The sequence below is a fragment of the Citrobacter sp. Cf116 genome, from assembly GCF_030336505.1.
In the GTDB taxonomy this organism is placed as follows: domain Bacteria; phylum Pseudomonadota; class Gammaproteobacteria; order Enterobacterales; family Enterobacteriaceae; genus Citrobacter; species Citrobacter freundii.
Map to the genome: position 1 here is coordinate 346,030 of NZ_JAOWEQ010000034.1, position 57,671 is coordinate 403,700.

General features: G+C 52.3%; 53 protein-coding genes (2 of these 53 only partly in view). 16 read left to right on the forward strand and 37 right to left on the reverse strand.

The window, feature by feature from the left end:
- The 10 genes from ptrA to rppH form a co-directional block, all read right to left on the reverse strand.
- On the reverse strand, positions 1–404 hold the 5' end (the start) of the coding sequence (ptrA, locus tag OGV74_RS07040) for a pitrilysin (RefSeq protein ID WP_086504514.1). 2,485 nt of this gene lie to the left of the window's left edge; 404 of the gene's 2,889 nt are visible here — the first part of the coding sequence; it begins with the start codon at positions 402–404; its stop codon lies off the left edge, out of view.
- A gap of 179 nt (positions 405–583) precedes the next feature.
- Positions 584–3,952: an exodeoxyribonuclease V subunit gamma gene (recC, locus tag OGV74_RS07045; RefSeq protein WP_086504515.1), complete on the reverse strand. Its 3,369-nt coding sequence runs from the start codon at positions 3,950–3,952 to the stop codon at positions 584–586.
- Positions 3,953–3,964: 12 nt separating this feature from the next.
- Positions 3,965–4,288, reverse strand: coding sequence for a prepilin-type N-terminal cleavage/methylation domain-containing protein (locus tag OGV74_RS07050; RefSeq protein ID WP_086504516.1), 324 nt, complete (start codon positions 4,286–4,288; stop codon positions 3,965–3,967).
- The gene (locus OGV74_RS07055; protein ID WP_086504517.1) at positions 4,273–4,680 is read right to left on the reverse strand and encodes a DUF2509 family protein; all 408 of its coding nucleotides are present in this window, start codon (positions 4,678–4,680) and stop codon (positions 4,273–4,275) included. Before OGV74_RS07055 ends, OGV74_RS07050 begins: the two co-directional genes overlap by 16 nt.
- The gene (locus OGV74_RS07060) at positions 4,677–5,240 is read right to left on the reverse strand and encodes a prepilin peptidase-dependent protein (RefSeq protein WP_048218533.1); all 564 of its coding nucleotides are present in this window, start codon (positions 5,238–5,240) and stop codon (positions 4,677–4,679) included. The genes OGV74_RS07055 and OGV74_RS07060 overlap by 4 nt, the downstream gene beginning before the upstream one ends.
- Positions 5,231–5,701, reverse strand: a complete 471-nt coding sequence (locus tag OGV74_RS07065) for a prepilin peptidase-dependent protein (protein WP_086504518.1) — start codon at positions 5,699–5,701, stop codon at positions 5,231–5,233. Before OGV74_RS07065 ends, OGV74_RS07060 begins: the two co-directional genes overlap by 10 nt.
- 183 nt (positions 5,702–5,884) lie before the next feature.
- Entirely contained in the window at positions 5,885–6,679 is a 795-nt protein-coding gene (gene thyA / locus OGV74_RS07070; protein WP_003033990.1) for a thymidylate synthase, read from the reverse strand.
- A gap of 6 nt (positions 6,680–6,685) precedes the next feature.
- Entirely contained in the window at positions 6,686–7,561 is an 876-nt protein-coding gene (gene lgt / locus OGV74_RS07075) for a prolipoprotein diacylglyceryl transferase (protein ID WP_003846461.1), read from the reverse strand.
- Positions 7,562–7,749: 188 nt separating this feature from the next.
- A complete protein-coding gene (ptsP, locus tag OGV74_RS07080; RefSeq protein ID WP_003033984.1) occupies positions 7,750–9,996 on the reverse strand; it encodes a phosphoenolpyruvate--protein phosphotransferase in 2,247 nt (748 codons plus the stop codon).
- Positions 9,997–10,008: 12 nt separating this feature from the next.
- Complete coding sequence (rppH, locus tag OGV74_RS07085) at positions 10,009–10,539, reverse strand: RNA pyrophosphohydrolase (protein ID WP_003033982.1); 531 nt, start codon at positions 10,537–10,539, stop codon at positions 10,009–10,011.
- Positions 10,540–11,223: 684 nt separating this feature from the next.
- Here rppH and mutH point away from each other — a divergent pair.
- From mutH to OGV74_RS07105, 4 genes are all read left to right on the forward strand, one after another.
- Positions 11,224–11,919, forward strand: coding sequence for a DNA mismatch repair endonuclease MutH (mutH, locus tag OGV74_RS07090; RefSeq protein ID WP_003033965.1), 696 nt, complete (start codon positions 11,224–11,226; stop codon positions 11,917–11,919).
- 75 nt (positions 11,920–11,994) lie between these two features.
- The gene (locus OGV74_RS07095; RefSeq protein ID WP_003033961.1) at positions 11,995–12,708 is read left to right on the forward strand and encodes a TerC family protein; all 714 of its coding nucleotides are present in this window, start codon (positions 11,995–11,997) and stop codon (positions 12,706–12,708) included.
- 144 nt (positions 12,709–12,852) lie between these two features.
- A complete protein-coding gene (ygdR, locus tag OGV74_RS07100; RefSeq protein WP_000758660.1) occupies positions 12,853–13,071 on the forward strand; it encodes a lipoprotein YgdR in 219 nt (72 codons plus the stop codon).
- 106 nt (positions 13,072–13,177) lie between these two features.
- Positions 13,178–14,218, forward strand: coding sequence for an NADP(H)-dependent aldo-keto reductase (locus OGV74_RS07105; RefSeq protein ID WP_003033954.1), 1,041 nt, complete (start codon positions 13,178–13,180; stop codon positions 14,216–14,218).
- An 82-nt stretch (positions 14,219–14,300) separates the two neighbouring features.
- On the opposite strand, the gene lplT is transcribed toward OGV74_RS07105, so the two are convergent.
- On the reverse strand, positions 14,301–15,494 hold the full coding sequence (gene lplT / locus OGV74_RS07110; protein ID WP_003033951.1) for a lysophospholipid transporter LplT: 1,194 nt from the start codon (positions 15,492–15,494) through the stop codon (positions 14,301–14,303).
- On the reverse strand, positions 15,487–17,646 hold the full coding sequence (aas, locus tag OGV74_RS07115; protein WP_003033949.1) for a bifunctional acyl-ACP--phospholipid O-acyltransferase/long-chain-fatty-acid--ACP ligase: 2,160 nt from the start codon (positions 17,644–17,646) through the stop codon (positions 15,487–15,489). The genes lplT and aas overlap by 8 nt, the downstream gene beginning before the upstream one ends.
- 597 nt (positions 17,647–18,243) lie before the next feature.
- Here aas and galR point away from each other — a divergent pair.
- The gene (gene galR, locus OGV74_RS07120; protein WP_003033945.1) at positions 18,244–19,272 is read left to right on the forward strand and encodes an HTH-type transcriptional regulator GalR; all 1,029 of its coding nucleotides are present in this window, start codon (positions 18,244–18,246) and stop codon (positions 19,270–19,272) included.
- Positions 19,273–19,285: 13 nt separating this feature from the next.
- Positions 19,286–20,296: a LacI family DNA-binding transcriptional regulator gene (locus OGV74_RS07125; protein WP_003846454.1), complete on the forward strand. Its 1,011-nt coding sequence runs from the start codon at positions 19,286–19,288 to the stop codon at positions 20,294–20,296.
- 107 nt (positions 20,297–20,403) lie between these two features.
- On the opposite strand, the gene lysA is transcribed toward OGV74_RS07125, so the two are convergent.
- A complete protein-coding gene (gene lysA / locus OGV74_RS07130) occupies positions 20,404–21,660 on the reverse strand; it encodes a diaminopimelate decarboxylase (RefSeq protein WP_286520591.1) in 1,257 nt (418 codons plus the stop codon).
- A gap of 118 nt (positions 21,661–21,778) precedes the next feature.
- Here lysA and OGV74_RS07135 point away from each other — a divergent pair, with 118 nt between their 5' ends.
- Positions 21,779–22,714, forward strand: coding sequence for a LysR family transcriptional regulator (locus OGV74_RS07135; RefSeq protein ID WP_003033937.1), 936 nt, complete (start codon positions 21,779–21,781; stop codon positions 22,712–22,714).
- On the opposite strand, the gene OGV74_RS07140 is transcribed toward OGV74_RS07135, so the two are convergent.
- On the reverse strand, positions 22,686–23,393 hold the full coding sequence (locus tag OGV74_RS07140) for an aspartate/glutamate racemase (RefSeq protein WP_086504520.1): 708 nt from the start codon (positions 23,391–23,393) through the stop codon (positions 22,686–22,688). The genes OGV74_RS07135 and OGV74_RS07140 overlap by 29 nt on opposite strands.
- Positions 23,394–23,534: 141 nt before the next feature.
- Between OGV74_RS07140 and OGV74_RS07145 the strand changes: the two genes are divergently transcribed.
- Together OGV74_RS07145 and OGV74_RS07150 are read left to right on the forward strand one after the other, a co-directional pair.
- Entirely contained in the window at positions 23,535–23,861 is a 327-nt protein-coding gene (locus tag OGV74_RS07145; protein ID WP_286520593.1) for a cupin domain-containing protein, read from the forward strand.
- Between the two features lie 196 nt (positions 23,862–24,057).
- Positions 24,058–24,945 carry an Rpn family recombination-promoting nuclease/putative transposase gene (locus tag OGV74_RS07150; RefSeq protein ID WP_003033929.1) on the forward strand — a complete coding sequence of 296 codons (888 nt, stop codon included), beginning with the start codon at positions 24,058–24,060 and terminating at the stop codon, positions 24,943–24,945.
- Positions 24,946–25,000: 55 nt separating this feature from the next.
- Here OGV74_RS07150 and araE read toward each other — a convergent pair whose 3' ends face one another.
- From araE to OGV74_RS07175, 5 genes are all read right to left on the reverse strand, one after another.
- Positions 25,001–26,419: an arabinose-proton symporter AraE gene (gene araE, locus OGV74_RS07155; RefSeq protein ID WP_003033926.1), complete on the reverse strand. Its 1,419-nt coding sequence runs from the start codon at positions 26,417–26,419 to the stop codon at positions 25,001–25,003.
- 315 nt (positions 26,420–26,734) lie between these two features.
- The gene (gene kduD / locus OGV74_RS07160) at positions 26,735–27,496 is read right to left on the reverse strand and encodes a 2-dehydro-3-deoxy-D-gluconate 5-dehydrogenase KduD (protein WP_003033923.1); all 762 of its coding nucleotides are present in this window, start codon (positions 27,494–27,496) and stop codon (positions 26,735–26,737) included.
- Positions 27,497–27,553: 57 nt separating this feature from the next.
- Positions 27,554–28,390 carry a 5-dehydro-4-deoxy-D-glucuronate isomerase gene (gene kduI / locus OGV74_RS07165; RefSeq protein WP_003840972.1) on the reverse strand — a complete coding sequence of 279 codons (837 nt, stop codon included), beginning with the start codon at positions 28,388–28,390 and terminating at the stop codon, positions 27,554–27,556.
- Between the two features lie 471 nt (positions 28,391–28,861).
- Positions 28,862–30,040 carry an acetyl-CoA C-acetyltransferase gene (locus tag OGV74_RS07170; protein ID WP_003033912.1) on the reverse strand — a complete coding sequence of 393 codons (1,179 nt, stop codon included), beginning with the start codon at positions 30,038–30,040 and terminating at the stop codon, positions 28,862–28,864.
- 102 nt (positions 30,041–30,142) lie between these two features.
- Entirely contained in the window at positions 30,143–31,027 is an 885-nt protein-coding gene (locus OGV74_RS07175) for a LysR family transcriptional regulator (protein ID WP_003033908.1), read from the reverse strand.
- 101 nt (positions 31,028–31,128) lie between these two features.
- On the opposite strand from OGV74_RS07175, the gene OGV74_RS07180 reads away from it, so the two are divergent.
- Together OGV74_RS07180 and OGV74_RS07185 are read left to right on the forward strand one after the other, a co-directional pair.
- Complete coding sequence (locus OGV74_RS07180) at positions 31,129–31,584, forward strand: multidrug/biocide efflux PACE transporter (protein WP_003033906.1); 456 nt, start codon at positions 31,129–31,131, stop codon at positions 31,582–31,584.
- Between the two features lie 142 nt (positions 31,585–31,726).
- The gene (locus OGV74_RS07185) at positions 31,727–32,956 is read left to right on the forward strand and encodes an amino acid permease (protein ID WP_048218539.1); all 1,230 of its coding nucleotides are present in this window, start codon (positions 31,727–31,729) and stop codon (positions 32,954–32,956) included.
- Between the two features lie 784 nt (positions 32,957–33,740).
- Here the strand turns inward: OGV74_RS07185 and rcnR are convergent.
- Positions 33,741–34,013, reverse strand: coding sequence for a Ni(II)/Co(II)-binding transcriptional repressor RcnR (gene rcnR / locus OGV74_RS07190; protein WP_003033900.1), 273 nt, complete (start codon positions 34,011–34,013; stop codon positions 33,741–33,743).
- Positions 34,014–34,133: 120 nt separating this feature from the next.
- On the opposite strand from rcnR, the gene OGV74_RS07195 reads away from it, so the two are divergent.
- On the forward strand, positions 34,134–35,033 hold the full coding sequence (locus tag OGV74_RS07195; RefSeq protein ID WP_086504521.1) for a nickel/cobalt efflux protein RcnA: 900 nt from the start codon (positions 34,134–34,136) through the stop codon (positions 35,031–35,033).
- Between the two features lie 44 nt (positions 35,034–35,077).
- Here OGV74_RS07195 and OGV74_RS07200 read toward each other — a convergent pair whose 3' ends face one another.
- The 7 genes from OGV74_RS07200 to OGV74_RS07230 form a co-directional block, all read right to left on the reverse strand.
- Positions 35,078–36,460, reverse strand: a complete 1,383-nt coding sequence (locus tag OGV74_RS07200; RefSeq protein ID WP_086504522.1) for an amidohydrolase family protein — start codon at positions 36,458–36,460, stop codon at positions 35,078–35,080.
- 12 nt (positions 36,461–36,472) lie between these two features.
- The gene (locus OGV74_RS07205; RefSeq protein ID WP_046670326.1) at positions 36,473–37,423 is read right to left on the reverse strand and encodes a carbamate kinase family protein; all 951 of its coding nucleotides are present in this window, start codon (positions 37,421–37,423) and stop codon (positions 36,473–36,475) included.
- 26 nt (positions 37,424–37,449) lie between these two features.
- Positions 37,450–39,000, reverse strand: coding sequence for a xanthine permease (locus OGV74_RS07210; protein WP_286520596.1), 1,551 nt, complete (start codon positions 38,998–39,000; stop codon positions 37,450–37,452).
- A 117-nt stretch (positions 39,001–39,117) separates the two neighbouring features.
- A complete protein-coding gene (locus tag OGV74_RS07215; RefSeq protein ID WP_003033887.1) occupies positions 39,118–40,536 on the reverse strand; it encodes a YlbE family protein in 1,419 nt (472 codons plus the stop codon).
- A complete protein-coding gene (gene fdrA, locus OGV74_RS07220) occupies positions 40,536–42,083 on the reverse strand; it encodes an acyl-CoA synthetase FdrA (RefSeq protein ID WP_003033884.1) in 1,548 nt (515 codons plus the stop codon). Before fdrA ends, OGV74_RS07215 begins: the two co-directional genes overlap by 1 nt.
- A complete protein-coding gene (locus OGV74_RS07225) occupies positions 42,061–42,960 on the reverse strand; it encodes an oxamate carbamoyltransferase subunit AllH family protein (protein ID WP_487295513.1) in 900 nt (299 codons plus the stop codon). Before OGV74_RS07225 ends, fdrA begins: the two co-directional genes overlap by 23 nt.
- 15 nt (positions 42,961–42,975) lie before the next feature.
- Positions 42,976–43,581, reverse strand: a complete 606-nt coding sequence (locus tag OGV74_RS07230) for an ankyrin repeat domain-containing protein (protein ID WP_003033877.1) — start codon at positions 43,579–43,581, stop codon at positions 42,976–42,978.
- Positions 43,582–43,971: 390 nt separating this feature from the next.
- On the opposite strand from OGV74_RS07230, the gene OGV74_RS07235 reads away from it, so the two are divergent.
- On the forward strand, positions 43,972–44,901 hold the full coding sequence (locus OGV74_RS07235) for a LysR substrate-binding domain-containing protein (RefSeq protein ID WP_003033874.1): 930 nt from the start codon (positions 43,972–43,974) through the stop codon (positions 44,899–44,901).
- 42 nt (positions 44,902–44,943) lie between these two features.
- On the opposite strand, the gene OGV74_RS07240 is transcribed toward OGV74_RS07235, so the two are convergent.
- The 6 genes from OGV74_RS07240 to pgaA all read right to left on the reverse strand — a co-directional run bounded on the left by OGV74_RS07240 (position 44,944) and on the right by pgaA (position 51,868).
- Positions 44,944–45,216 (reverse strand): GNAT family N-acetyltransferase, encoded by a 273-nt coding sequence (locus OGV74_RS07240; protein WP_003033869.1) that lies wholly within the window; start codon positions 45,214–45,216, stop codon positions 44,944–44,946.
- An 11-nt stretch (positions 45,217–45,227) separates the two neighbouring features.
- On the reverse strand, positions 45,228–45,458 hold the full coding sequence (gene yjdI / locus OGV74_RS07245) for a 4Fe-4S mono-cluster protein YjdI (RefSeq protein ID WP_003033864.1): 231 nt from the start codon (positions 45,456–45,458) through the stop codon (positions 45,228–45,230).
- An 82-nt stretch (positions 45,459–45,540) separates the two neighbouring features.
- Positions 45,541–46,047: a poly-beta-1,6-N-acetyl-D-glucosamine biosynthesis protein PgaD gene (gene pgaD / locus OGV74_RS07250; protein ID WP_003033860.1), complete on the reverse strand. Its 507-nt coding sequence runs from the start codon at positions 46,045–46,047 to the stop codon at positions 45,541–45,543.
- Positions 46,044–47,378: a poly-beta-1,6-N-acetyl-D-glucosamine synthase gene (gene pgaC, locus OGV74_RS07255; protein WP_003033859.1), complete on the reverse strand. Its 1,335-nt coding sequence runs from the start codon at positions 47,376–47,378 to the stop codon at positions 46,044–46,046. The genes pgaD and pgaC overlap by 4 nt, the downstream gene beginning before the upstream one ends.
- Positions 47,375–49,396 (reverse strand): poly-beta-1,6-N-acetyl-D-glucosamine N-deacetylase PgaB, encoded by a 2,022-nt coding sequence (gene pgaB / locus OGV74_RS07260; protein ID WP_003846429.1) that lies wholly within the window; start codon positions 49,394–49,396, stop codon positions 47,375–47,377. Before pgaB ends, pgaC begins: the two co-directional genes overlap by 4 nt.
- 9 nt (positions 49,397–49,405) lie before the next feature.
- Positions 49,406–51,868: a poly-beta-1,6 N-acetyl-D-glucosamine export porin PgaA gene (pgaA, locus tag OGV74_RS07265; protein ID WP_086504527.1), complete on the reverse strand. Its 2,463-nt coding sequence runs from the start codon at positions 51,866–51,868 to the stop codon at positions 49,406–49,408.
- An 816-nt stretch (positions 51,869–52,684) separates the two neighbouring features.
- On the opposite strand from pgaA, the gene OGV74_RS07270 reads away from it, so the two are divergent.
- Together OGV74_RS07270 and OGV74_RS07275 are read left to right on the forward strand one after the other, a co-directional pair.
- Complete coding sequence (locus OGV74_RS07270) at positions 52,685–53,221, forward strand: GNAT family N-acetyltransferase (protein ID WP_032949993.1); 537 nt, start codon at positions 52,685–52,687, stop codon at positions 53,219–53,221.
- A gap of 148 nt (positions 53,222–53,369) precedes the next feature.
- Positions 53,370–54,566: a tyrosine-type recombinase/integrase gene (locus OGV74_RS07275; RefSeq protein WP_007777892.1), complete on the forward strand. Its 1,197-nt coding sequence runs from the start codon at positions 53,370–53,372 to the stop codon at positions 54,564–54,566.
- Between the two features lie 27 nt (positions 54,567–54,593).
- On the opposite strand, the gene OGV74_RS07280 is transcribed toward OGV74_RS07275, so the two are convergent.
- Together OGV74_RS07280 and OGV74_RS07285 are read right to left on the reverse strand one after the other, a co-directional pair.
- Positions 54,594–54,872 carry a hypothetical protein gene (locus OGV74_RS07280; protein ID WP_048957349.1) on the reverse strand — a complete coding sequence of 93 codons (279 nt, stop codon included), beginning with the start codon at positions 54,870–54,872 and terminating at the stop codon, positions 54,594–54,596.
- 56 nt (positions 54,873–54,928) lie between these two features.
- The gene (locus tag OGV74_RS07285; protein ID WP_032968401.1) at positions 54,929–55,108 is read right to left on the reverse strand and encodes a DUF3606 domain-containing protein; all 180 of its coding nucleotides are present in this window, start codon (positions 55,106–55,108) and stop codon (positions 54,929–54,931) included.
- A 234-nt stretch (positions 55,109–55,342) separates the two neighbouring features.
- Between OGV74_RS07285 and OGV74_RS07290 the strand changes: the two genes are divergently transcribed.
- Positions 55,343–55,591: a hypothetical protein gene (locus tag OGV74_RS07290; RefSeq protein ID WP_071602994.1), complete on the forward strand. Its 249-nt coding sequence runs from the start codon at positions 55,343–55,345 to the stop codon at positions 55,589–55,591.
- A gap of 1,155 nt (positions 55,592–56,746) precedes the next feature.
- Here the strand turns inward: OGV74_RS07290 and OGV74_RS07295 are convergent.
- Together OGV74_RS07295 and OGV74_RS07300 are read right to left on the reverse strand one after the other, a co-directional pair.
- Positions 56,747–57,238, reverse strand: a complete 492-nt coding sequence (locus tag OGV74_RS07295) for a hypothetical protein (RefSeq protein ID WP_032968402.1) — start codon at positions 57,236–57,238, stop codon at positions 56,747–56,749.
- Positions 57,239–57,602: 364 nt separating this feature from the next.
- Positions 57,603–57,671, reverse strand: partial view of a hypothetical protein gene (locus OGV74_RS07300; protein ID WP_045293211.1) — the end only. The gene runs 2,034 nt beyond the window's last position; the window shows 69 of its 2,103 coding nt (coding positions 2,035–2,103); its start codon lies off the right edge, out of view; the stop codon is at positions 57,603–57,605.

Genomic DNA, 57,671 nt, shown 5'->3' on the forward strand with positions numbered 1-57,671 from the left:
TTTTCGACTTCAAGATAGAAGGCCGTACGATAAGGCGCAGTGCTGGCATTGTGGCTACCACCGTGCATTTTCAGAAATTCAGCCAGGCTGTCCGGCTGCGGGTATTTTTTCGAGCCCATCAGGCACATGTGTTCGAGATAGTGCGCCAGTCCCTGATGATCGTCCGGATCTTCCAGCGAGCCCACGGGGACTACCAGTGCAGAAAGGGATTTCACGGCCTGAGGATCGGATACCAGCAGCACAACCATGCCGTTATCAAGGCGCACGGCCTGATACTGACGGGTATCTTTATCGCTTTTACGGATGGTTTCAGCTAAAGGCTGCCAACCGGTATCTGCCTGACTTACGGGAACCCAAAGGGCGACGAACAACAGTAATGCGCTGAACCAGGTGCTGCGGGGCATTCACAAACCTCATCATTAACGTATTCACCTGTTCACTACAAACCACGCATAAATACATGGTCTGAACAGGGCAAGACTATGTGCTGAACGAGCCAGCATCTTCTCTTTGTAAGAATCAGTCCGTGACAGAATGCGCATCATAGTGGAAGCCACCAAATTGCGCAATTTTTATACAGCCATCATGACTGATTGAAGCGAAAAATCGGTAACAGGTAGCGTTGAGACTGTAAAACAATAGTCTCCAGCGTATCAGCATCCAGTTGACGCCAAAGACGCTGATACCAGATATCATCACCTTCGCCACGTACTATCATGTTGCCTTCATAGGCTTGCAGAAACTTACTGCGCGCTTTTTGCAACGTTGCATCGTCATCTAACATGGCATCATTTGCGGCGTCATAACAGGTTTTTATCCATGCACCGCCACTTTCGGGCAATACCAGCAATGGTGACGACATGCCTTCCCGATACCCCTCAATGAGTTGCGACAGATACAGCAACGCCTGTTCTGCATCCAGCGGCGGAAAACGCCATTCCCCGTCTTTACGCAGGAATAATCGGCTCTCTCCCGTACCGCCACTCGCACAATAGACAAGATGTTCCAGCCAAAGTTGCACGCCCTGCGCAATGCTGATCAAAGATGGGCGCCAGCGCAACAAACCGTCCTCTTGAACCTGCGGCAACCAACCGGTGATTTGTACGCCGTTACAGTTAAGATCGATTTCCATGCTCTGACAGGGCTGACGACTGGCGATAATACGCTCAGCCAGCGACTGCATCTCCTGACGCTGCGTATCCCACAGAATTTCGCCAAACGGCCCATAGGGTAGCGTGCCCGCCGCACGAAAACGACGAAACAGTCGTTCAGCGTCGTTCTCTTCAACCAGTGTATTAAGCAATTGCTGATTAAGCTGATAGCGGGTTAATCCTTCAAGGGTGAAAGGCTCCGTGTCCGGGATCTCACTCTCTTCAGAGCGGAAGTTGACCCTCAGACGCATCTGGAAAAAGGCCCGCACCGGGTGAGCCCAAAATCGCTGCAGCGTTTCCAGAGTCAGTGTTTCTGGCATTTCAAAAGGAAGAGGCTGCACAAAATCCGTGTGCGCTTTTCCTGACAGACTCGCCGCAGGCAGCCATTCCCGGGCATAGCTTTGCTGTTCGCCCGGCAAATAGTTTTGTGCATCAAAGGGCATACGGGTATGCAAACGGGTAATGTGCGCTTTTACCCTTGCCTCGCTTTGATCGCAGGTCAACAATTCGTCACCCGGCAGATAATGGCTTTGCCCGATGTAGTCCATCAGTTCTTGCACCAGCACCGACGGAAAGCGCTCGCTGTTATCCTGGATAGAGCGGCCAATGTAGCTGATGTAGAGCGTCTGCTGTGCTGAAATCAATGCTTCGAGGAACAGATAGCGGTCATCATCACGACGGCTGCGATCGCCCCGCATCGGTTTTTGACTCATTAAATCAAAGCCCAGCGGCGCAAGCTGGCGTGGATAAACCCCATCGTTCATACCCAGCAGGCACACCACTTTGAACGGAATGGAGCGCATCGGCATCAGCGTACAAATGTTAACGGGACCCGCCAGGAAGCGCTGGCTGATGCGTTCCTGATCAAGGCGCTGGGCCAGCTCATCACGCAACAGAGAGAGCGGTATAGCATCGCCGTACTCGGCCCCTAAACCTTCGGTGATAATAGCCTGCCACTGCTGTTCAATCAGCGTCATCGCCGCTTCGGTATCCGCGTCCGGCAGGAAGAAATCATTGAGCATTTCCCGACAAACAGGTAGCCACTCTTCCAGCGGTCGTTCCTGCGCTAACCCTCTACGCCAGAGATTAAGCTGCATCAGCAACGAGGCCAGATGCCCTACCAGCTCGGCAATCAAACCGCTGGACTCATCGTAAGGCAATACCGATTGCCACTCGCCCTGCGCACTTTCCATCGCGTAGCCGAGCAGCATACGCGTTAAACCAAATTGCCAGGTATGCTGACCAGTAGGCGGAAGTTCCAGTTCACGCACGTTATCGTCGTCAATTCCCCAACGAATCCCGGATTCATTGACCCATAAGCGAAGATAGCGCAACCCTTCTTCATCAATGTTGAAACGCGCCGCCAGCACGGGGACATCCAGTAACGCCAGAACATCCTCTGAGACAAAACGGCTATCCGGTAGAGACAGCAGACTAATAAAAGCCTGTAAGACGGGATGAGACTGACGTGCCCGACGGTCGGAAATCGCATAAGGTAAGTAACGCTCGGCTGGTGCACTGCCAAAGACCGACTGAATGAATGGGCTGTAGCTGTCGATGTCCGCCACCATCACGATAATATCGCGCGGCGTCAGTGTTGGGTCCGCTTCCAGCATGGCCAACAGCCGGTCATGCAGAATTTCCACCTCGCGCTGTGGGCTATGGCAGACATGGAAAGTCACGCTGGTATCGTTCAGATCAAGCCGGCGTTTATTGTCACTACGGGAATATTCTTTCAGCGTGACGCCCGCCACGGCATGACTTTCGAGTTCCAGAATATCCGATTGAATATTATGCAAAAGGTTGTCAGGCGTAATGTCGACAAACGCATCCAGTTCCTGACTATTTTCCAGCTCCGAAAGCAAATAAATGTAATCACGCCCCAGCTTGCCCCACGAGGCCAGCATCGGGTTGCCCACATCCTGTTCGCCATCGCTGTTAAATAATCCTTCGGCTTTCTGGTTATCACGAAACAGCGGCAGGTGCCGTTCTTCAAAGCTGTGCCGACGCTGACGCGCCATCAGCTTCGCCAGCCAGGCAGGATCTTTAATATCTCCCCAGTAGTAGCGACAAGGGTTGGTAAACAGCAGATGAATATCGATGTGCTTACCCAGAGCCTGCAATGCCTGCAAATAAACCGGCGGCAGCGCCGAAATGCCGCAAATAAAGACGCGAGAAGGCAGTCCCTGCGGGCACTCGGACGCGTTTTCCAACGTCTGAATAAATCGTTGGTATAAATTGGCACGATGCCAACGCGGCTGGCCCAACTCCGCGGTGTATTCCACCAGCGCTTTCCACAACGGTGCCTGCCAGGCCTGAGACTCGCCGAGTCCCTCAACCAGTCGCCCCTCTTCCCACTGGGTCAACCAGTCAGGGCGGTAGACTAAATACTGGTCGAAAAGGTCAGCCGCGCGCGAGGAAAGCTGAAAAAGCTTACGTTTATCGGTGTCGTCCGTCAGATAGTGGCGCAGCAATGCAAAGTCATCGCCATCCAGTAATTGCGGCAACAGCGTCATCAACTTCCAGCTCATGCTCTGTTTGCTGAACGCGCTCTCTTTCGGGATATCCGGCAGCACGCGCACAAACATATCCCAGATAAAACTCGCGGGCAGCGGAAAATCGATATTGGCGGCAATACTAAACTTCTGTGCAAGAGTCATTTGTAACCACTGCGCCATACCGGTACTTTGAACCAGGATCATCTCAGGCTCAAAGGGGTCGTCCAGCCGCTCGCGCTCAACGATAAACTCCATTAACGCTTCCAGCACATCCAGACGGTTGGAGTGGTAGACCCTTAACATAGCGACTCCTGACTACTGACGATTCGGGCAATGCAGACGCGTCATCTGACCCTGCCTGCCGAGGGGTGAAGAAATTATGACGTTGATGCTGACACATCCCGCTCTCGTTGTCTGCATTCGGTTAACCTGCCAGTTCACAGGCGATGAAAACTGGTACTGCTGGCTTTGCTGCCAGGCGTGACGCCAGAGTTGTTGATACTGGTTTCTGATAATAAAGCTGTTCATTAGCACCCGCTGGTATCCTGACAACGCGGTCACAATCATGATCATCAGTACCATTGCCAGCATAACTTCCGGCAGACTAAAGCCACGCTGACTGTTCAGGGGATCTGGCATAACGTCTGCTCCTTAAGCGGACAAAAATCGCTCCAGCCATGCGCCGAGAATTCTATGTTGCCATCAATAACCGCCCCCTGACGCCATAAAAATACTCCTTCATAGTGGGCGATTAGCAGCACGAAATTATTGGTAAGCAGGCGCAGGCAAACCGCGGCATTCTGCGTGGGATCGCGCCGACACTGTACGACGGGTTGTAAGCGCCAGGGTTGTATACGCCCCCATTCCATCGCGGATTGCACTACCGCCTGACGCTGCAGCGCCTGACTTTGTATGACCACACGCGCAGCAAAACTAGCCTCCTGTCTGATAACGCCTTGCAGCAGCAGACTACCGAGCACCAGTAGCAACAGGACCATTGCCAGAGAGGATACGCCTCGCTCACGGTTCACAGGTTAAATCCCGTAACGCTGTAGACCGCTTCAACAACTTTTTGTGGTTCGTCATTGCTCACTCCACGCAAACGCAGCGTAAGAAGCGGGGAATATCCGCTAAAATTCAGCCGTTCAACCTGGAATGCCTCAATCTGGATGGTAGTCTGATCGGTCATTTTCTCCCATCCTTTTCCAGTGCAGCCGGTGGCTCCACGCAGGGTTTCCAATACCTTGTCCTGTAAACGAAACCCGATAGAATCAGCCTCTTTCGCGGAACTGCTCTCCCAAACGCCGTTGCCGTTGGCATCCCAGCGTGCAATGACACAATCCCCCTTAGCCGATATCACCAGTCCCTCTCCGACACAGTTTCCCCGGCAATACCCCGCCCGTTGAAGATGCTTCGCAACGGTGTAGGCCCGCTGCCATATTTCATCTTCCAGCGCTAACTGGCGCGTGTTACGCAGAATCTCTCGCTGTAGCGCCGGTAAAAATCGTGCCGAGCTAAGTAATAAAATACTGCTAATCGCCATGGCAATGAGCACCTCCAGCAGTGAAAATCCCCGTTCGTTTACTGACATAATCTGGCCTCATCGCGCTCACAAAGCCTGATTCGCCCCCAGCCAGACACCACCACGCGCCATTCCCCTGCCGCATTTTTCAGGCGTATATGTCCGGCCCATGCCGTATTGCGCAGTCCAAAAAAAGCCAGTGAAGGCGTGATATCTGCCATTTCGACATCAGCCCAGAGTGGCGCAAATATCAACGGTGAAACAGGCTGACACGAAGCTTGTGATGTCGCTGAGCTTGCCAGACACCATGTCCCCCCTTCGCGGAGTACGTTGATGACGTGATCACGATTGCGCCAGTTAGCATCTTCACGCAGTTGCAGCAGGTAGTCCCGCACCTGGCAGGCGGTCTGCCACAGCCGCTGTTGTTGCTGCCAGCGCTGCCAACCATACAGCCCAGATGCACCAAGCGCCACGACGATCAGCATCGCAATCAGGGTTTCGAGAAGCGTGTAACCTTGTTGTTTTTTCATGCCGCCAGTATGGCGTGAGGAAAATGAATAACGAGCGGGAAATTCGGTTTCTACGGCGAGCTACGGGAAATATTTGTCGCGTTGCAGACCGTTGCACTATTTCAGGAATGTTCGCCGAAGAACGTGATTTTAGACAAAAAAAACCGACGCGCACGGGCGTCGGTTGTGTCAGCATGAAGCTGGTTAGATAGCCACCGGCGCTTTAATACCCGGGTGCGGATCGTAGCCTTCAATTTCAAAGTCTTCGAAGCGATAGTCAAAGATAGATTCAGGCTTACGTTTAATAACCAGTTTCGGCAACGCGCGAGGTTCACGGCTAAGCTGCAGATGCGTTTGATCCATATGATTGCTGTACAGGTGCGTGTCGCCACCGGTCCAGACAAAATCACCCACTTCCAGATCACACTGCTGCGCCATCATGTGTACCAGCAAAGCGTAGCTGGCAATGTTAAACGGCAGGCCGAGGAACACATCGCACGAACGCTGATACAGCTGACAGGAGAGCTTGCCATCCGCGACGTAAAACTGGAAGAACGCATGGCACGGTGCCAGCGCCATTTTATCCAGCTCACCGACGTTCCATGCAGAAACGATAATGCGGCGAGAGTCCGGGTCATTTTTAAGCTGGTTTAACACGGTGGTGATCTGGTCAATATGGCGACCATCTGGCGTAGGCCACGCGCGCCACTGTTTACCATAAACCGGGCCTAAATTACCGTTTTCATCCGCCCATTCGTCCCAGATTGAGACGTTGTTTTCATGCAGGTAGGCAACGTTAGTGTCGCCCTGCAAAAACCACAGCAGCTCATGAATGATCGAGCGTAAATGGCAGCGTTTCGTCGTAACCAGCGGGAACCCTTCCTGCAGATTAAAACGCATCTGATGACCAAAAATGGAAAGCGTTCCGGTTCCGGTACGGTCGTTTTTCTGTGTGCCTTCATCCAGCACTTTTTGCATCAGTTCTAAATACTGTTTCATGGTTCCTCAGGAAACGTGTTGCTGTGGGCTGCGGCGGTACGCCCAAACCATCATAATAATGCCTGCGACAATCATCGGGATAGAGAGGATCTGCCCCATGCTGATGTACTGTACCCAGGTGCCAGTAAACTGCGCATCCGGCTGGCGGAAGAATTCAACGATAATACGAAACGCGCCATAACCAATCAGGAACAGACCGGATACCGAGCCCATTGGACGCGGCTTACGAATGTACAGGTTGAGAATGATAAACAGCACAACACCCTCGAGCGCCATCTCATAAAGCTGTGAGGCGTGGCGCGGCAGCGAGCCGTAGGTATCAAAAATAGACTGCCATTGCGGGTTAGTTTGCAGTAGTAAAATATCTTCGGTACGAGAGCCCGGGAACAGCATGGCGTACTTGAAGTTCGGGTCAACGCGTCCCCACAGCTCACCATTGATAAAGTTACCCAGACGCCCTGCACCCAGACCAAACGGAATCAGCGGGGCAATGAAATCAGAAACCTGGAAGAACGAACGTTTGGTGCGTTTGGCGAAGATAATCATCACCAGGATCACACCGATAAGTCCACCGTGGAAGGACATACCGCCGTCCCAGACGCGGAACAGATACAGGGGATTATCGAGGAATAACTCGAAGTTATAGAACAGTACGTAACCAATACGCCCACCGAGGAAAACCCCGAGGAAGCCCGCATACAGTAAGTTTTCTACTTCATTTTTGGTCCAGCCACTGCCCGGGCGATTCGCGCGGCGCGTCGCCAGCCACATCGCAAAAATAAACCCCACCAAATACATTAAGCCGTACCAGTGAAGCGCGACGGGTCCGATTGAGAAAATGACCGGATCGAAATCCGGAAAATGCAGATAGCTACTGGTCATCTGTCACCACAAGTTCTTGTTATTTCGCTGAAGTCAGACAGCAATTGATAAGCGCGCCTGCATAATGCAGGCGCTCCAAAGGTGCGAATGATAGCACAAGGGGTTAGAAGCGGATGCCGGGAAGATGTAAAAGATCTGTATAAGTAATCTTTACCCCGTAATGCCTGATGACGCTACGCTTATCAGGCCTACAATCCTCCGCGAATCAATCCCCCCATGCCGCGGCGCTCCATAAAGGCCGCTACCTGATGGCGTACCTCAGCCGCCATCTGCGCTTCCAGGCTGCGCTGCGCCAGCGTTTGCGCCTCATCAAAATCGATATGACGCAGCAGATATTTTACGCGAGCGACAGAACGACCGTTCATCGACAAATGACGGAAACCCAGGCCGATCAGAATAGCCACGCACATCGGGTCGCCCGCCATTTCACCACACAGGCGTAAATCGATACCGCTTCTTTCGGCTTCCTGCGCAATCATCGCCAGCGCACGTAACATCCCCGGATGCAGACTGTCATAAATGCTAGCTACCCGTGTGTTGTTACGATCGACGGCCAGTATGTACTGGGTAAGATCGTTGGTTCCGACTGAGATAAAGTCAATCCGGTTTGTCAGATGCGGCAGCATGAACACCATCGACGGAACTTCCAGCATGATGCCAATGCGCGGTTTCGGGATCTCGTAACCGATCATCTCCTCCACTTCGCGTCCGGCGCGTTCAATCAAACGTCGCGCTTCGTCCACTTCATCAATGCTGGTTACCATCGGCAGCAAAATGCTGAGGTTGCCGGTTGCCGCGTTGGCACGCAGCATGGCGCGAACCTGGATCAAAAAGATCTCTGGCTGATCGAGCGTTATGCGGATCCCTCGCCAGCCAAGGCACGGGTTCTCTTCACTGATCGGCATGTAGGGCAGCTGTTTATCGGCACCGACATCCAGCGTACGTAGGGTCACCGGCTTGTCGTTAAACATTTGCAGCATGCCCTGATACTGCGCAACCTGTTCTTCTTCCGAAGGAAAACCGCTTTGCAGCATGAACGGGATTTCGGTGCGATACAGGCCAATACCGTCGATCCTGCTACCCAGCTTTTCTTCATGTTCCGGGCTGAGACCCGCATTGAGCATCACCTTCACGCGCTCGCCGCTTTTCAACTGTGCTGGCTGGTTGACGTCGTCTTCCGCCAGGCGGCTCAGCTCAATTTCTTCACTGATAAGACGCTGGTATTCCTGAATCAATACCGGTTCCGGATCGACCAGCAGTTCACCGCGATAACCGTCCACCACCAGCGTGCGACGATGCAGCACCGACGGCTGGATATCGGCCCCCATAACGGTAGGGATACCCAGCGCACGAACCATAATTGCCGCATGAGAGTTGGCTGCGCCGTCCCGGACAACCACGCCGACTAACCGGTCCTGAGGAAGCTCCGCCAGCGTGGTCGCCGAAAGTTCATCCGCCACCAGTACGAAGCGTTCCGGCCAGGCATTCGGCCCCTGGATAGAGTCGTCGAGGTGGAACAGCAGACGCTGGCCGAGCGCGCGTAAATCTCCGGCCCGCTCTTTGAGGTAGTTATCGCTCAGCGCGGCAAATTGTTCGGCAAACTTTTCAATGATCGTTTTAACCGCCCACTCGGCCACTGAACCGTTATCCACTTCCGCAAACAGCTCGCGGCGCAGACGGGTATCGGAAAGCAAGTGCGAGTAAAGATCAAAGATCGCCGCCGTTTCTTTCTGCGCCCCAGCGGTAAAACGCTTGCTGTAGCGGCGGAATTCGTTCGCCGCCTCTTCCAACGCACCGGTCAGTCGCTCGCGCTCAAGCACCGGATCCAGCGTTGAAGCCTGATAGACCTGCTCCATCAGCGGCAGCGTCGCATCCTGCCAGCCTTCAGCTATTGCCACGCCGGGGGCGGCAGGCAATGCACGGATGCGCGTTTGCCGGTATTGACCGAACAGCGCGTTTAGTTGCGACTGCGAAAGTATGGCCGCCATTTGCGTGGCGAGCGTGACGAGGAAAGACTCTTCACTTTCATCGTACTGACGCAGTTCACGCTGCTGCACCACCAGCACACCTAAAAGCTGGCGACGCTGAATGATCGGTACGCCTAAGAATGCACGAAAACGCTCTTCTTTTACCGAAGGTATGTATTTAAAGCTGGGATGTTTTTGCGCATCGGCGAGGTTGATAGGTTCCGCCAGCCTGCCAACCAGGCCAACGATACCTTCATCAAACGCGAGTGCGACAGTGCGACCACGTGGTTTTTTCAGTCCCCGGGTCGCCATGAGGTAATAACAACGTCGATCGTGATCGGCCAGATAAACCGAACAGACCTCTGTATCCATCGCAAGACAGATGTCGGTAACCAGTATATTGAGCGCTTCATTCAGACGCGGAGCACTGGCCACCTTTTCGACTATTTCGCGCAGGCGGGTGAGCATAATTTGCGTAGCTTAACCTCTTTTACGTCTGTACGCAGGTGTGCTTTGCGGCTTAGGAGTGCTCTCCTGAAGCGCCATGACAACACTTGCGAATTCTTTCATCACCCTGCGATAGACATCGCGTTTAAATGACACCACCTGTCGAACCGGATACCAGTAACTCACCCAGCGCCAGCCGTCGAACTCAGGTGTACTGCTGGTTTGCATATTGATTTCAGCATCGCTGCTGACCAATTGCAGAAGAAACCACTTTTGTTTCTGGCCGATACAAACCGGCTTCGTGTCCCAACGCACCAAACGTTTCGGTAACTTGTAACGCAACCAGTTACGAGTAGAAGCAAGGATCCGTACATCTTTACGACTGAGACCCACTTCTTCAAAGAGTTCCCGGTACATCGCCTGCTCTGCTGTCTCTCCTGCGTTGATCCCACCTTGTGGAAATTGCCAGGAGTGCTGACCAAATCGCCGGGCCCACATGACCTGCCCCTGGCGGTTACAAATTACTATCCCTACATTCGGGCGGTAGCCATCGTCATCAATCACCGGACTACCTCAACATAAACCTTATATACAAACGATTGTTTCACACTCCTGAGGGGCGGTAAACCACTCTGTTAAGGGTGCGATATTCTAATAACAATTGAATAACTCACAGTTAAAGGCCGAGTTATAAACAGAAGAAGGGCAAGCAAGGCGATTTTATTCACCTTTTCTGTGGATATAGTTGTGAAGAAGTACGGAATTACTATGGGAAAACCCAGAACAGTCCGAATAAGACATTCGTCACAGAGTAAAAATAGTCTTATACATTCATAAAGTTAAAACTGATCCACGCAGATAAACACACAGAAATGTGATGTACATCACTCATACGATCTTCACGCTGATGAAAGATCGACCAGCGTCGGTTTTATCCACAGATTATGCCAATAAGTTAGGCACAATTTGTGTGAAAATTCGATTTTCGTCGCACGTCAAGGCTGTAAATTGAAACAGTAGTGGGGGTTTTTCACAGTTATCCCATCTTTCTGTGGATAACATGGTGTAAGATCCTGTTCATTGTCAGTGACCAGAATTGGAAAACCCGCTTCGCTGTTGCGCAACTCTGCAAACGTGAATCTAAAAACCAATATAAATCATATAATTGAATAAAGCATGTGGAAAAAGATAAACTCTGTCCACACGGTATAAAATCATTGCTTATTTTTTCACCTAAGGGTTAACCCGATGCCAGAACTCCGTCCGTTGCTTTCTCCCCCTGAATCTGAAGCCCAGTTGCTGAGCCAGGCACGACAGCTTTCGGGCTACGCGTTAGGAGAATTAGCGGCAATGGCGGGAATCGTTACGCCGAAGGATCTTAAGCGCGATAAAGGCTGGATTGGCGTGCTACTGGAAATCTGGCTCGGTGCCAGCGCGGGCAGTAAACCAGAGCAGGATTTTGCGGCGCTGGGCGTGGAGCTGAAAACGATCCCTGTGGACAGTCTTGGCAGACCGCTGGAAACCACCTTTGTGTGCGTGGCACCGTTAACCGGCAATACCGGCGTCACCTGGGAAACCAGCCATGTACGGCACAAACTCAAACGCGTTCTGTGGATCCCGGTAGAAGGCGAACGCAGCATCCCGCTGGCTGAGCGCCGCGTCGGCTCTCCCTTGCTGTGGAGCCCGAATGAAGAAGAGGACCGGCAATTGCGTCTGGACTGGGAAGAATTAATGGACATGATTGTGTTAGGTCATGTCGAACGCATCACCGCTCGCCATGGGGAAGTACTGCAACTGCGTCCTAAAGCCGCCAACGCCCGCGCGCTTACCGAGGCCATTGGCGCCAACGGCGAGCCCATCCTGACCCTGCCACGCGGCTTTTACCTGAAAAAGAACTTCACCCGCGCATTGCTTGAGCGACATTTCTTGTTCCAGGCGCAATAGGCACCGCCCGGCCTTTCACCCGCCGCGTTACGGGCCTATAATTACCGCTTCTTTTTTTTGGCAGGACTTTGTTCGATGTTATTTGCATGGATAACCGATCCTAACGCCTGGCTTGCGCTCGGTACGCTGACGCTGCTGGAGATCGTTCTTGGGATCGACAATATTATTTTCCTTTCTCTGGTTGTAGCCAAACTCCCGACAGCGCAACGCAATCATGCCCGACGTATTGGGCTGGCGGCGGCGATGATCATGCGTCTGGCTCTGCTGGCTTCTATCGCTTGGGTAACGCGACTGACAAACCCGCTATTCGAGTTGTTTGGCGAGGCAATATCAGCACGTGACCTGATCCTTCTGCTGGGGGGATTGTTCCTGATCTGGAAAGCCAGCAAGGAGATCCACGAATCCATTGAAGGTGAGGAAGAGGGGTTAAAAACCCGCGTATCTTCTTTCCTGGGCGCGATTGTGCAGATCATGTTGTTAGACATTATCTTCAGTCTGGATTCCGTGATTACTGCGGTTGGTTTGTCCGATCATCTGTTTATCATGATGGCGGCAGTAGTGATTGCCGTAGGCGTGATGATGTTTGCTGCTCGCCCAATTGGTGAGTTTGTCGATCGCCACCCTTCAGTAAAAATGCTGGCGCTCTCGTTCCTGATTCTGGTCGGTTTTACGCTGATTCTGGAAAGTTTCGACGTCCACGTTCCGAAAGGATATATCTATTTCGCCATGTTCTTCTCTATCGCGGTAGAGACCCTGAACCTGTGGCGTAATAAAAAAAATCCGCTCTGATGAAATCCATCGCTCCCTGCAAGGGGAGCGAATGCCCACCACACCTACCCCTTCTCACAGTTTAAGATTTTACTGCTTTCACCCTGCACAACTTCGCGTTATTACTAAACTATTGTCAGACGCAGGCCATGTGAGGATAAGCAGATGAAAAAATGGGCAGTTTTGATTTCCGCCGTAGGACTGGCTTTTGCCGTTTCCGGATGCAGCAGCGATTATGTAATGGCGACAAAAGATGGTCGAATGATCCTGACCGATGGAAAACCAGAAATTGACGATGATACCGGTCTGGTGAGCTATCACGACCAGCAGGGCAATGCGATGCAGATTAACCGCGATGATGTGTCCCAAATCATTGAACGCTGATGGTTGAGGTCAGCAGCGCGCTGGCCTTAACAATTTTACTTCCCTTTTTCGCTTCCCTCAGCCATTTTTATAATCCTTATGTCGTGATTATAAAAAGGAAACGGCTATGCAATATCACCGTATACCCCACAGCTCGCTGGAAGTCAGTACACTGGGGCTGGGCACAATGACGTTTGGTGAACAAAACAGCGAAGCCGACGCACATGCACAGCTCGATTATGCCGTAGCACAGGGCATTAATTTGATCGACGTTGCCGAGATGTATCCGGTACCGCCGCGTCCTGAAACCCAGGGTCTCACCGAAACCTACGTAGGTAACTGGCTCGCCAAACACGGCAGCCGCGAAAAGCTGATCGTCGCTTCTAAGGTCAGCGGACCATCACGCAACAACGACAGCGGCATCCGCCCGAATCAGGCGCTGGATCGTAAAAATATCCGTGAAGCGCTGCACGACAGCCTGAAAAGACTGCAAACCGATTACCTGGATCTGTATCAGGTTCACTGGCCGCAGCGCCCGACCAACTGCTTTGGTAAGTTAGGCTACAGCTGGACAGACTCCGCGCCGGTCGTTTCCCTGCTGGACACGCTGGACGCATTGGCAGAGTTTCAGCGCGCCGGGAAAATTCGCTACATCGGCGTTTCTAATGAAACCGCATTTGGCGTGATGCGCTATCTGCACCTGGCGGACAAACACGATCTGCCACGCATCGCCACCATCCAGAACCCCTACAGCCTGCTGAACCGCAGCTTTGAGGTTGGACTGGCAGAAGTGAGCCAGTATGAAGGCGTTGAGCTGCTGGCCTACTCTTGCCTGGGCTTCGGTACATTAACCGGGAAATACCTGAACGGCGCGAAACCTGCCGGTGCACGCAATACGCTGTTTAGCCGTTTCACGCGCTACAGCGGCGAGCAGACGCAGAAAGCCGTTGCGGCCTATGTGGATATCGCGAAACGCCATAATCTGGATCCTGCGCAAATGGCGCTGGCATTCGTGCGTCGTCAGCCGTTTGTCGCCAGCACTTTGCTGGGCGCCACGACCATGGAGCAGCTAAAAACCAACGTTGAAAGTCTGCATCTGGAGTTGAGCGAGGAAGTGCTGGCAGAGATTGAAGCGGTGCATCAGGTGTATACCTATCCTGCACCTTAACAGTTAGCGCCTGATGGCGCTGCGCTTATCAGGCCTACAGACAGCGTTCCCTGTAGGCCTGGTTGCAACAGCATATAACAGACTAATGGCGGCGCTGCCAAATCCACAGCGCTGCAATCGCCAGCGCAAACAGTGCACCGAACCCAATACCAATCGCTACCGCTGGGATCCCCACCAGCACCGCCAGTGAGTAAATACCCAGCATCAGTAGCATCGCGCTGTTTTCACCCAGGTTCTGCACCGCAATCGCATTACCTGCGCCGACGCTTTTCTTACCCCGCTCCTGCAGTAACGCATTCAGCGGCACCACAAAGAACCCACCACACACGCCGATAAGCATCAGCAATGCGTAGGCCGGAAGCAGCGAATGTTGAAGAGAAAAAATCAGCACCACGACGCCAATCAGGATCCCCGCAGGCATACAGCGCGACACGGTTTCCAGCGTCACCAGCTTCGCAGCCGCCCCCGCACCGACGACAATCCCGATCGCTACCATGGCATTGAGATAGGTCGGCGTGGCGTTATCGGTGATGCCGAGCGCCACCGGAACCCACAGTACCAGCAGAAAACGCAGCGTAACGCCCGCCCCCCAAAAAAGGCTGGTTCCCACCAACGAGAAGCGTGTTTCACCGTTGCGCCACAGCGAAGAGGCGGCACAGAAGAAACTGCGCGTCATTTTCCCCAGATGCCAGGACTGGCCAGGGCGAGCCGCGGCCAGTTTCGGGATATACAGGTTAGCGACCACTGCGCCAGCATAGGCCAGCGCACAGGCAGAAAGCGCGGCAATCACGTGCCAGTCGGCCAGAACGCCGCCGGCGACAGAACCGAGCAAAATCGCGGCAATGGTGGAAGCTTCCATCAGGCCGTTGGCTTTCACCAGTTTGTCGCCGGTGGTCAGTTCACCGAGAATGCCATACTTGGCCGGTGAATACGCCGCCGCGCCAATCCCCACTAGCGTATACCCGAGAAACGGATTAATGCCGAAGCAAATACTTGCCGCACCCAGCAGTTTCAGGGAGTTCGCGAACATCATCACTCTGCCTTTGGCAAAGCTATCCGCCACCTGTCCAACAAACGGCGCAAACAGAATGTAAGCACCCACAAACACCATTTGCAGGATAGGCTGGCTCCAGTCCGGATAAAATTGCTCCTTCAGCAACGCCAGCGTAGCAAACAGCAACGCGTTATCGCCAAACGCAGACAGAAACTGCGCGGCGATAACGGACATCATCCCTTTGGACCAGATTGACGTGTTAGTGTGCACTGACTCACTCATGTTGTTTTTCCGGCTCATCGACCCAGCTTTTCAGCGTAACAAAATCCGGCTTACCGCTGCCGAGTAATGGGAGTTGCTTCAGGTGGCGTATATCACGCGGTACGGCGAGTTCAGGTACGCCGTGCGCCCGCGCATACTGCTGTAGTTTTTCACGCGTGAGTTCGCTATCGGTGGTAAACAGCACCAGCGCCTCACCTTTGCTGGCATCGCTCTTGATCGCCGTGGCATGCATTTTGTCTGCTGATACCGCCAACGCCAGTTGCTCAACCATTTCCAGCGACACCATCTCTCCGGCAATTTTAGCAAAACGCTTAGCGCGCCCCTGAATCTGTACAAAGCCGTTTTCATCAAAGCGCACGATGTCTCCGGTGTCATACCAGCCGCGCTCAATCTCACCTTGCGCATTCTCTGCCGTCGGCACTTCCAGCACCCCAGGTTTTTCGACGCGCAAATAGCCGCTCATAATATTAGGGCCTTTCAGCTGTAAACGCCCACCGTCCTCAATTCCCGGAACGGCCAACAGTCGAGCATCCATACCAGGCAAAATGCGCCCTACCGTTCCCGATTTTGCCGCCATCGGTACGTTAATCGACACCACCGGCGCACATTCCGTCACCCCATAGCCCTCAAGGACACGCAGGCCAAATTTCTCCTGCCACAGTTGCTTTGTGCTGTCCTGCAGTTTTTCCGCTCCCGCAACCACATAGCGCAGGCGATGGAAATCGTATGGATGCGCGAAACGCGCGTAGTTGCCGAGGAACGTTGACGTACCAAACAACACGGTGCAGTTCCGGTCGTATACCAGCTCTGGCACAATGCGGTAATGCAGCGGGCTGGGATAAAGAAACACTTCTGCGCCAGTTAGTAGCGGCGTGAATAATCCCACCGTTAGCCCAAAGGAGTGGAACAGCGGCAGCGCCGACATAAAGCGGTCATCGGCGGTGAAATCGGCAATCGTTTTAATCTGCTCAACGTTCGCCAGAATGCTTTTATGACTGTGAACCACGCCTTTCGGATGGCCTTCTGAACCGGAGGTAAAGAGGATCACCGCAGCGTCTTCCGGCTGCTGCTTCACCTGCGCCAGATGCGGTGCCAGCAGATGTGAGAAAATCCACAGCTTATCGCTAAAGGTCACATCAGCTTTCAAGTCTTCCAGATACACCCAACGCACCTGGGTGAGCTGTTCCGGTAAATGCCAGAGTTTGCCTTTATCGAGAAACTGTCGGGATGTGAAGATCGTCTTTATTTCAGACGCAGTAATGGCGCTGGTTAATCCTTTCACACCCGCGGTGTAGTTCATCATGGCTGGAATGCGTCGACGCGCAATGGCGCCAAAAATGACCGCCGCGCTGATTCCCGCATTTGGCAGCATCAGGCCGATTCTTTCACCCTCGGTGCTGTATTTTTCCAGAATACGCGCGACAAACAGCGTTTTCGTCAGCAGTTTACGGTAGCTGTCCGGAGTGAAATTAATATCTTCAATGCAGTTTTTGCCTGCGCCAAAACGGTATTTCGCCGCCAGCAGCGACTCGTAGAGCGTCTCACGCGGACGAACCGCCATGCGTGCTTCCATCATAATTTGATGCAGCATCTCTCCGGCGATTTTACGGCGATCGCGAGCTCGCGGTGCTTCCGGCATCGGCAGTTGTGTCGGCGGTAGGATGTGTAAGCGGATGCGCGGGAAGAATCGCTGTTTAACCAAACCTTTCAGGCGGCTAAAGCGGGAAAGCTCTGCGCCCTCAATGCGCACAGGTACGACCGTCGCTCCCGACTTAGCGGCGACAAACCCGGCACCGTCATAGATTTTCATCAACGAGCCGGTGGTCGAAATACGCCCTTCCGGAAAGATAACCACCGGGCGGCCCTGTTCGACCAGACGAACCAGATGTTTAATCGACATCGGTTTGGTTGGATCTAACGGAACGAAATCAATCAGCGGGGTTAGCCAGCGCATATACCATTGCTGGCTGATCGAGGTGTAAACAGCGAAGACGGGACGAATCGGTAAAAAGAGCGCCAACAGGATGCCGTCTATAAATGATACATGGTTGGGAGTGATTAGAACGCGTTCTCCCTGTAGCGCGCTGACATCGCCCGTGACGCGAACGCGGAAAAGCACGCGAAACAGATTACGAAAAAAGCCAAATAGCATCTCAACTCCCTGTGCCATTAATTATATAAACATCAATGGTGGGAGAGTATACGAGTTGGGGAGTGGACGCGACAGGAAAGGGGTAAATTGAATCCGAAAAAAAACCTGCGCATCCGCGCAGGTTGGTGCAAGAGACAGGTACGAAGTGCGTACCGAATAATCTCACCAATCAATACCTCTGGGATCTTGATTGTGGTCGTCAGCAGCCAGATACGCCAGTGCGAAAACGCAAAGGAATGAACCCAAATGCAACGAGTTGTGTAAATTATCGGTTACTGTTACAGATAAGCTGAAGGTAAAAAAAAACCTGCGCATCTGCGCAGGCTGGTGTAATTCTAGTGATCAACCCGAAAGTTGATTTCACCTATCAATACCTCTGGGATCTCAACTCTAGCAATCTGCTCAGTTCCCTCACCAGCGAACAATCGCAACAGCACACCGCAAAGTGTAAGCAAAAATTAGCATTTTCTATTTTCTGTCTTACTTCGCTCGTGTGCGCTCACATTTGCGACGTTCTGACGGGCAATCTGCTTGAACAGCCAGCCATTTTCCGTAACACTGACGGAATGTAAGCGTTTACCCACAACAGGTACTATCATGGCGACCATAAAGGATGTAGCCCGACTAGCAGGTGTATCAGTCGCCACCGTTTCTCGAGTGATTAATGATTCCCCTAAAGCCAGCGAAGCATCGCGCCTGGCTGTAACGAGTGCAATGGAATCACTCAGCTACCACCCCAACGCCAACGCGCGTGCGCTGGCACAACAATCCACAGAGACCATCGGTCTGGTAGTTGGTGATGTGTCCGATCCATTCTTTGGGGCAATGGTTAAAGCTGTCGAGCAGGTGGCCTATAACACCGGTAATTTTTTACTGATTGGCAACGGCTACCATAACGAACAGAAGGAACGACAGGCGATTGAACAGCTCATTCGCCACCGCTGCGCAGCCCTTGTTGTCCACGCAAAAATCATCCCGGATGCTGAGCTGGCATCACTAATGAAGCAAATCCCCGGCATGGTATTAATTAACCGAATTCTGCCAGGATTCGAACAACGCTGCGTTGCCCTTGATGACCGTTTCGGCGCATGGCTGGCGACCCGCCACCTCATTCAACAGGGCCATACACGCATTGGCTATCTGTGCTCCAATCACACAATTTCAGATGCGGAAGATCGTCTGCAAGGCTATTACGACGCGCTGGCAGAGAGCAATATACCGGTCAGCGATCGCCTGGTAACGTTTGGTGAACCGGATGAAAGCGGCGGTGAACAGGCGATGACCGAGTTACTTGGTCGTGGCAAAAACTTCACTGCGGTAGCCTGCTACAACGACTCAATGGCGGCTGGTGCCATGGGCGTATTAAATGATAACGGCATTGATGTACCGGGAGAAATCTCGCTGATTGGTTTTGATGATGTGCTGGTTTCCCGCTACGTGCGCCCGCGTCTGACCACGGTGCGCTATCCGATCGTGACGATGGCAACCCAGGCTGCCGAACTGGCGCTCGCGCTGGCGGAGAAGCGCCCCGTGCCTGAAATTACCCACGTTTTTAACCCAACTCTGGTGCGTCGCCATTCCGTTTCGACGCTGACAGAGCCGGGGAATTCATCGTCAAACGATTAACCAGGATAGCGTTATGACTACGATGTTGGACGTTTCACGACACGCAGGCGTCTCAAAAGCGACCGTTTCGCGCGTACTGAATGGCACGGGTCAGGTAAAAGAGAGCACGCGCCAGAAAGTGTTTAAGGCCATGCAGGCACTTGATTATCGGCCTAATTTTTTAGCGCGATCTTTGGCAAACCGCACCAGCAACAGCATTGGTCTGGTGGTTTCTACATTTGATGGATTCTACTTTGGCCGGCTGCTGCAACAGGCTTCACGCCAGACGGAATCTCACGGCAAGCAGTTGATCGTCACCGACGGACACGACACACCAGAGCGTGAGCAGGAAGCCGTGCAAATGCTGGCGGACAGGCAGTGCGACGCCATTATTCTCTATACCCGCTATATGAGTGAAAAAGAGATAATGTCGCTGATGAACAGCATCGCTATGCCCTTGCTGGTCATCAACCGTGATGTCAGCCAGGCCCGCGATCGCGCGATTTTCTTTGAACAGGAAGACGCGGCCTATCAGGCGGTCAATTATCTTATCTCCCAGGGCCATAGCGATATTGCTTGTATCACTGTGCCAGGCCATACCCCGACCGGTAAATCCCGCCTGATGGGGTATCGTAAAGCGCTGGAAAAAAACGGTATTCCCTGGAATCCCGACAAGGTCAAATACGGCGATTCCACGATGACACGAGGCTATGAAGCCTGTCGTGAACTGCTGGAGGAAGGGGTGAAATTCAGCGCATTGTTCGCCTGTAACGATGACATGGCATTAGGCGCATCAAAAGCGTTACATCAGGCCGGGCTGAGGATCCCAACGGACGTCTCACTGTTTGGTTTTGATGATGCACCCAGCGCCAAATGGCTGGAGCCGGGGCTGTCTACCGTTTATCTGCCGATTGATACCATGATAACCACGGCAATCGACCAGGCTATCCGGCTGGCCAACGGTGAGAGCGTCGAGCCAATCCCACCGTTTACCGGCAAACTGGTACTACGTGACTCAGTAACGCTCGGGCCGTACTTTAAGTAATTAAATGCCGGATGGCGGCACAAGCGCGTTATCCGGCCAACAGGCCCCACAGTTAATTTCATAGGCCGGATAAGCGTAGCGCCATCCGGCATTTCACCACGCTGTAATCAGATTAATTCCAGCGCTAGCAGCTCATCAATGGTCTGGCGACGGCGAATCAGCCGCGCCACGCCGTTATCGAACAAAACCTCCGGCAGCAGAGGACGGCTATTGTAGTTTGACGACATAGACGCGCCGTACGCCCCGGTATCATGCAAGACCAGATAATCACCCGGCACCACCGCAGGCAACAGACGGGTTTCCACATTTCCGCCCTCCTGCTGGGTAAACACGTCGCCAGATTCGCACAGCGGCCCGGCCACCACGGTTTCCCGTTGCGGGGTGTGTTCCAGAGAGCGACTATCCCCAGCCAGCGCGGAGATATGATGATAGCTGCCGTACATCGCCGGGCGCATCAGATCGTTGAAGCCCGCATCGATCAGTACAAAGTGACGGCTACCCATCTCTTTTACGCTGCGTACCTGTGCTACCAGCACGCCGGCTTCTGCGACCAGAAAACGACCCGGCTCTATCTCAAGCGCGACCGGGTGACCCAGGTATTTAGCAATCTGCTCACGCGCAGCGTTCCACAATCCAAAGTAGTGATCGGTATCGATCGCCTCTTCACCTTCGCGATACGGGATTGATAAACCGCCGCCCGCAGAGATCGCCTCCAGATCCTGATCAAATTCAATTACCTGACGCACCATCGCACCACACACCTGCTCCAGATGCGCGTAGTCCACACCAGAACCAATATGCATATGAATCCCCACCAGCTTCAGCTTGTAGCGCTGAATCACCTCCAGCGCCGCGGGAAGATCGCTATACCAGATCCCGTGCTTGCTGTTTTCGCCGCCGGTATTGGTTTTCTGACTGTGTCCATGCCCAAAGCCAGGGTTTACGCGTAGCCACACGCGATGGCCCGGCGAGACCTGACCCAGTTGTTCCAGCATATCCACCGACCCGGCATTTACCGGAATGCGCAATTCATGCACCCGCGCAAGCGTCGCTTCATCAATCATATCGGCGGTAAAGACGATTTCATCTTTCCCCGGTACAAAACCTGCCGCTAGTGCACGTTCAATTTCGCCAAGCGAGACGGAATCAACCTTTACGCCCTGCTCGCGCATCAGGTGCAAAATATGAATATTCGAACATGCCTTCTGGGCAAAACGCACCACGTCAAACTGACTCATTTTGGCAATCTGGGCGCGTATAATCTGCGCATCATAGACCCACACCGGGCAGCCGAATTCGGCAGGCAGGCGCAGCAGGTTGTCGGCGGTCAGGTCAGTGTCTGTGTTGTTGAGTGGGCGTGGCATGGTGTACTCCGGCATTGGCTTTTTTATGATTACGCCACAGCCCGAAAAGAATAAAAAATATCGTTTTATCGTGAGTCTATGCAAAAATGATATGGATTGGTTCATTCGAGGATTGCCCATGCCCGCCGTTAACCTGCGACACATCGAAATTTTTCACGCCATCATGACGGCAGGCAATCTGACGGAAGCCGCGCGCATGCTACATACCTCGCAGCCCACCGTCAGTCGGGAACTGGCCCGATTCGAGAAAGTACTGGGATTAACGCTGTTTGAACGCACGCGTGGCCGGCTGCACCCAACCGTGCAAGGGTTACGTCTGTTTGAAGAGGTGCAACGTTCGTGGTATGGCCTGGACAGAATTGTGAGCGCCGCCGAAAGCCTGCGCGAGTTCCGCCAGGGCGAATTGTCGATTGTTTGCCTGCCGGTATTCTCACAGTCCTTTTTACCGCCACTACTGCAGCCATTCCTCGCACGCTATCCGCAGGTCAATATTCAGATAGTGCCGCAGGAGTCACCGCTACTGGAAGAGTGGCTGTCGGCTCAGCGCCACGATCTGGGGTTAACGGAAACGCTGCATACGCCTGCCGGAACAAAACGCACCGAATTGCTGGCGCTGGATGAAGTGTGCGTGCTGCCCCAGGGGCATCCGCTCACTAAGAAAGCGGTGTTAACGCCGCAGGATTTTCAGGGGGAAAACTACATCAGCCTGTCACGGACCGACAGTTACCGTCAGCTACTGGATACCCTGTTTAATGAGCACCAGGTGAAGCGCCGTATGGTGATTGAAACCCATAGCGCCGCTTCAATTTGTGCAATGGTGCGGGCAGGCGTGGGGATCTCGGTGGTAAACCCACTGACCGCGCTGGATTACGCCAGTAGCGGGGTCGTCATCCGCCGCTTCAGTATTTCGGTACCCTTTACGGTCAGCCTGATTCACCCACTTCATCGCCCCGCCTCGGCGCTGGTTGATGCTTTTACGGCGCATCTGCAGGACCATCTACCAAGTCTTATTGACCCGCTGGAGGCTATTTTGCATCCACAACCGAAAGCATAAATGCCACCGCATCTTGCGCATGGATTGCCGCGGTGTCGAAAACCGGTAGTGGGCTTAGCTCGGCGGGAACCAGCAGACCAATCTCAGTACAGCCAAATATCACCCCTTGCGCCCCCTGTTTCGCCAGTTGGTCGATGACGCCCAGGTAATCATCGCGGGAAGCCTCGCTGAACTCACCGAGACACAGCTCATCGAAAATAATCTGGTTTATTTTCTGACGGTCATCAGCTTCAGGAATCAGCGTGCTAATGCCAAATTCAGTCTGTAAACGACCGCGGTAAAAATCCTGTTCCATGGTGTAGCGCGTACCCAGTAGCGCCACGTTGCTCATCTGCTGCTTTTGTATCGCCCGCCCCGTCGCGTCGGCAATATGCAGGAACGGCACATCACAGGCGCTTTCAATCGCCTCAGCAACCTTGTGCATGGTGTTGGTACACAGCACAATCCCTTCCGCACCCGCCTGCTGTAACCCCAGCGCCGCCTGCGCCAGAATATCGCCTGCTTTATCCCACTCACCGCGACTCTGGCACAACTCAATCTCATGAAAATCCACGCTGTGAAGCAGGATCTGCGCTGAATGCAGGCCGCCCAGGCGCTGTTTTACCCCTTCATTAATGAGTCGATAATAAGGAATGGTAGATTCCCAGCTCATACCGCCTAACAGACCGATCGTTTTCATCATTTCCCCTGACTCGTTGTTGTCTCTCCAGTGAACCAAAGATGTGATCAACTTTCCACATCTGTTGGCGTGCATTTCTTTTTTTAATTTTCTGATATAGGTTTAATGAAACATTGTTTTAATTAATTACAGGAAGGCCGGATGTTTATTTTTCATAAAGAGACCACGCTTGACGATCTGGGCAATGGCGTTACCCGGCGCATTCTTGCTCACGACGGTAACATGATGGCGGTTGAGATGAACTTCGAGCAAGGCGCGATAGGCCCGATGCACAATCATCCGCACGAGCAGCTGACTTACGTGTTGTCCGGTGAGTTTGAATTTACCATCGGCGAAGAAAAGCATGTCGTTAGGGCGGGCGATACCCTGTATAAACAACCCAACATTATGCATGGCTGCGTCTGTTTAAAACCGGGAACGCTGCTGGATACCTTTACGCCCATACGCGAAGATTTTCTACACGGGTAATTTCGTTGTTCTCAAGCCGTGCTACTGACCGGTTTGAGAACACGCTAAAATGCGTACTCAGTTCCCTAAAAATGAATACGTTACAATGTGGGGCATTTTCCTTCGATACCAATTCGCATAAGCATTAATCACCCGATGCGTCTCGCCATGTGGGCGATTACAGTCACGTTATCTTAATTAACGGTGACGGATCGCCATGACAAAAATGACAACATCCACTCCACATGACGCAGTCTTCAAACAGTTCTTGTACCATCCTGATACCGCAAGAGATTTTCTGGATATCTATCTTCCATCAACCTTGCGGGAGCTATGTGATCTGCAAACACTAAAACTGGAATCAGGCAGTTTTATTGAGGATAGCCTGCGAGCCAGCTACTCCGACGTACTGTGGTCATTAAAAACAAATGAAGGCGATGGGTATATCTATGTTGTTATCGAGCATCAGAGTTCGCCAGACGCTCACATGGCATTTCGGCTAATGCGCTATGCAATGGCCGCAATGCAACGCCATCTGGATGCTGGCCATAAAACATTACCTTTGGTGATACCGATGCTGTTTTATCATGGCGCACTCAGCCCCTACCCCTTTTCACTCTGCTGGCTGGATGAGTTTGACGACCCCATAGTGGCACGACAGCTATACTCAGCAACATTTCCGCTGGTAGATATCACCGTAATACCCGATGACGAAATTATGCAACATCGCCGTATAGCACTGCTGGAATTGATGCAAAAACATATCCGCAAGCGTGATTTAATGGGATTAGTGGAACAACTGGTCTCGTTGCTGGCTACGGGATACGCTAATGACAGCCAGCTCAAAACGCTATTTAATTACATGATGCAGTTTGGAAATACGCCTCACGTAGATAAATTTATCCGTGAAGTCGCTCAGCGGGTACCACAGCAAAAGGAAAGTCTGATGACTATTGCGGAAGTGTTGCAACAAGAAGCCAAACAACAAGAAGCGTTACGCATTGCCCAGATGATGTTAGCGAATGGTATTAGCCATGAAATTATACTAAAGATAACCGGGCTGTCTGCTAAGGATCTCCTCGCAAGGCAGGCGGCTCCACACTGAAATAAGTAGTAATGAGAGCCCGATAATCAGTTGTTCTATCGGGCTCCCTGCTCACTTACACGCCAATATCTCTTAACTTCTCACCTGCCATCAGCTTACGTTCGATATGCTCAAGCGTGACGTTTTTGGTTTCTGGAATCAGCCAGAACGTAATACCGATAAACACGACGTTCAGCGCAGTATATAGCCAGAACGTGCCGGCGGCGCCAATGCTATCGAGCAGCGTCAGGAACGTTGCGCCAATGATCATGTTCGACACCCAGTTGGTGGTGGTGGAGCAGGTAATACCAAAATCACGGCATTTCAGCGGCTGAATTTCCGAACACAGGATCCACACCACCGGCGCGGCGCTCATCGCATAGCCTGCAATACACATCATCGTCATGCCAACTGACAGCCAGGATAGTCCACTGGAAGCCGTGCCGTTATCAAACTGCATCAGGCAATATCCGAGCACCAGCGTCCCGATGGCCATTACGCTGAACCCAATTTTCAGCGCCGGTTTACGTCCTGCTTTGTCGACCGTGAAGACGGCAATAAAGGTAGCGAACATAAACGTTAAGCCAACCACCAGCGTGGCAATCATCTGCTGCTCTGTGGTGGTAAAACCCGCCATTTTGAAAATGCGCGGCGCGTAATACATGATGATGTTCATCCCGGTGAACTGCTGCATCGCCTGCAGTAACATCCCAAGAAAAACTGCGCGGCGCACGTTACGGTTAATTTTAAACAGCGCCCAACCACCCTGCTTCAGCTTCAAGCTTTCACGGATTTCGTTCAGCTCATCGCGGGCCTTTTCTGACGTATCGCGCAGCATGCGCAATACTTCTTCAGCTTCAATGTGGCGACCTTTTTCCGCCAGCCAGCGCGGGCTGTTGGGCAGGAACACAACCAGAATAATCAGCAATACAGCCGGAAGCGCCAGCACGCCCAGCATAGCGCGCCAGTTACCGCTGTAGCTGAACGCGGTATCAGACAAAAAGGCCAGAACGATGCCCAACGTCACCATCAGCTGATACATACTGATCATCTTGCCACGCACGTTTTCGCTTGCCATTTCAGAGAGATAGAGCGGTGCGGTGTAAGAGGCGATCCCCACCGCAACGCCCAGTACCACGCGGGCAAAAATGAGCATTTCTACGCTGGAGGCAAACGCCGAGCCCAGAGATCCGACGACGAAAAGGATCGCCCCCGCCATCAGACTGTATTTACGTCCCAGGCGGAATGACAGCCAACCGTTAAACAGCGCACCAATTGCCGCGCCCAGCATCATGCTGCTGACCACCCACTCCTGCAGGCGGCTGGTCAACACAAAGTGATCGGTGATGAAAGGCAACGCCCCGGCAATCACGCCAATATCCAGGCCGAATAACAACCCTGCGACAGCCGCAGAGATAGAAACAAACATATTCATACGTCGCGTATCGCGCACTGGGCGCGGCGCTAAAGCAGCATCATTATTTATTGAGACCATTTTTTCCTGCCAGATACAGAGTAACCATGCCATTGAAAGTAAGGGATCCCTTGCAGGAAGCGTCAGGCGGGAAACGGCAAAAACATGGATTAAATAGCTACACCACATCGTTATGTGATGGATATTCCAATTTTAAAATTTACCGACAATCACTCAATTAAATTTAATTTATTGATATTAAAGAATATTAAAAATAATAAATTGATACACATGAAATTTAATATGGAATAATTTATAACCACAATATGGATTTTAATGATTCAAAAGTAAAAAAAACCCTGCCATTTAGCAGGGTTTGTTGGCTCTGGAAAGCAATTAACGCGCCAGCCAGCCGCCGTCTACCGCAACGGTATAGCCGTTGATATAGTCAGATGCGCTGGACGCCAGGAACACGACAGGCCCCATCAGGTCGCTCGGCAGACCCCAACGCCCCGCCGGAATACGATCGAGGATTTCTGCGCTACGCTGCTCATCAGCACGCAGCTGTTGAGTGTTATTCGTCGCCATGTAACCCGGTGCAATCGCGTTGACGTTGATGTTATGTTTTGCCCACTCGTTCGCCATCAGACGGGTAACACCCATTACGCCGCTTTTAGACGCGGTGTAAGACGGCACGCGGATCCCGCCCTGGAAGGAAAGCATAGAGGCGATGTTGATAATTTTACCGCCGTTACCCTGGGCGATAAAGTGCTTCGCCGCGGCCTGAGACATAAAGAACACGCTCTTAATGTTCAGGTTCATCACGTCATCCCAGTCTTTTTCGCTGAAATCGATCGCATCGTCACGACGGATAAGACCCGCGTTGTTGACCAGAATATCGATATGGCCGAATTCTGCCACTGCGCGCTCCAGCAGCGCCGGAATACCGTCGATTTGACGCAGATCGGCGGTCAGGCTTAAAAAACGGCGGCCCAGTGCGGTCACACGTTCGATGGTTTCTGTCGGTTCAACAATGTTGATACCGACGATATCGCAGCCCGCCTCAGCCAGGCCCAGCGCCATACCCTGACCCAGACCGGTGTCACAACCGGTCACAACGGCGACTTTACCTTCAAGAGAGAATGCATTCAAAATCATTGTAAATCCTTAATTTTTTATAATGCCCGCCGCAGCAGGCACGGCTGTCGCCCGCAACTAGCGCAGATCTTTTACTGCAACATGGTCCATATCATCAAAGACCTGGTTTTCGCCTACCATGCCCCAAATGAACGTATACGCTTTTGTGCCGACACCGGAGTGAATAGACCAGCTTGGAGAAATCACCGCCTGCTCGTTGTGCATCACAATATGACGCGTTTCCTGAGGCTGCCCCATCATGTGGAAGACGCAGGTATCTTCTTCCATATTGAAGTAGAAATAGACTTCCATACGACGTTCATGGGTATGACACGGCATGGTGTTCCACAGGTTACCCGGTGCCAGTTCAGTCAGACCCATGCTCAACTGGCAGGTTTCCAGAACATCCGGCACAAAGTATTTGTTGATGGTACGACGGTTACTGGTGAGGTTATCGCCCAGCGTCACTGGCGCAACGTCTGCAGGCGTGACTTTCTTAGTTGGGTAAGTCGTGTGGGCCGGCGCGCAGTTGTAGTAAAACTTCGCCGGTTTTGTCGTATCAATACTGGCGAATACCACCTCTTTTGCCCCTTTTCCGACGTACAGCGCGTCGCGATGGCCAATTTCGTAGCACTGACCGTCAACGGTAATCGTGCCCGGGCCGCCGATATTGATCACACCCAGCTCACGACGTTCGAGGAAATAGGTTACGCCCAGCTGTTTGCCGACTTCGCCACCCACAGAGACGGTTTTGGCCACTGGCATAATGCCGCCAACAATGATGCGGTCGATGTGGCTGTAGACCATGGTGTATTCATCTGCGACAAACACTTCTTCGACCAAAAACTCATTACGCAGCCCCTGAGTGTCCAGGGTTTTCGCATGCGCACTATGGATGCTTTGTCTTACGTCCACATTTACCTCCAGTGATAAATTGACCGTGAATGCTTAAACGAATAGCAAAACGCTGTTCCGTTTTATCTTATGCACTCATGATATTCCTCCCTGAATGTGTTTTCAATTATAAATAAAACGATGTTTCACTTTTTTCGCATCTTATTATCAAAAGTGTAAGTGCGATCACGCTAGCGCGTATGAATAGCGAAATGGACCTTAATAAAATGATTGAATAACAATACGATAAATTTATTTATTCATTAGGGGCGGGGATAAAAAATGGAAAATTCAGCCGCGATGATCAGTCGAAAAGACACCTTTTCTAACAAAGTGCGCAGTTAATCACATGAAATGAAACAATGTTTTGATAAGTTGACTGTGTTTAGAGTGTATGTTTCTGTAACTGGCCTTGCCCTCCTGCTGGAGGGCTTTTTTACAGGTGCAGGGAAAACACGTAGAAAGGCGTTTAAGACGGTAAATGTAAGATCGTTAATCTCGTTCGATAGCGAGCGCCACACCCTGACCACCACCGATACACAGCGTTGCCAGGCCCTTATGCGCCCGACGCTTCACCATTTCATGCACCAGCGAAACCAGAATTCGGCAGCCAGACGCACCAATCGGATGACCGAGCGCAATGGCTCCGCCGTTAACATTCACCCGCCGTTCATCCCACTCCAGCATTTTCCCAACGGATAATGCCTGCGCGGCGAAGGCCTCATTAGCTTCGATAAGATCAACATCAGCCAGTTGCCAGCCCACACGCTCAAGGCAGCGGCGGGTCGCATACACTGGCGCAATCCCCATGAGCGCAGGGTCGACCCCGACGCTGGCAAAGGCGCGAATACGGGCCAGTACAGGTAAGTTCAACTCTTGCGCCTTGGCCTCGCTCATCATCATCACCGCAGCGGCGCCGTCATTGATGGATGACGCGTTACCTGCCGTTACCGAACCGAGCCTGTCAAAGGTAGGATCCAGACGCGCCAGCCCTTCGGCGCTGGCATCGGTACGCGGCTGCTCGTCGGTATCCACCACCAATGATTGCCCATTACGCTGTGTTACCACCGGCACGATTTCATCTTTAAAGCGTCCAGCATCAATTGCCATCCGCGCTTTGTGCTGCGAGTGCAGCGCGTAGGCATCCTGTAATTCGCGGCTAATGCCGTATTCTCGCGCCAGGTTTTCCGCGGTAACGCCCATGTGATAATCGTTGAAGGCATCCCACAGACCGTCATGTACCAGGCTGTCGACCAGTTGGCTGTTCCCCAGTTGAGCGCCGGTGCGGCTATCGGTAAGGACATGCGGGGCACGGCTCATATTCTCTTGCCCGCCCGCAATCACAATGTCGGCTTCGCCGCACTGAATAGCCTGGGTCGCCAGATGCAGCGCTTTCAGGCCCGAACCGCAGACATCGTTAATGGTGATGGCGGAAACGGTATTGGGTAGCCCACCATTGATGGCAGACTGACGCGCCGGGTTCTGTCCGGCGCCTGCGGTAAGCACCTGACCGAGGATCACTTCATCCACAGCATGAACGTCCACGCCCGTGCGTTCCAGCAACGCCCTGACCACCATGCTGCCTAATTCAACGGCAGAGTGGCGCGCCAGCGTCCCCTGGAAGCAGCCAATCGGTGTCCGTAACGCCCCGACTATCACAACCTCTTTCATCACCACCTCAGCGCAAAATAACACCGCAATAGTAGATGATTGTTAAAAATAGTTATCAAGGTTGTTTAAGAATGGTGATTTTTATCACAAAGGAAATTCGTATCATTTATTGGTCATCTGAACGCCACTCTGCTGTAAATGGTCGCGCAGCCAACTTCCCGCCACGCCAGGCGGTGATTTCTTATTCCACAACAGATCGATAGAGATAGCCTTTGGCCAGCCGGGCAGCTTTAATTGAACCAATGGTTTTTCTGCCGCAAACTCCTCCACCAGCGCACACGGGAGCGCGCACCAGCCGAATCCCTGAACAGCCATACTTAGCAATAACAGGTAGTTAGGAGCCGACCAGACGGGACCGCGCGCCACGTTAGTCCCGCTTTCCAGATAGGTATTCAAACGCAGCTCGCGCCAGGTGTGTAGCTGCTCCCACTGCAGTTTTTCTTGAGCCGCCAACGGATGCGATGCCGCCACGTATAATCCCATCCAGGTTTGCATCGGCAAGCGCGTGACGCCCATATCGGTCGGGTAATCCTCCCGCGCTTCGATCAACCCCACCTGAGCACGTCCTTTTTGCAGCAGATCGATCACGTCCTCGTCTTCGCCAATCAGACATTCAAACTCGGTATGGGGAAACTTGCGGTCAAACTGCACCATCAACTCTTCCAGCACATCCGGATGCAGCGTGTCTGACAATACGAAGGTCAGACGCGCTTCCGTTTCACCCGACAGTGAAATCGCCGCTTCATCAAGTCGTTCGCTGGCCGTCAGAATCGCCTGCACATAACCCAGCACCCGCTTACCTTCTTCGGTCAGCGTTGGCTGGCGCGATGAACGGTCAAACAGCGCAAAACCAAGGTCGGCTTCCAGATGCGCAATGGCCGTACTGATAGTGGACTGGCTTTTACGCAGCCGACGAGCCGCAGCAGAAAATGAGCCGCAGGAAACGGTCTCTACAAATGCCGTTAACGCTTCAGGAGAGTAACGCATGAACTATCTACTTTATCGATGGATACTATCTTTTAGATATCACATAAAACGATAAAATTGCCACCATTCCGTTATCCGGGCATCAAAGAAGGTTTTAGGTTATGCAACACGATACAGTCCAACGTCGCTCGTTAATGGAGCGCATTTTTCATGCCGTCTGCTTTGAAGGCATTGCCACCGCTGTTCTCGCACCAACCACCGCATGGTTGATGCAGCGCTCGGTGCTGGAAATGGGCGGACTGACCATTCTTCTCGCCACTACAGCGATGATCTGGAATATCATTTATAACGCCCTGTTTGACCGTCTGTGGCCGTCGCACCTGGTAAAACGTACGGCGAAAGTGCGAGCATTTCACGCCTTAGGTTTTGAGAGCGGTTTTATTGTGATCGGGGTGAGCATCGTGGCGTATGTGCTGAACGTCAGCCTGCTTCAGGCATTCACGCTGGAAATAGGTTTCTTCCTGTTCTTCCTGCCGTATACCATGTTCTATAACTGGGCTTATGACACGTTACGCGAGCGTGTTATGAAGCGCCGCCAGCAGCGCGTTACTGCCTGATTATTCAAACAATAGTCGGAATTTTCTCGGTTCCGGCTATTCATCCATTCACCAGCCCGCTTGTTCACATCTCCCCCAGCCCCTGCCATTTGTGGTAAATTGCGCTTCTTTTTGTTTATTTTATAGTTGATACGTTCAAATAATGTCGAAATTTTGGTCAAAAGAAGAGACTCTCTGGAGCTTCGCACTATATGGGACTGCCGTCGGCGCAGGAACCCTCTTCCTCCCCATACAGCTGGGTTCTGCAGGTGCGGTGGTACTGTTTATCACTGCTCTCGTCGCCTGGCCTTTAACCTACTGGCCGCACAAGGCGCTGTGCCAGTTTATCCTGTCTTCAAAAACGTCGGCTGGTGAGGGGATCACTGGCGCGGTTACACACTACTACGGCAAGAAGATTGGCAGCCTGATCACCACCCTCTATTTTATTGCCTTCTTTGTGGTGGTGCTGATCTACGCCGTGGCGATAACCAACTCACTCACTGAACAGCTGGCAAAACATATCACTATCGACCTGCGGATCCGCATGCTGGTCAGTCTGGGCGTGGTACTGGTGCTGAATTTAATTTTTCTGATGGGTCGACAAGCCACCATCCGGGTGATGGGCTTTCTGGTGTTCCCGCTCATCGCGTATTTTTTATTCCTTTCGCTCTACCTGACCGGAAGCTGGCAGCCAACGTTACTCACCGGCCAGATGTCTGTCGATCAGCACACGCTTCATCAGGTTTGGATATCTATTCCCGTGATGGTTTTCGCTTTTAGCCATACGCCAATTATCTCCACGTTCGCCATCGACAGAAGAGAGAAATACGGCGAGCAGGCCATGGGTAAATGCAAAAAAATCATGAAGGTAGCCTACGTTATCATCTGCCTGAGCGTACTGTTTTTCGTTTTCAGCTGTTTGCTTTCGATTCCGACAAACTATATCGAAGACGCGAAAAATGAAGGTGTGACCATTCTGTCAGCACTATCGATGATGCCTAACGCACCGGCATGGCTGTCGATTTCCGGGATCATCGTTGCCGTCGTAGCGATGTCAAAATCGTTCCTTGGCACCTACTTTGGCGTGATTGAAGGGGCAACGGAGGTAGTAAAAACATCGTTGCATCAGGTGGGTGTGAAGAAAAGCCGGGCCTTTAACCGCGCTTTGTCCATCATGCTGGTCTCGGCTATCACGTTTATCATCTGCTGCATTAATCCTAATGCTATTTCAATGATTTACGCGATTAGTGGGCCGCTGATTGCCATGATTTTGTTTATCATGCCGACATTGTCTACCTATCTGATCCCGGCGCTGAAGCCGTACCGTTCAGTGGGTAATCTGATCACCCTGATTGTCGGTCTGCTGTGCGTATCTGTGATGTTTTTTGGCTAGAACGTGTTGTTTAACGGCTCATTCTCCTGAAAGTGGGTGCGATGTCGTTCAGTTAACGACTCAATTTCAGAAAGTATCAACCTGTGTTGGCGGAAGTAATGAACATGCTATCTCAGAGAAGGGTTCCGTTCACCTCATGTTCATCGTTTCTCTGAAGCACCGATTCCTGTGAACGTGCAAGGGAGGCTCACCGCCGCCTCCCTTGCAACCCAGGCTCCCGGCGGGAAAATCGTCGCTACGCGATTCATTCGTCTTATGCCGTCTGCCTGTCGGGTCGGGGCCGAGCCTGCGTCCATGCAGCCCGTCCCCTCTGTCCGCATCCCTGCGGACAGCCCCGGTCAGACGTCAACTCCTCATCGATTTTCAACCGGACCCGAGTCATCGCTTCAACACTCTGATTTCCAGTTAAATCTGTTTTGCTGTTCAGACCAAAAACGCAGATGGTGAGGTGTGGGCTGGTCCGGCTGAAAATTGCCGACGTGTTTCCGTAAGCCCGGGAGAGCCAGCATGGATGCTGGCTCAGGGCGCGCTTTGCAGGGACGCTACCTCGCGCCCGACCCGGTAGCCTGGAGGAATAAGCGGAGGGGACCGCGGAGCGGCAATTTTCCCGCCGGGAGCCGGGATTGTAAAGGGCGTGGCGAAGAACGCCCTTTACACGTTCACAGGAATCTGTGCTTCAGATAAATGACACTGCTGAGGTGAACGGAACCCTGAGAAAGAATCACATGTTCACCCTACATGCTTAACTGGACGGTATTGAACGTGGATGAGCCGTTAAACTGGCTTATTTGATGTACGAATCCAGTACTTTCAGAATCACATCCAAATCTTCTTCGCGCTTAATTTCATCGCCCTGATGCACAATGTGCTCGGTCAGATGACCTTTAATCACTTCGCGCATTAATCCATTTACCGCCCCGCGGATCGCCGCTATTTGCTGCAATACCGCCGCGCATTCATGCGGTTCATCCAGCATGGTTTTCAACGCCGCTACCTGCCCCTGAATTTTGCTGGTTCGGGCTTTCAGCTTTTGTTTGTCGCGGATCGTATGTGACATAACTTTACCTTTTTAACGTCTGGCTGAAGGGACAATACCATCGACATTCTACTGGGGGGTAGTATTTGATACTGGGGGGGAGTAGAATCAGACGAAATTAAACAACTAAGAATCATTCTCATGGGTGAGTTTTCTACGCTTCTTCAGCAAGGCAACGCCTGGTTTTTCATTCCCAGCGCGATTCTATTAGGTGTGTTGCACGGTCTGGAACCAGGGCATTCCAAGACGATGATGGCGGCCTTTATTATTGCTATTAAGGGGACCATCAAACAGGCGGTGATGCTGGGACTGGCAGCGACGCTGTCGCATACCGCCGTAGTATGGCTGATTGCGCTCGGTGGGATGTATATCAGCAAAGCGTTTACCGCCCAGGCCGTTGAGCCATGGCTGCAATTTGTCTCGGCGATAATTATTCTCGGGACCGCATTCTGGATGTTCTGGCGAACCTGGCAGGGAGAGCAGAACTGGCTGGTCCAGACGCATCACGACCACGATCACGGGCATCACCACCACCATGATCATGACGACCATCACCACCATCATCATGACCACGATGACGATCATCACCATCATCATCACGAACACGAGCATAATCACGACCATGGCGCACTGGCCGGACTCACCGAAGGCTCAAAAGAATATCAGGATGCCCACGAACGGGCGCATGCCACCGATATTCAGCGCCGCTTTGCGGGCAAAGAGGTCACCAACGGCCAAATATTACTGTTCGGTCTGACCGGCGGGCTGATCCCGTGCCCAGCTGCCATTACGGTACTGCTGATATGCATCCAGCTCAAAGCCTTCACGCTGGGCGCCACCATGGTGCTGTGCTTTAGCCTCGGGCTGGCGATAACGCTGGTAACAGTGGGCGTGGGTGCGGCAATCAGCGTGCAGCAGGCAGCCAAACGATGGAGCGGATTTAACACGCTGGCACGCAAAGCGCCCTATTTTTCCAGCGTGCTCATTGCAATGGTCGGCGTATATATGGGGATTCACGGCTATATGGGGATCGTCGGTTAATATATGGGAGCGCAGCAGCGATAGCCGCTGCGCGGAAAACCAAACTAGCTTGCGACATTCCCCCACACCAGTTGGCCTTTGTAGAAGGTCGCAGTGCGTGGGGAGATTCGCGCGACCGCTTCCGCTGAGCATGAGGCATCGACCAGCACAAAGCTGGCTTCATCCTGCGCTTTCGGCCAGACGCGCTCACCTTTATCGTTAAGCGGCAGCACATCACCGGTAGCGAGGAACAGCGCCCGCGACAGGTTGAGTTCATTCGGGCGAATATAGAGCTGCGCGTACAGATTCGCCTTCTCCAGCATGTCTCCCAGGCCGTACGGCGACCAGTGGTCAATCACGCTGTCGGTCCCGGTAATCACTTCCACGCCTTTGCCGCGCAGCTGTTTTAGCGGCATGTGCATCGTGCCAATCGGCACCGTCGAGGCAATGGTAATCTGCTGCGCCGCCATGCGGGTTGCGAGTTCATCCACCTGCTGTTCGTTCAGCGTAGACAGCGCAAACGCGTGGCTGATGGTCAGTTTGCCCTTTAACTGCGGCGTTTTCTCCACCGTTTCTACCATGTAATTCACCGCCGCCACGCCCGCCGGACTGGTTTCATGCAGATGGATATCCACGCCTTTGTTGTAATCGAGCGCAATCTGGAACATGGTGTCGAGGGATTTTTCCATCGCCCCATCCACGCTGGTTGGGTCCAGACCGCCGACATAATGCGCTCCCGCCTGCATCGCTTCACGCATTAGCGGTTCAGATTTTGATAACAGCAGACCATGCTGTGGAAATGCCACAATTTCACAGGCAAAACCCGGCTGGCGACGCGCCAGCACCGCCTGCAGGTTCTCCAGGTTTTTCAGTCCGGAAACCGGTTCTATGTTGCAGTGGCTGCGGGCAATCGAGGTACCTTTTGATTGCAGCAGATCGATCAGCTTTTCCGCGCGCTCCTGGGTGTAAGGCTGGAGTTCAGGCAGCAGCTTTTGTTCCAGGCGGATCATATCCTGAATGGTGGTGCCCGCCGGACGGTTCAGCGAACGCCAGGGACCGCCGTAAAAGGTTTTATCCAGATGGATATGCATGTCGCGCATGGCGGGCAGCATCAGCTTTCCACCCGCATCGTAGTGCGGCAGCGTCGCATCCGGATGCTGCTTATTCTCGCGCAGCGCAACTATTCTCCCGTCCTGGATTTCAACGGTTTGCAGCGCGGTACGGGTGTGCACCACCACTGAGTTTTCGTAATCAAACCCCGCTTCCAGCAGGACGTTATCCAGGTAATAGTGCTTATCGTTAATCGTCATTGTGCTCTTCGACCCGCAGGTGTTCCCGACAGGATTAGCAGCATACGCGACCGGGGCGACTGCGCCAAACAGCGCGGCGGCAGTGACCATTTTTCCGCTCTGGCTTAAAAATTCACGGCGGCTGTTACTTTCCTTCATTCGCATCTCCTCTCAGGAATGGACAATATGGGTGCCCGTTTCGCCGCGCAGTGCGGCGGGCAGGCATTCCGGCGTGGTGATGATCACTCGTTTACCGCCACGCTCCAGAAACGCCAGGCTGGCAACAATCTTGGGTAACATGCTGCCCGGCGGGAAATGTCCCTCCTGCATGTAACGGGTCATCGTGGCGACATCCACCGTATCCAGCGCCTGCTGGTTAGGTTTGCCAAAATGAATACAGACCTGCTCGACGCCGGTGGTGATCACCAGAATGTCGGCGCGGATCTCCTGTGCCAGCAACGCCGTGGAGAGATCTTTATCAATCACCGCATCCACGCTCTGGTAATCCCCCTGATCGCTACGCACCACCGGGATGCCACCACCACCCGCACCAATCACCACGAACCCCTGCTGAGTCAGCGTTTTGATCGCCTCTGCTTCAACAATACGTTTTGGTTCAGGGGAAGCCACAACCCGGCGGTAGCCGCGTCCCGAATCCTCAACAAAGCGCCAGCCTGGATTGACCCGCAGCAACTCATCGCGCTGCGCTGCGCTAAAGAACGCCCCGATAGGCTTGGTCGGATTAGCAAAGCCCGGATCGTTTTTGTCGACCTCCACCTGCGTGACTACCGTGACTGCCTTCTGCTCGCCGCGCCGCGCCAGACGGTTGTTCAGCGCCTGTTGGATCAAATAGCCGATGCCCCCCTGCGTATCTGCGACGCAGTTTGCCAGCGGGGTAAGCGGCAACCCTTCACGCTCGTGCGCGATTTCCGCACGTCGGAGATCCAACCCCACCTGCGGCCCGTTACCGTGCGTCAGCACAATGTTGTAGTCCGATGCCAACATCTCCAGCACCGTATCCGCCACCGCCTTCACCGCTTCAGCCTGGTGCTCAATCGACTGGCTGGCGTTATCTTTGATAATGCTGTTGCCGCCAATGGCAACGACCACAAGTTCTTTCATAGTGTTATCTTCCGCTTACAGGCGATTCAGGTCGTTTTCGTCGGTTCCTGCTCAGGCGCAGTCACCGCTTCACGGCTATCAAGAACATGCTTGAGGACAAACATGCCGCTCATCATCAGGTAGGCCACAACAAACATCATCGAGCTGCCCTCAGCAAAGCCAACTGCCGGGGAGTGGATCACGCCAAACAGCGATAACAGTGCCCCAAAGGCTGCGGCAATCGCCCCGCGCAGCGGCTTATTCATAATGGCGAAGATAGCGACGCAGCCCCACAGCATGCTGGCCAGCGGCGCGCCGCTTCCCAGATGCACCAGTCCGTCGTAATAGACACCTTTGCTGTGCAATAAGTCGCTACCCAGTTTCCCCGCGGATGTTCCGGCGGCGCCCATCACGCTGTTAACGATGGTCAATGCCCAGTTAGCGATCCACGGGAACAGGCAGATGAAGATAACGGGAACCTCGACTTTGGGCGTTTCTCGCACCACCTGGTTGGCGGTCACCACGCCGATAAACACCAGAATCGGCACTATCGCAGTCATCGGAATAATGGCGAGCATAAACGCGCCCAGGCCAAACAGCGGTACCAGCAACATGGTGATGCCTGAAGCGAGGGTATAGCCGATACTGGCGCCCATCGCTTTCCAGCCCGCATGCCCAACATACACGGTCACCGGGAACGGGTTGCCCAGCATGCAGCCGAGCATGGAGGCAAAGCCGTTCGCCATCATCACCTTACGGGTGTTGTACTCATCCCCCGCCGCGTGTGCACTTTCAATGTTCTCAAGGTCGAAAATGTAGTTCGCCAGACCCAGAGGAACCGCAGAAGCCAGATACGGCAGTGCATGCGGCAAACCTTGCAAGAAGCTGTCGACATGAATTTCCGGCGGGTTGAAGCCAAAGGAAGACATCGACGCTTTAATGGCTTCCGGGCTTTGTAAACCGGAGATCCACGCCAGGGCCGTACCGGCAATCAGCAGCAGCAAACCGGTAGGAATGCGGGCAAAAATCGGCTTCTTACCGAACCAGTTAATGAAGATCAGCAACAGGACGATGAAAGAGACGGTCGGCGCTTCGAATGCCTGCAGCATAGGGTTCATCGCCAGCAGCAACAGTCCCAGGCCGGACAGACAAGAAAGCAGTACCGTACGTGGAATCATATTGCGGATGGTCTCGCCCAGGAAGGAGCCGCCGACCAGGATCAACGCTTCGACAAAGCACCACACCAGGGCTATCTGGATAGCAAAGTTGGCATCTTTGGTTTGCTGATAAACCGGCATCAGTACCAGGAAGGTTACGGTAAAGATTGACGGTGCGCTCGGTCCGGACGGCAGCGCCGTCACGTCTTTACGCCCGGTGTGTTTTGCCATCTGCAGGCCAAACCAGGCGTAGCAGACGCTGGCTACCAGCACCGCCAGACCAAAGGCAGGCGCAATGCGACCATAGACAATTTCAGTAGGGATCCCGACGACAAAAATGAGCAGCCCCATCATTGTCAGCAGGTTAGTCAGGTTGTTGGTCATCAGCCCAAAGTAAGCTGCCCAGTCACCACGTTTCCATTCTAGTTTTATGCTGTTCATGGAATATCCTTAACAGGTTAAGCATCGTTTGCGATCGCGGAGATCGCCCAGCCCTGCAGGTAAGCAACGTTTTTCGCTTCGCTACTGTGGGGCTAACCGCGTTAGCCCCGATTGTTGTTATTGGCAGTAGCGGTCGCGCCAGTTGAGGATCGCCTTTTCAAAACAGGCGAACGGCGGGTGGACTATTCCGGCGCCGATCATGCCGATCCCCGCATCTTTGTGCGCAATGGCGGTGTTAATCACTGGCAGAATGCCGGTGCTGCCCACGCGCGTAATATCGATAGCAGTCGGTACGCCCATAAAACCTAGCAGCGGAATGGTGACGTTGGGGTTTTCGCCGAGAGTGATTTCACGCATCTGGCGCGAGAAATCAACGGCCTCTTCGACCGTACCACCCACCAGTGCCACGATGGCCGGTGCCGTCGCCATGGCGAAACCGCCAATGCCGTAGGTTTCGGTGATCGCGCTATCGCCAATATCACGTCCGGAATCTTCCGGCTTGTAGCCTGCAAACATCGGGCCAATCACCTGCTGCGCCGGACCGGTAAACCACTGACCCGGTAAGCCGCTGATGCGCAGACCGAACTCAACACCGTTTCGCGCCATCGTCGTCACCACGGTGCTGTATTCAATGCCGTGGGCGGCGTCCATTGCGGCTTTACACATCGCCATCCAGGTCGGCCCGGAGAAGTAATCGCTGCTGAGGACGAACTCGAACACCTCACGCTGCTGCTCAACCGGATAACCGGTCTGAATAATCCACGGCGTCAGCGCCTGAATCAGCAGCGCCGTCCCGGCGTTGTTACGGTTATGGCACTCATCGCCCATGTGTAGCGCCTGCGCCAACATCAGGCGCAGATCGATTTCGCCCGCCAGCTTCATGGCATCGCGCAGCATCGGTCCCAGCACATCACGCATCCAGTTCAGACGATCAATAACGCTCTGATCGTTCGCGCCCATACGCAGGATCTTCGCCATCTGCTCGCTCATATTGGTATATGCGCGGTTGCCGTAGGTTTTGTTCTCAACGATGTGCATAAACATCGACGCAGAGGTCACACCCGCCATCGAGCCAACGCAGTCATGCTCGTGACATGGTGAGAAGATAATTTCACCCGAGGCGGCCAGTTCGGCAGCTTCATCCAGATCTTTCGCCAGTCCTTCAAACACCAGCGCCCCGGTGACCGCGCCCTTCATCGCACCGCACATTTTTTCCCAGCGGATCGGCGGCCCGGCATGCAGGATGGTGTTGCGGGTCATCCCCGGTACGACATTGATTGCCTGGTCATAGCCAATCAGCACCGGATGCGACTGAATAATACGTTCCAGCGCCTGCTGGTTAGCAGCAGCGATTTTGTCTGCCAGCGGCGAATCGGCAATCTCGTCCAGTGCAGCAACCACCTGCATGTTGCCCTGACCCGGCGGCGTCCAGTCGAGCTGGGTCACTGGAACGTTCTGCTTTTTCAGGTCATCGCTGAACATCGCGATACCGACGTTAATCACGTTCAGTGGCTGGTTAAACAGTGTCTGGCTCATCAGGCTTCCTCCCCTTTACAGATAAATTCACGCGCCAGCAATCCGGTGTTGGTGCTACTGCTCGCCCAGATAACGCCCGCATCAGTCAGCATCTGACATTGTTTTTCCAGCGACGGCGTATCAAGATCGGTCCCCAGCACATAGCCGAGGATCTCAAGCGGACGACCGTCTGCGGCGGCGATCGCTTTGGCTTCAACGATCGCGTCGAGCATCACGCCAACCGGATCTTCATGCGATCCAAAACCAAGGACGAAGTCCATCACGATCACGCCGACTTCAGGATCGCGCGCTTCCTGCAACAGACGACTAATGCGGTTGGTGGGATCGATCATCGGGTGCGGTTTACCGTTGGTAAAATCGTCATCACCGAAATCGAGGAAGGTATGCGCCACGCTGCGGTTGAGATCTTGCAGGCGGAACGCCGGGTCCGGATGAATGTTGCTGTAAACTTCGGCATGTTTTTCCATGGCAGCAAACATCGCCTCATCGCACAACGTGCCACCGCAGAACAAGCCACGGATGTACTTTTGTTGCGGGGTCAGACGGGCGCGAACCTCTTCAATCAGCGGCCAGTTGAGCGGATGCAGATCCAGGCTCTCTTTTTTCACGCCGGTCAGCAGTACCGCTTTCAACGCCGCCTCTTTAGTACCGCGGGCAAACTGCAGGCCTTTTTCATCCGCAGGCGCGGCTTCACGTCCGAGGAAACACACCACCACGGGCTTATGACAGGCGCGCGCACGTTCCAGCACCTTGCGCGCCACCGCTGGCGCAGGAGGTTTGGAGATAAGAGCGATGATCTCAGTTTGCGGATCGGCCTCCAGCATGCCAATCGCGTCAAGCATCATCAGGCCGCCAATCTTCTCACTCAGATCGCGTCCACCGGTGCCAATCAGTTGGGAAATTCCGCCGCCAAACTCGTGAATGCGTACGCTCAGCTCCTGGCTACCGGTACCGGACGCACCAATAATTCCGATGTTGCCGCGACGCACTGCGTTGCCAAAACACAGCGCCGCGCCGTTAATGATGGCGGTTCCGCAGTCTGGCCCCATCATCAACAGCCCTTTTTCGTGCGCCAGTTGCTTAAGCGTCAGCTCGTCTTCAAGAGAGACGTTGTCAGAGAACAACATCACGTTGAGGTTATTTTGCAGCGCCTGACGCGCTTCACGCGCGGCAAACAGGCCGTTGACCGAGATCACCGCCAGGTTGCTGTCGGGAACGTGCTTCTTCGCGCTGGCCAGCGTGGCATAGCGCGCTTCGTGCTGGCCACCCTGCTCTTTATGCGTAAACAGATCGTCAATCGCCACCAGCGTTTGCGCGTTTGCTTCGTCGCTCGCGCCTTTAATGACAATCATCAGATCGCCACTCTTCGCCTCTTCCAGCTCAGGCGTGAGCAGGCCGAGATTCTTCAGCACGCCCTTATTCATTTCTGTCGCCATAGCCACGAACGCCTGCTCAACACCATCGAGCTTATTTGCGCGCGTGGAGATAGACATCAGTGAGACAGAATCAAAATACGTGTTCTTTTTAACAACTATCCTGATCGACATAATTCCCTCCGGACCTGTGGCTCAGGGCGCAGGCATCTGCCATGCCATACAGCATGTCGCAGCCAGAACTTGAGCCAATATTTTTAATGTCAGTAATATATTGTGTAGAAACGGGTTGTTGCTCAGTAATAATATGGTTGAGCAGCCGTCCAATGCTTTCCCGATAACGCTGATGAAAAGCTTCCTCTAATGTTATTTTGCTGAGTAGCGTCGTATTATTTCCGGCACATTGTAAAGCTGCTAAAAAATCTTCACGATATTTCCTCAGCGGATGTCCGGGAATAAATAGAATAGTGCTTAGGCCCACTAAATAATCATCCGATGAGGGCGTCAGACCAATCCCCAAACCAATTAAATGGCTGACCGCTGTAGAGATATTTTCTCCTGTACGCAACGCCGTCAGTAATGTTTGTCGGCGGTTGTGTAATTGACGGGTGATTTCCTGAAAAAACGGATTGTCACCCTGATACAGAAATAATGTGTCGTCGCTTCTTAGCTGTTGGCGGATAACCTCATCCCAATGCTGCCAGCCGACTGCGGCAAGACTTGCTGCATCAGATGTCCACCGTGGTATTCGCCACAGCAGGCAACCGGCGGTTTCTATCCATTTATCATTGCCAACAACTATTCCCGACCCGCTAAAATTGACCAGCTCACCGGGGTGAAACAGGTCGTCACAATGCGTCAGCGCCAGCCGACAGCTGTTAGGTGCGTTATCACAATCTTCACTCAGTAACGTCAGCAGCCGCTGCTGTTCAGGTATCAACAGGTTTACCGCGTGGGAAAAAACCTGTTCAACCCGCCCCGTTCCCCGGAAAGTGAGAAACGCGCTGTCTGCGGTTAGCGCCCGTACGCATCGCCGTGATGGCGTAGCGATAATGGCGCTCCTGTGTCAGGCTCCGGCCGCAATCAGCAGCTCGGCAATTTCGTGGTACCCTTTCTCTCGCGCCAGTTCCAGCGGAGTTTTACCGTATTTATCCGTCATGTGCGGGTTTGCCCCATGGTCGAGCAGCAGCTTAACGATCTCCTGCTGCTTCGCGCCACCGTCATTAAGTACGATGGCTTCCAGGAGCGGCGTCCAGCCAACAAAATTAGTGTGGTTGACATTGATATCGGTACGCAGCAGCAGCTCACGCACGATCTCGACATGGCCTTTTTCGCTGGCTGGCGTAATACCGACACCGCCAAAACGGCTCAGACAATTAAGGTCGGGGTTAGCCGGTAATACCGTACGCAACAGCGTTAAATCATTCGTCAGGCAGCTAATCAGGAAGGGGTTAAAACAAGTTTGATCTTGTTTATTAATATCGGCACCCTCAGCAATCAATAAAGAAACACAGTCATAATGTTTATTCAGGCTGGCAATAATAATGGCAGTACGCCCCTGGCGGTTAGTGGCATTAATATCCACATTTTTTGCCAGACAGGATTTTAATCCATCGGCATTGCCCTGTTCTGCCGCCAGCAGAAATTCAGTAATGAGTTCTTTCTCTGACATAATCGCTCTCCTGCAGTTTTTTAGACTTTTTAAATATCCGATAACCTGAGAATAGCAACAGAGTGCAGAGAATAACATCCGCTTAAATTTCATTCATCGTTAGCGCATCGATTATTGAATCAATTTTAACAATGAGAACAAAACGTGCTGTAGTGCAATCTTTCCCTTATGGCTGGGGCCCTTTTAGCCACTAATCAGTAGTCCGGTGAATCAGGCGGTATGCTGCACGGATAGCGGCCTGCAATTAAAATACAGAAGTGTGATTGCCTTCAAATCAAATGTAAAAGTAGTGTTAAATTTTGTTCAAAACTGATTGCTCTGTATAAGGATTACAAATACATTCAACAATCATCGTGTTGCGGATGCGCATTGTCGCCGGAGGGGAGAAAGATGAATTCAATATTTACCGAGGAAAACCTACTGGCGTTTACGATGGCTGCCCGCTACAGCAGCTTTAGCAAGGCGGCTGAAGAGCTTGGCTTAACCACATCGGCAATTAGTTACACCATTAAGCGCATGGAAATGGGTCTCGACGTGGTGCTGTTTACCCGCAGTACTCGCAGCATTGAACTGACCGAGTCCGGGCGCTACCTGTTTCGCAAGGCGACCGACCTGCTCAACGATTTCCACGCAATCAAGCGCAGCATTGATACCATCGCTCAGGGCATTGAAGCCCGGGTACGCATCTGCATTAACCAGCTTTTGTATACCCCTCAACATACAGCGCGGCTGCTGCAGGTACTCAAGAAACAGTTTCCAACCTGCCAGATAACCGTCACCACCGAGGTGTATAACGGCGTCTGGGATTCGATCATCAACAACCTGGCTAATATCGCCATTGGCGCACCCGATACGTTACTGGACGGCGGCGGAATTGATTACACCGAGATCGGCGCGATCCGTTGGTCGTTTGCGATTGCCCCGGATCATCCCCTCGCCTTTATGCCGGAACCCATTTCTGAGAGCCAGTTACGCCTGTACCCGAACATCATGGTGGAAGACACCGCACACACCATCAACAAGAAGGTCGGCTGGCTGTTACACGGACAGGAGTCGATTCTGGTTCCCGATTTTAATACCAAGTGCCAGTGCCAGATCCTGGGTGAAGGCATCGGTTTTCTGCCGGACTACATGGTGCGCGAGGCGATGGAAAAGTCGTTGCTGGTGACGCGGCAGATCCACAACCCGCGTCAGGATTCACGAATGCTGTTGGCCACCCAGCATTCGGCAACCGGTCGTGTAACTCAGTGGATTAAAAAAGAGTTTGGGCCACAAGGGATACTGACGGGGATTTATCAGGATCTGCTGCATCGGGAGTGATGAACCGGATGGCTGTTATACCTTCCGGTACACATAAGATGATCAGGCGCGGATATCGTCGTACTCGCGGGTTTTATCAAATTCATGTTTGGCAAACGGGCACAGCGGAATAACTTTGCGGTTTTCAGCGCGCATCTTCTCTACCACTTTCGCCACCAGCTGTTTGCCGACGCCCTGACCTTTCAGGCTGGGGTCGACATCGGTATGTTCAATGATGCTCAGATGCTCGCCCGTCGGCACAAATACTATCTCGGCAACCTGGTTGCCCTCAGCATCATTGACATAAAACTTGTTGTGGCCTGCAAGAATTTCCATGGTCCCCTCACTCATTTCTGGCGATATTTCAGCGCACCGCTCGGACAGGTATCGATGACCTTGATGACCGTCTCGACATCCACTTCATCCGGAATGATCCACGGTTTACGTTTCAGGTTAAACAGTTTCGCGCTTCCCCGCACGCAATTGCCCGAATGCTGACATATCGCCGTGTTGAAATAGACGTCAATCTTCTCGCCGGTATAGGCCCGGTAACCTGCATCCAGTAGTTCCTTATCCACGACATTGCCTCACATTTTTTTATTGTCTGGGTCTAATCATAGACCTATGCGAGGCTGAAGGAAGCTGCTGAAAGCAGAAATATCACTCGGGCCTGTTCTGCAACGACGGCTGCTGCTCTGGTGGCAAATACTCCAGCATCGCAGGCGTTGGCGGCGGGAGGCGGTTATCGGCAATATCCCTGTCCACATCGATATGACTGATTTCGCCATTCTCATGATGGTGGACCGTCAGCACCCTCGCCTTGTTCAGTTCCGTAACCAGCTCCCGGGTAATACGCAAACTTTCTGCCAGCTCATGGTCTTCCAGCCCGGGTCTGCGACTGCGGCGTTCCACCCGAAAACGAAACTGGTTGTACTTAGCCCAGCCAATTAGCACCAGGCCGTTGACCAGGGCGACAAGGATATAAAACGTGACCGTATCCAGCGTGGTGAAAAAGGGTCGCACCCCCATATACGGTGAATGCGCCAGGGCCGTGATCAACCCTTTATAGATCAGGTATAAGAAACCAACCCAGGCGATGAGCGTCAACAACACATCGATAATGCGAGGCAGCAGACGCCGCTCCGTAAAGATCAGTGGCTGATTCACGATTCGATCCTCCCAATTCCACGGTCAGGACTCACCCACCGCGCTCTGCCGCGTTTGCGTTTGAGCATCACTTTCGGGAACGCGACCAGCGTGGTGAACAGGCTTAGCATCCAGTACACCACCGGGAACCAGATAATCCAGAACAACGAGGCGCCAATGCCTTTTTCATAACGTCGTTCAATCATCAGGCTCACCGCAAACTGCAGCAAGCACACCACGCCGAGGATAAGTCCGGTAAAGGCTGGCGGGAACAGATGCTGCACATACAGCGAGTCCGGCATCGGGATCATCAGCCCTAACAGGAACAGCACGATACTGATCGCATAGGCAAACGACCAGGCGGTAGAAAAACAAAACTCAAGAAACAGCGGCCACATGCGACGGAACTCCCACGACCACAGACGACGCATGTTAACGATAAACACCTCTGCACCACCCTGCGCCCAGCGCAAACGCTGCTTCCACAGCCCTTTTAACGTTTCAGGCATCAGGATCCAACACAGTGCGCGCGGCTCAAAGAATACCGACCAGTGGCGCAATTGCAGCTTCCAACTGATATCGATATCTTCAGTGATCATGTCCGGGCTCCAGTAACCGACCTCGGCCAGCGCGCGACGACGAAACGCCGCAACTACGCCTGAAACGGTAAAGATCTGCCCATAGACTCGTTGAGTACGCTTAATTAAGCCGATAATGGAAGAGAACTCACCGACCTGCACACGGCCGATTAACGTAGAGCGGGTTCGAATACGCGGATTCCCCGTCACCGCACCAACGCGCGGGAACTGGATCAGTGGAGCCACAATATAGGCAACGGCATCACGATCCAGTAACGCATCGCCATCAATGCACACCAGGTAATCGCTGCGCGCCGCGGCCGCACCGGTCTTGAGCGCCAGCGCTTTGCCCTGGTTTTCAGCCAGATGAATCACCCGCAGGCTGGGGTATTCCACTGCCAGTTGTTCCAGCACGTCGTGAGTGTCATCCGTTGAACCATCGTTGATGGCAATCACTTCGATATTCTTATATCGCTGTGCCAGTGCGGCCTCAATGGTTTCACGCGCGTTGATCCCTTCGTTAAAACAGGGGATCAGAATGGAAACCAGTGGATTCCCCGGCAGGGTCGGTGGTGGCGTGTCATCTCCCCATTTCCAGTGACGTTCACGGTAAAACCAGAAATAGACTCCGCCGCTTATCCACAAAGCAGACATGAACAAAGGCCAGAAGAAGACGAAGTTCAACATCACTTCACCTGTAAAGATGACAGCCACGCCAAACGGCAGGCTGAACATCAGGCAAAGTATCAGGAAAGCAATAATGCGATCGGTCATTTTTGCGGATACCAGTATGAGGAGAACGTCGAGCGAATCTCTGACATCTCAGGTTTGTCGCTGATGAAATCATCCGGGTAATAGCCGTAGTTACCTGCACCGCTTAATTTCAGCTGGCGCATCCATTCGGCTATTTGTTTTCCGCTGATTTCAGCCTGATCCCCGGATTTACGCCAGTCTCGTGCCTGCAGTTCAAACACGGTTTTATCCAGCGCCCCAGGGTTTTGTGCAACGGCATTCACCAGTCGGTCAAGCCATGCGTTGGCATCATTGGCCGGGATCTGTTCCATGAATGGCATCGCCATCGGCGCCGTCCAGTCATAGGTATTGAGGAAATCATTCAGGTTTTGTGCAAACCAGGCTTCACTTTCAGGCTCCAGTACCGGCATGGCGTAAATATTGCGCGCAGTTTGCACCTGTGGACCGCGAATATTACGCACAGACTGGGTCAGCTGTTTGGTGAAGTCGATCAGCATCTTACTTTTCAGGCGCGTCCAGCGCTCGAACGCCTGAGGATTATTACGTATTTGCTCGATACTGCCCGGAAGCCCTGCGGCACGGTAGGCGGCTAACGCCTCCGGTGACGCATCTTCAAAGTCCGTCAGGAAAGCATCGTCATGAAACAAAATACCTTTGAAACTGGCGTGCTTCGCCAGGTCTTCGTAGATTTCAGTGATGCGCTGACGCGCTTCGCTGCTCCAGGGTGAAAGGCGGACATAGTTCTCGTGATTGATAGCAGTACGTCCCGTTTTCGGATCCCATGCGGTTACGCGTGGAATAGACGCGTCGAGATCGAAAGCCAGAACCGGCATCCAGGCATATACCGTCACCCCTGCCCGCGTTTGTAATTGCCAGGAGATATAGTTAAAGAGATCGGCACGCATCGGCAGCCAGCGGTTGGGGAAATAGACCTCACGAATATTCCCGTCGCCTTTAGGGTCGGCATACGCCTGCAGGAAGACATGAGAAATACGCATGTCATAAACGCGCTGGATCAGCTTATCGATATTTCGCTTCTGCTGAGCAGGGTCCTTGTCATACACGTAATCCAGATCGACATGCATCACGCGCATCGTCTGTGGCTCACGGACCTGAGCGACCTGACTGGCAAAGCGCTTAAGGGATGGGTTATCAGAGATCAGCACGCGCGGAATATCATCGAGAAACGCGGCATTCGCCAACCCTTCATTAAGCGTAAAGGCCATCTTATAGCCATGCTCTTTGGCCAGGTTTAACGTCGTGCCGTTGGCTGCGCCGTACGGCCATACCCACGCGCGCGGCGATTTCCCTGTCACCGATTTTATCTTGTTAGTGATCAGAGAAATATCCGTGTTTATACGTCGCGTGTACTGTTCGTCCGTTTCGTAAGTGCCGGTTTTCTTATCATACAGGCGGTTCGCTACAGCTGGCTCTTTACTCCCCTGCGGATTGGCCTCAGCGCCAAAGTGCGAGTTCCAGGTGTGCGCACCGACTTCCACCAACGGCGATTTCCCCATTTCTTCGACCATTTTCCAGGTGGCGAATTTATCTCGCGCTGTCATTAAGCCGCCAAAATCGACTTTTTTGTTGGCTGGTGCATCAACCCAACTGCCTACTGGCGCCCAGAGCGCAGGCCAGTTGTAGGCTTTCAGCAATGGCCAGACGCGGGTATAAAAACTGCTATACCCGTCATCAAAGGTGAGTAATACCGCTTTTTCCGGCAGTACAATTTTACCGTCATGGGCATCCAGAATTTGCTGCACGCTGATCGGCTGATAGCCATTATCACGCAGCCAGGCCATTTGGTCGCTCAACGCGCTGGTACGCACAGAGAGGTAACGCTGGTCGGCAGCACCATCTTCAACATCGTGATAACCCAGTACCAGGAAACTATTTTTCGGCCACTGATGATCCGCCGTCAGCGGTGTTCTCTCCCCAGGAGGAACATAGCGAGGCGTTGTATTGTGCGCGCTGCTGCACGCGGTAATCATCAACCAGCCAGCGATTAATGCGCTAAGCCACAGGCATCTTTTCAGCATGAACAATCCTTAAAACCTGACATTTAAATCGAAAGCGAGGGAGATATTCCGCTCACGTTTACCGTCATAGGGGCGTTTATCCCAAATCAGCATCACCCCGCCATCTACGACGTTGTTCCATTTAAGCCGTTGTCCGTATCCGACCTGGACGATAGCGCCTGCATCTTCACCTTGCTGCCAGTAGCCACCTACGCCTGCCAGACCTTGCTGCGTCCAGACGGTATCATAGTGGCGGTAAAGAACCTGCTCAGCGCTCAGGCCAGGGACAACCGAAAAATCACTCTTCGGGTTGTAATACGGCACATTCTCTTTGGTGTTGGTGCTCCCGCCAATGCCCGGCGTAAAGTCCAGCGTGAAGCGAGGCGTGGTCCAGATGCGCTCTTTTCCGCTGAGTCCGTATTCGATGCGATCGTTACCGTCTGAGAAATGTGATGCAGCAAACGACAGTTGATATTCACGTCGTTCGTTTTGATACCAGCGAACGAACATATCGCCGCCGTTGGCATACACACCGCTACGCAGCGCGCGCAATGGCGTATTACGCGACAAGCGCTCGGCCGAACCGCCTACGCGCCAGTTGTCATTGAAGTCATGCCAGCCGGATAGACGCCCCCCAATCTTCTGACCATCGCCATAATTTCGGCCAGACACTTCCATTTCCGCCCAGTAATCACGGGAAGTCCATTCTGCACCCACCGCCAGATCGCGGCTGATGCCCTTCCCTTCCTCAAATTCACCGGTAGCGAAGTTGAATCCAGTAAACAGTCGCCAGTTGTCATTAATCGGCGGACTGTAAATAGCCGTGTTGATGTTGAAGTCATTCTTACCGCTGACCGGGCTATCGGACGAGATCCCCTGCGTGCCGCTAATGCGCACTTCCGACATTTTGTGGACATCACGAATACGCGCGAGGCGCAGCGTCGCTTCATCATCCGGGCTACGGGCAATAACGTCATCCGTCAGTTCATCGGCCTGCTTCCATTCCTGGAGATCCAGCGCAACGTAAGCCTGCTGACGCTCCAGCTCCAGGTTGCTTGGCTCAATCACTTCCGCCAGCTTAAGCTCTTTCTCCGCCGCATGCGGCAATCCACGCGCTTCAAGCACAGAGGCATAGGAAATGCGCAGTCCCTGGTTACCGGAGCCTGTTCGTGCCAGATGCTCTGCGAGCTTTTCTGCCTCTGGCAGTTCATTGGCAGCGATATGATATTGCGTCAGCAGCGACTGTCCGAGCAGCCAGTTATCGTTAGGCTGCGGCGTTGGCGAGCCATAGATACGCCGCAGATACGGACTCTCTTTGATCAAATCATCGACTTGTTTTTTGGCAGCATCGAAGTTTTCATTATCAATGTGTGCATAGAACAGATCTTGTTGATCCTCTGGACTGAGCGGCGTCACCGGGATAGGCCCATTTGGGTAGTAGATGCTCGCCAACATCGCTTCGGTTTTTTCCGGCTGACGCTCGCTTAACCATGCTGATGCCACCCAACGTTTTGCGTAGTTTGGTACTTCGCCGCTTGCGGAAAGGGACTCATATTCCTCGATCACTTCGGCAGTACGCTTACGCACCAACAGGGCACCCATACGGTCTATTCTCGCCCGGCGGACATCATTCTGCGCAGACGGCTCATCTTTCCAGGCCGCCAACAACTGGTCATAACGGGCCAGCGCTTTATCTGCTACGATAAAACGTTCTTCTTCATTACGTGCGGACGTATAAGAGGATCGGACCATTTCAGCCGCCGCATCAAGCTCAAGGCGACGCTTCACAGGATCTGCCGTGGGTACGACTTCCGCCATATTTAAGGCTGGTCCGGAAACACGGTTCGCTGACAGCGCAGACAACAGCGTGGATTTTGCATTTTTGTTGCCAGGATCGACGTCATCCGCCTGGCTGGCAACCAACAGTGCATCCCAATTTTTCCCCTGAGAATGATATACATAGGCAAGCAATGCGTCGGAATCTGCGCCCGGATGTGCCTGAGCCCATTTATTCGCTTCGGTAAGGGCTTGCTGATTGTAGCGCGCATCTGCCAGCGTCATTATCCAGCCGGTGCGTACATCCACGTTATCAGGTTCTTGCTGTAAAACACTTTCCCATACCGCCAATGAATCATTCCAGTTTTTCTGGTTACGATACGCACGCGCTGCGGCGACTTTTCCCCGTGCAGGTACATCCATCTGCCCACGATACCGCTGCCAGATTTCAATTGTTGTTTTATCGTTGTTCTCAACCCAACTGGAAACTTGCAGCCAGTCGGCAACCTGGTTTGGCGTTAGCGCACTTTTCTTTCCCTGATCCTCAAGGTAGCGCAATAGCGGCGCACTATTCCCCCCCCGCGCTTCAATAACCAAAGCATCATAATCTGATACCGCAGCAGAGATTTGCATAGGGAAAAGAATGCTGGCCGTAAATAAACAGCTTACAGACTTAAAACGTTTAATGAAGTTGGCATGTCGACGCATACTGAACATATCTGCCCTTATATCTTACATCAGAGTAAAAATAAGCGTTTTCAATAAGTTAAGGTCAATCCCTGACGATTGCCGACCATGTAAGATGCACTGCCGCTTATTTCGTAATAGGGTTATAAAGCAATTAATTCTTTCGTCTTATTGACTACCCGCACCGCGTCCCCTAATCGTTGAGCAGGAGGCATAAACTCGGGAATTTTATCACTCCATGTAGTTCGTGGCTATGGAATAAGAAAAGTCTTAGTCAAAAAAGTATTTTAGACTAAATAATCCTAATACTCTTGGGATTGAATTCTGGATTTAAACAAAGTTTGCCCGGTGACATCATGTGACGATGCTTACTATTGCTGGTTAGCATAGCTACACCGCGCAACTGTTTGCATGGTAACTATTTTGAGAGGTGAATAGAGAAAAGTCTGATAATAGGCTCTCTGCTAACAACAAAATATAACTTAATTTTTAGGGCTCAAACAGGGCCAATGAAATGAAAATAAGGGTACAGGCGCAAGAAGAATTAGATACAGAAACAACACATTGAAATCAAATAACTTTATTCATCATTTTTCGAAACCTACCATAATTGGTATTTGGATACACGCTCGAAGACGTGCACAAATAATTGTGTATTACTCTACGCGTTAATGTATTTACCAACCTTGCGTATTATTGACAACATCAACCACAATCAATTATTTCCCCTTACAATATGAAAGCCTATTAGCATTGCAAGCAACTGATCGAAGCATAATTTTTTGCACTTACCTTCCCCTCAGTCTTTCAGGTAATCTGGGCAAAGACGCCAATGGGAGCCGGTCAATGAAAATCGTTAACGCAGAAGAAAAGCACATCCCCGCCATACGCGATATCTATGCACATCATGTTCTTCACGGTACCGGCAGCTTTGAAACCGAGCCGCCGGATGCTCACCAGATGTTTGCTCGTCTGGAAAAAATCCGCAGCCTCGGGCTGCCGTGGGTCGTCGCGCTACAGGAAGATAAGGTCATCGGGTATTGCTACCTCACCCGCTATCGCGAGCGTTATGCCTACCGCTATACCCTTGAGGATTCGATTTATATTGCTCCAACGGCTCAGCGTCAGGGTGTAGGAAAAGCTTTACTGCGTCATGTGATCGGCTGGGCTGAAGCACAGGGCTATCGGCAACTGATTGCCATCGTCGGCGACAGCAATAATCAGGGATCGTTAAAAGTCCATCAGCAGGCCGGATTTACGGAAATCGGCACACTGAAAAACATTGGCTTCAAACATGGACTATGGCTCGACACGGTATTGCTACAACGTAATCTGGGTGAAGGTAACAGCACACTGCCACCGGATTTCGGTGTCGCTATTTAACATTTATAAAGAATAACTACAGGGAGAGAGTTTTGGAGCGGGCGAAGGGAATCGAACCCTCGTATAGAGCTTGGGAAGCTCTCGTTAGTCCATCTCAACATTGTACATATTTTCGTACCTGATAGCGTGATCCTATAGGATCGTAATCATGGCTATCAAGAACAATCAGTATCTTTTTCAAAGTCATTGCGGGATCTGGGTTTTCCAAATCTTCGTACCAAAGTACATGCGCCACATATTCGACAACAAACGAGCCTGGAGAAAATCCACCGGGACGAAGGATATCGAAAAGGCTCGCCACTTCAGAAACCACATGTTGATTGAGTTCAATAATCTGAAGGCCCTGCTTAACCCTGACCGCGAAGATATACGCATCCAGAACGCGATCACCACGCTCCATACCACAATAAAACAGGCCAAGAGTGCGCCTTCAGCAATCTCCCCGATCCCAACATTGGCAGTCATACGCGATGAATATATGACGGTCTACAGTGAGCGCCGGGCATTCTCCACACTCAGCAAATCAGCGAGGGCCGTAGAAGTGTTTCTCCAGAGTATTGGGCAGGTTGATATTGGTTTGAACAAGATAGGACGCAGAACGGTTACAGACTTCATAGAGGGCCAACAATCGAAGGTAGCGCCTCAGACTATCCAGAACTGGCTAACCTCTTTAGGAAGCCTGTACGAGTTCGCCAAACGTCGATATGACGCAATCCCAGACAGTAACCCGTTTCACGGTCACAACCTCGAAGCACGGCGCACAATTGAAAGTTATCAACCGTTTGAAGCCGATCAACTGGTAACCCTTATCAAAGAAGCGGATGACGTCCTACGCGATGTCATATTGATTGGGCTGTATTCAGGAATGCGACTTGATGAGATCGCCAGCATCAAACGGGATGAAATTGTAATGTTGGAGGGTGTCAGATGTTTCTTTGTCAGCAAGTCCAAGACTGTAGCAGGGGTGCGGTACGTTCCGATCCACTCTCTTCTGATCGGCATTATTGATAAACATCTGGCAAATAACAGCGGAGAATATCTGCTGGCACAGTCAAACAATATCATTCGGAAGGATGGTAAACGGGGGCCGTGGTACAGTCAGAAGTTTACCCGGCTACGTGACAGCACATTGTCCACAGCTACAGATCGGCAGTGTTTCCACAGCTTGCGGGGAATGTTCATAACCTGTTTAGACCGTGCAGGAGTACCAGAACAGCGGATCGGGGCCATCACCGGACACACAGAGCAGAAAGCCAAAACCGAAGCATTCAGGACGTATAGCAAAGGTGCTGGGATGAGAGAGTTAGCCGAATATGTGGAGTGTGTCTATTACCATGCTCTATAAATTGAAGGGGGGGTGCCCCCCCCTATATTATCGTGGCCATTCAGCTCGAATACGAGCAGCAACTTCATCAGGAAGGTTATACCAATAAGCATTATTATTTGTTGCATCCACAACAATTAATCTATCATCATTATCCATTGCGGCTTTGACAATCTTCGCTGCATTTTCAACAGAATAGACACTATTGACATACCAATTAGATTCTGTCGCCTTTGCCCAGTTACCCAGCGTTTTAATGGCTGCATGAACAGCCGCGTAATCTTTAGTTTTTATAAGGTCATAAGTAATAAATAAATTATTAGCCATTAACTTTCTCCCAAAGAACAATAAAAAAATAAAGCGCCCCGTAAGGCGCCCATATATCAATGGTCTTTAAGCCATGCCTGTACTTTCTTAGCCGAATGACCTACGGCTTGAACAGCTTGAATAAGTTTAGCCTCACTAACGCCAAACTTTTTAGCCCAATCACGTCTTTCGTAATCCTGTTTGATACTTATTAAATCGTTGTCAGGTGTACCGATTTTGGTCTTGTCATCAGCCATTTTACTGATTCCTCGTGATACAGGCTTATGCCTGCACACTACTTATATGACTCCTCTGCCGCTTCGTAAACGGTCAGTTATCAAACAATTGACACTGGTCATAAAACCAGTGAAAACTTTTTTCCGAGCTTGCTAACTTTGCCGCTTCGTTACTATCATAAACACTACATATTGTGTTTATTGATATTGAAAATACAATATATCCAATCATCCATATTGTGAATAGGTGTTTGAATGGCAGCGAATAGTAAGCAATCTTCACAAAGCGTGTCTCATTTGGCAGCAGAGACCCTTAACAATCCGAACGCCTCGGCGATTCAGAAAAGTTTAGCGGGTTCGGTACTGTCCCAGGCCGGGACAAAAAACCAGACTGGTGCAGGTATGGAAGCCAAAGCATCAGCAGCATTGAAAAACCCACGCTCAAGCGATGTTACTAAGACCTTAGCGGGTTCAGTAGTTTCGCAATCGAATAAAAAACGTTAGTTGAGAGAAAGGCCGGGGATCGCCCGGCTTTTTATTCCCTCAATTAAGCCTCCCCCAGCCAATCCTATACCTGCGCATCAAATGGTGCTGATCGCTTGTATGCAGGTTATTAAGTATCACCGCTATATTTTTACGATAGCTAAAGCCAGGTGTGCCCTACCTTGTTGAGGTGGCAAATATCTTGGAGTTTGGGCAGATCCGCCAGGCAGCCAAACACCCCGCCCCCTGGGGCCTATGTGATTTTCGGGAAATATCAGGGCACCCCTCCCGGGTGGACTCCTGTGCGCCTCTCTGTAGCGTTATCTCCCCTTCTTCTATACAATCACACAGCTTAACCCTCTCGACGTCTCAGAGGGCCGCATATGAGCTTACAGAAGATTATTGTAAATCGCGCGGTCAGATAATGAGCGAATGCTGGGTGGATTTACAGGTGCATTTAACATAATGACTGTTACACGTACCTTTTTAACAATCCCGCAACAGGTTAGACCTGCACGCTTTTGAACGTTTCAACCTCTTAACCTCCTGTAACGCCCTCCGGGGGAACTCTTTTCCCATCTGATCCGCCTCTTCAGGCTTACATTCCTGTATTTCCATTCCTCCTGTGAGTAACGCCGTTCACCTGTGGATAACTTCCACGCACTAACCCTATTTTCTACCCTTTCGAGGCGTCCGCCTCTTCAGGCTTTACCTTTGAGCAAAAACACATTTTGGGTTTAGGGCGGTGGCTACCGCCCGGTCTTTTTGAGAGTAATTATCATTATCACCCATAGATGAGAATAGCTATCAATTGCAGATTTTCGGGGTTTTGACTTTCTGAGAAAAAAATTATTTTGGGGTTAGAGTGAATTTTGTTACACACAGGCATAATGAATAGAAAATTGTTCCCACAAAATCAATGAAATACATCCACTAAGGGAGTGACACCTGTACACTTTACAACCGTTTCTCCCCATCTTTACGGGCCTTTATTAGGGCCTGTGCTTCATTTACCGGGTATTTAATCCCTATTTAACGCCATTTAAATGGGGGTGTTTGCAACACAAAGAAAAGGGAGACCGTCCCGGTCTCCCCTCCTCTTTTACTTTCGCTTTCGTCTGCCCTTTCGCGCTTGTCGCTTCTGTTCCTGAATATAAGCGGAGACTAAACTGATCATTACACGATCTCCCCGATAGATAATCCGTCACGCTCGCGTAACAGCCACACAGTCAATTCTGAGATGTCTTTTCCAGCCTTGTTGTGTCGCTTCCCATCACACATGAATGACGCCACGTAATACCCCGGCTTACGTTCCATGATGCCTTTTGGCAACCCGGCGGGCTTTGGGGACCTCTTCCCTTTGGCACCCTCGGATCGAATCCTGCTAATTCGCGCTTTGGCCTCTTCAGGGGTCAACAGAGCGACGTTATCGACTGTAAAAGGCCCTTCAGGGTTAAGGAGTACGACCTTATGACCTTCCGGGATGTCTCCCACGGCTAACGTATAGATGACGTCAGCGATCGGCGTACACTGCCCGGCATAGGTGCTACAAATTGGGCGTTTGCATTGGATAGATCCAACGGCGTTACCCTTCCGGCGGATGCCGAACCGGGCAGACTTGGTCAGGGTGAAACCTTCAGCGATGAGTTTTGCCCGAGACAAGATCATTATTTTGCCTCCTGGAAAAACTTGGAGGACAACACAGGCTTGTAACCTGTACGGGCATTGACTGGGCGCTTATTGGGCTTTGTGGCGTTACTAGTAAAGCGGGAACGTGCTGAAAACATTGTGTGGCTCTCCTAATCGAATTAGGAGTAGTCACGGGCGAGGATTCTTTCCCCGGTCCCAACTCTAAGCGGTTGGGAACTTCATAATCTTATTTACTACTCATGAATATCTAGTTTCTCATGCTTCTTTGCAAATTGCAATTCATAATATGTATCAGTTGTCAACTTTTTTATTTTTTGTTTTGTAACAGACAACAAAAAAGTCCCGCCGGGGTTAGCCGTGGGCCTTTGTATATGCCGGGCTGTTACATCTGCCCGGCTGTCATCATATTGAGGTGATCGCGCTCCCGGTCATCCACAGTTGCATTCACAAG

Bases quoted from the DNA above. Each gene is read 5' to 3' on its own strand.
- OGV74_RS07095 (WP_003033961.1), top strand. From the start codon at position 11,995: ATGTTATTTGCATGGATAACCGATCCTAACGCCTGGCTTGCGCTCGGT.
- OGV74_RS07235 (WP_003033874.1), top strand. From the start codon at position 43,972: ATGAATTCAATATTTACCGAGGAAAACCTACTGGCGTTTACGATGGCT.
- galR (WP_003033945.1), top strand. From the start codon at position 18,244: ATGGCGACCATAAAGGATGTAGCCCGACTAGCAGGTGTATCAGTCGCC.
- OGV74_RS07060 (WP_048218533.1), bottom strand. From the start codon at position 5,240: ATGTCAGTAAACGAACGGGGATTTTCACTGCTGGAGGTGCTCATTGCC.
- mutH (WP_003033965.1), top strand. From the start codon at position 11,224: ATGCCAGAACTCCGTCCGTTGCTTTCTCCCCCTGAATCTGAAGCCCAG.
- lgt (WP_003846461.1), bottom strand. From the start codon at position 7,561: ATGACCAGTAGCTATCTGCATTTTCCGGATTTCGATCCGGTCATTTTC.
- OGV74_RS07210 (WP_286520596.1), bottom strand. From the start codon at position 39,000: ATGAACAGCATAAAACTAGAATGGAAACGTGGTGACTGGGCAGCTTAC.
- araE (WP_003033926.1), bottom strand. From the start codon at position 26,419: ATGGTCTCAATAAATAATGATGCTGCTTTAGCGCCGCGCCCAGTGCGC.
- OGV74_RS07200 (WP_086504522.1), bottom strand. From the start codon at position 36,460: ATGAAGGAAAGTAACAGCCGCCGTGAATTTTTAAGCCAGAGCGGAAAA.
- OGV74_RS07135 (WP_003033937.1), top strand. From the start codon at position 21,779: ATGCCCGCCGTTAACCTGCGACACATCGAAATTTTTCACGCCATCATG.
- OGV74_RS07185 (WP_048218539.1), top strand. From the start codon at position 31,727: ATGTCGAAATTTTGGTCAAAAGAAGAGACTCTCTGGAGCTTCGCACTA.
- OGV74_RS07050 (WP_086504516.1), bottom strand. From the start codon at position 4,288: ATGCCAGATCCCCTGAACAGTCAGCGTGGCTTTAGTCTGCCGGAAGTT.
- OGV74_RS07275 (WP_007777892.1), top strand. From the start codon at position 53,370: ATGGCTATCAAGAACAATCAGTATCTTTTTCAAAGTCATTGCGGGATC.
- OGV74_RS07215 (WP_003033887.1), bottom strand. From the start codon at position 40,536: ATGAGCCAGACACTGTTTAACCAGCCACTGAACGTGATTAACGTCGGT.
- OGV74_RS07175 (WP_003033908.1), bottom strand. From the start codon at position 31,027: ATGCGTTACTCTCCTGAAGCGTTAACGGCATTTGTAGAGACCGTTTCC.
- OGV74_RS07205 (WP_046670326.1), bottom strand. From the start codon at position 37,423: ATGAAAGAACTTGTGGTCGTTGCCATTGGCGGCAACAGCATTATCAAA.
- OGV74_RS07295 (WP_032968402.1), bottom strand. From the start codon at position 57,238: ATGATCTTGTCTCGGGCAAAACTCATCGCTGAAGGTTTCACCCTGACC.
- lplT (WP_003033951.1), bottom strand. From the start codon at position 15,494: ATGAGTGAGTCAGTGCACACTAACACGTCAATCTGGTCCAAAGGGATG.
- OGV74_RS07290 (WP_071602994.1), top strand. From the start codon at position 55,343: ATGGCAGCGAATAGTAAGCAATCTTCACAAAGCGTGTCTCATTTGGCA.
- aas (WP_003033949.1), bottom strand. From the start codon at position 17,646: ATGCTATTTGGCTTTTTTCGTAATCTGTTTCGCGTGCTTTTCCGCGTT.
- OGV74_RS07150 (WP_003033929.1), top strand. From the start codon at position 24,058: ATGACAAAAATGACAACATCCACTCCACATGACGCAGTCTTCAAACAG.
- pgaA (WP_086504527.1), bottom strand. From the start codon at position 51,868: ATGTTCAGTATGCGTCGACATGCCAACTTCATTAAACGTTTTAAGTCT.
- OGV74_RS07240 (WP_003033869.1), bottom strand. From the start codon at position 45,216: ATGGAAATTCTTGCAGGCCACAACAAGTTTTATGTCAATGATGCTGAG.
- lysA (WP_286520591.1), bottom strand. From the start codon at position 21,660: ATGCCACGCCCACTCAACAACACAGACACTGACCTGACCGCCGACAAC.
- kduD (WP_003033923.1), bottom strand. From the start codon at position 27,496: ATGATTTTGAATGCATTCTCTCTTGAAGGTAAAGTCGCCGTTGTGACC.
- OGV74_RS07065 (WP_086504518.1), bottom strand. From the start codon at position 5,701: ATGAAAAAACAACAAGGTTACACGCTTCTCGAAACCCTGATTGCGATG.
- ygdR (WP_000758660.1), top strand. From the start codon at position 12,853: ATGAAAAAATGGGCAGTTTTGATTTCCGCCGTAGGACTGGCTTTTGCC.
- OGV74_RS07285 (WP_032968401.1), bottom strand. From the start codon at position 55,108: ATGGCTGATGACAAGACCAAAATCGGTACACCTGACAACGATTTAATA.
- OGV74_RS07145 (WP_286520593.1), top strand. From the start codon at position 23,535: ATGTTTATTTTTCATAAAGAGACCACGCTTGACGATCTGGGCAATGGC.
- pgaB (WP_003846429.1), bottom strand. From the start codon at position 49,396: ATGCTGAAAAGATGCCTGTGGCTTAGCGCATTAATCGCTGGCTGGTTG.
- thyA (WP_003033990.1), bottom strand. From the start codon at position 6,679: ATGAAACAGTATTTAGAACTGATGCAAAAAGTGCTGGATGAAGGCACA.
- OGV74_RS07170 (WP_003033912.1), bottom strand. From the start codon at position 30,040: ATGAAAGAGGTTGTGATAGTCGGGGCGTTACGGACACCGATTGGCTGC.
- ptsP (WP_003033984.1), bottom strand. From the start codon at position 9,996: ATGCTCACCCGCCTGCGCGAAATAGTCGAAAAGGTGGCCAGTGCTCCG.
- OGV74_RS07280 (WP_048957349.1), bottom strand. From the start codon at position 54,872: ATGGCTAATAATTTATTTATTACTTATGACCTTATAAAAACTAAAGAT.
- OGV74_RS07125 (WP_003846454.1), top strand. From the start codon at position 19,286: ATGACTACGATGTTGGACGTTTCACGACACGCAGGCGTCTCAAAAGCG.
- fdrA (WP_003033884.1), bottom strand. From the start codon at position 42,083: ATGTCGATCAGGATAGTTGTTAAAAAGAACACGTATTTTGATTCTGTC.
- OGV74_RS07195 (WP_086504521.1), top strand. From the start codon at position 34,134: ATGGGTGAGTTTTCTACGCTTCTTCAGCAAGGCAACGCCTGGTTTTTC.
- OGV74_RS07180 (WP_003033906.1), top strand. From the start codon at position 31,129: ATGCAACACGATACAGTCCAACGTCGCTCGTTAATGGAGCGCATTTTT.
- recC (WP_086504515.1), bottom strand. From the start codon at position 3,952: ATGTTAAGGGTCTACCACTCCAACCGTCTGGATGTGCTGGAAGCGTTA.
- OGV74_RS07270 (WP_032949993.1), top strand. From the start codon at position 52,685: ATGAAAATCGTTAACGCAGAAGAAAAGCACATCCCCGCCATACGCGAT.
- OGV74_RS07230 (WP_003033877.1), bottom strand. From the start codon at position 43,581: ATGTCAGAGAAAGAACTCATTACTGAATTTCTGCTGGCGGCAGAACAG.
- rcnR (WP_003033900.1), bottom strand. From the start codon at position 34,013: ATGTCACATACGATCCGCGACAAACAAAAGCTGAAAGCCCGAACCAGC.
- OGV74_RS07105 (WP_003033954.1), top strand. From the start codon at position 13,178: ATGCAATATCACCGTATACCCCACAGCTCGCTGGAAGTCAGTACACTG.
- OGV74_RS07140 (WP_086504520.1), bottom strand. From the start codon at position 23,393: ATGAAAACGATCGGTCTGTTAGGCGGTATGAGCTGGGAATCTACCATT.
- pgaC (WP_003033859.1), bottom strand. From the start codon at position 47,378: ATGACCGATCGCATTATTGCTTTCCTGATACTTTGCCTGATGTTCAGC.